The organism is Uliginosibacterium gangwonense DSM 18521 (genome assembly GCF_000373965.1).
GTDB lineage: Bacteria > Pseudomonadota > Gammaproteobacteria > Burkholderiales > Rhodocyclaceae > Uliginosibacterium > Uliginosibacterium gangwonense.
In genome coordinates this window covers 1-54,902 of sequence record NZ_KB892868.1, presented here as the reverse complement: position 1 = coordinate 54,902, position 54,902 = coordinate 1, and the positions used below count along the sequence as shown (strand labels likewise).

Here is a 54,902-nt window from a genome sequence, read left to right as displayed (position 1 = left end):
CGGCTTCCATGCCGATCACGAGCGCCAGCGCCCACAGCCGGAAAGAATCAGCCGGGGCAGGCCCCAGCCAGGCCATCCAGGCAAAGCCCAGGATGGCGATCCATTGCAGCACGCCAAATACCCACAATGCCCGGTTGATGCCGAGCCTGAGCATCCACAGCCCGCCGAGCAGGCCGCCGATCACGCTGGGCCACAGCCCCGCATTCTTGGCGATTAGCCCGATCTGGGTTTTGGTAAAGCCCATGTCGAGATAGAAAGGAGTCGCCAGCGCGGTGCACAGGGCATCCCCAAGCTTATAGAGGAAGATGAAGGCCAGCACCCATAGCGCGGCCTTGACACCGTGGCGGCTGAAGAATTCATGGAAGGGCTCAACCACCGCCTGACGCAGGGTGCGCGGTGGTGCTGCGATCATTTTGGGCTCGGCAACCAGCAGGCTCATGGCCACACCGGGGAGCATGAAGAGGGCGGTGATGAGAAAGACGCTCCCCCAGGGCATGCGGTCTGCCAGAATCAGTGAGATGGAGCCGGGCACCAATCCTGCGATCTTGTAGGCATTCACATGGATAGCGTTACCCAGGCCCAGTTCGATTTCGGGCAACAGTTCGCGGCGGAAGGCGTCCAGCACGATATCCTGCGTGGCAGACAGAAAGGCAATCAGCGCAGTCAGTACCAAGATAAGCCCCACCTGGGTGGAGGGCTTGAGTTGCCCCACTGCAGCAATGCCTACGATCAACAATACCTGGGTGAGTAGCATCCAGCCACGGCGGCGCCCAAGCAAGGGGAGTGCGTAGCGATCCAGAAAGGGCGACCAGAGGAATTTCCAGGTGTAAGGGAACTGGATCAGCGCGAATGCCCCTATAACTTTGAGGCTCAAGCCCTCGGTCTTGAGCCATGCAGGCAGCAGGTTGAGCAACAGGTAGAGTGGCAGACCGGAGGAAAAGCCGGTGACGATGCAGATCAGCATGCGTCGGTTCAGCAAGACTTCAAGCCAGAGAGGGCGTTTGGTTTCAGGCACGGCAGCGACTGACGGCAACAAAGTAGGGATTATGCCGCAAGACCTTGCTGATCCGTTGTGACTTCGCCAAGTGGAGTCAGGATGCACCGGGAGCCAGCGCGCAGATTTCACCACGTACTTCGAAATCGGCAAACAGCGCAGCCATGTGCTCGATCAGGCGCGTGGGCGGCTCGGAAGATTCAGCCAAAGGCGAGGCCCCCACGCCCTCGCTGCGATAGCGTTGCAACACGAAACGCTTCACACCAAGATGCTGCGCAAAGCTGGCCGCAAGCTGGGCCGATTCCTCTGTGATCACTTCATGGTGCCAGGTCAGGCGGAATTCATGATCAATGCCGCTGGCCAACAGCAACTTGGCACTGGCCGTAACACGGGCGGCGCTCCCCGGTGCGCCGCTCAGGGCATCGTAATGGTCGTAGTCGGTCTTCAGGTCAAAGCCCACCCAGTCTAGCAAGGGCAGAAGGGTTTGCAGGCGGTCCGGGTAGGCGCCGTTGGTGTGGAGCCCCACACCCAAGCCCAAGGTGCGGATGGCCGCGATCGCTTCTGGCAGGCAACGCTCTGCGGTAGCTTCTCCGCCGGAAAACACGACGCCATCCAGTTCGTTTCTCCCCGCCTCAAGATGGGCTGCGATGTGATCCCACTGTATGCCCGTGTCAAGTGTACGTTTTTGCAGTTGTGGATTATGACAATACGCACAGCGCCAAGGGCAGCCACGCAGAAAAATGGTAGCAGCCCGCCTGCCGGGCCAATCGATTCGGGAGAAGGATTCAAATCCGCCCAGCCGAATGCGGGTTTGCCAGGGGGCTCGGTCAGCGGGGTGTTCCATATTCGGTATTCAATCAGTTGTACTGTATGCCAAGGCGTCGGATCTGTGTGATGGTATTTCTTTGGCATATTGACGCAGGCGTGTTCAGCCATCACGTCAGTATTTGCCACCCATAAATGAAAAGGGGCATTGAAATACGTTACGCCATGATAGCGCAATGACAGGAAATGTCCCGCTTCGCCTATAATCCCCACCTATTCGGGTTCTTGCGCCAATCTCAATGAAAATCCTGATCATCAAGCGAGACAAACTGGGCGATATGTTGCTGACAACACCCATGCTGTCGCTGCTGCGCCAATCTTTGCCACAGGCCCGTATCGAAGTGCTGGCCAATACCTACAACGCCTGGATTCTGGATGGTAACCCGGACGTGGACCGGGTCTGGCGCTACCAGCGCGTCAAGGAAGCAGGGCGTATCCATTGGCGCGCGGCGTTTGCGCAGATCGGGCAGACGCTGGCCTTGCGGCGTGAGCGGTATGATTGGGTGATCATCGCCAATGGGGACGCCTCGCACCGGGCGATCAAGCGCGGTGCCTTGATAGGTGGGCAGCATCTGGTCTCCTACGTGGATGACAAGAACACGCACCGGGCGGTGACGGACCCGCTGAACATTCCCAAAAGCATCCATGAGGCACGGCGGATGGCCAATCTGCTGACGCCTCTGGGGATCACGCTGCCGGACGAGTTGGCGCCGATGCGTTTCCAGCTCCCTGCCGAAGCAGAAACCTTTGCCCAACAGTGGCTTGCGGAGCAAGGGCTGGTCGCAGGTAGCTACATCACCCTGGGCCTTGGTGCGCGCCGGGCCAAGAAGCAGCCCACTACCGAACAGATCATTCGCTGGACGCGCCACTTCTATGAGCAGTGGGGGCTGAAGACGGTATTTATGTGGACGCCAGGTAAGAGCGACAACCCGCTCTATCCCGGTGACGACGATGTGGCCCAGCCCGTGTTGGATGCTCATCTGCCCTGGTTGGTGCCATTTCGTGGCGCACTCAAGCCCGCACTGGGCCTGATCTGGCATGGCCGCACCAGCCTCTTCCCGGATAGCGGCCTGATGCACTTTGCCGCTGCCAGCCCAGGTGGCGTGCTGGGCTTTTTTGCCGAATCCAATGTGTCGCCGTCCCCGCAGCAGTGGGGGCCGATCGGCCCGCGCACCCGGTGGTTGGATGCGCCCAAGGCCGTGGCCGAACTGGCAGATGCGGATGTGCTGCTGAAAGTGGCAGAGCTGCTGGCCTGATCAGGCCTTTTTGGCGCCGTACAGGTAGGGGTTCAGCGTGGGGTCGTTGTACATCTTGAACTGGCGATAGACCTTGTAGTAGGCCTTACCTGTGGCGAAATCGGCCAGTAGGCGTTCCAGACAGGATGCCAGATCGGCGCGCTGCTCGCGCAGACGCGCAAGCTTGGCGGTGCAGGTGGCGACGTGTTCTGCGGAGGCGTCGCTACGTTGGGTCTGGATGCCCATGTGGAAGATCTTCAGCGCCAGGATCGACATGCGGTCGACCATGCTGCCTGCCGTTTCCGAATTCAGGCGGCAATCCGGTTGCGCCACGGCGCTGCTGAGTGCGGAGAGAATGACTTCGTCCATCTTCTCGATGGCGTCATTGCGTTTCTGGTTATAGCCGTCAATGGCCCGTTTGTTGGCAGCAATCTCACCGTCGGCTACATCCTTGCGGCGGGCGAGGTCTTCCTCATCCCATAGCAGGTTGTTGAAACGGTGGTTCAGTTCCAGGAACTGCCACAAGCCTTCGGCAAAGCGTGCGGAGGCTGTTTTGGCCCAACTACGGTTGGCAACGCATTCGTCGTGAAAGGCAATGATATCTGCAGCGGCAATCAGCATGGTCATGGTGATAGAGCGGTTGGTCAAAAAACGATGGGACATTCTACGTGGAAAATGCCCCTTTCGTTGTTAAGCGGAAGCCCGCCCCAGTCGGTATAAGGCCACGCTGGCGTAATTGTTCGGGTCGACATCAATGAGACGGTCTTCATCAAAAGCCGCGCGCTCCAGCACGGCGATGCCACGGTTGCCGCAGAGTTGCTCAAAGTCAGCCATGGTGAAGAAACGCACATTGGGCGTGTTATACCACTGGTGCGGCAGGATGTCTGAGACTGGCATGTGCCCTTCATTGAGCGACACACGGTGGCGCCAATAGCCGAAGTTGGGGAAGCTAACCACCGCTTCATGGCCCACGCGCAACATCTCGGCCAATACACCTTCCGTGTTGTGGATCGCCTGGAGCGACAGGCTCATCACCACATAGTCGAACTGCTGATCCTCAAACCCTGCCAAACCTTGCTCCAGGTCGATCTGCAAGACATTGACGCGATTTTGCAGGCAGGCAACCACCCGTTCGGGGTCGCGCTCAATGCCATAGCCGCGCACATTGCGGGTGTTGGCCAAGTGCTGCAACAGGCTGCCATCGCCGCAGCCCAGGTCCAGCACGCGTGCATCCGGCTGTACCCAACGGGCGATCACATCGTAGTCGTAACGTTCCTGATTTCCTGTTTTGACCATGTCACACCTCGATATTCTGGAAGTACGCACGCATGGCGGCGTGGTAGGTGGGGTTGTCGAGCAGGAAGGAGTCGTGCCCGGCGCTGCTGTCGATTTCGACATAGCTGACAGTGCGCTGGTTGTGGAGTAGGGCGTAGACGATCTCGCGTGAGCGGGTGGGCGAGAAGCGCCAGTCGGTACTGAACGAGGCGAGGAAGAAATTCGCCTTGGCACGTGCCAGCGCCGCCTGCAGGTTGCCATCGTACTCAAAGGCCGGGTCGAAGTAATCCAGCGCCTTGGTGGTCAACAGGTAGGTGTTGGCATCGAAGAAGCCCGCGAACTTGTCGCCCTGATAACGCAGATAGGATTCGATCTCGTATTCCACTTCGAAGTGGTACTTGTGCTTGCCGTGGCGCAGTTTGCGGCCAAATTTCTCGGCCATTGCGTCATCCGACAGATAGGTGATGTGCCCCAGCATGCGCGCCAGCCGCAGGCCGCGAACGGGCACCACCCCGTGCTCGTAATAATCGCCACCGTGGAAGTCCGGGTCGGTCAGGATCGCCTGCCGGGCCACTTCGTTGAACGCGATGTTTTCGGTTGAGAGCGTGGGGGCGGCGGCGATCACCATGCCGTTACGCACGCGATCCGGGTAGCGCAGCGTCCAGGCCAGAGCCTGCATGCCCCCCAGGCTGCCGCCCAGTACGGCGGCCCAGGTATCGATGCCCAGGCGGTCTGCCAGCCGGGCATGCGAGTCGACCCAGTCTTCCACCGTCACAAAGGGAAAGTCCGACCCCCAGCGTTTGCCGGTGGCCGGGTTGATGCAGTTCGGGCCCGTGGTCCCAAAACAGCCGCCCAGGTTGTTGATGCCGACGACAAAGAATTTGTTGGTATCCAGCGGCTTGCCCGGCCCAACGAGGTTATCCCACCAGCCGCTGCTCTTGGGTTGGTCTGCATACGTACCGGCTACGTGATGCGAGCCGGACAGGGCGTGGCAGACCAGCACTGCATTGCTGCCGCTGGCGTTGAGGGTGCCGTAGGTTTCATAGACCAGTTCGTAGGCGGGAAGAACGCCGCCACTGCGAAGCTGGAGCGCTTCGCCAAACTGGGCACGCTGGGGTGTGACGTTTCCGACACTTCCTGAAGCTGTCATGATCTTTCCACAAACAAAAAACCCGGTCGGCAAAAGCGCGACCGGGTTTGATGTGCCCGCCCGCTTTAGCCGTATTTGTATCGCGCCCGCAAGCTGAGTCAAATTGGCGCGTAAGAGCAAAGGTACTCCCGCGATTTCCGATTGTCAAACCCCGCGAACCGCTTCCTTCGCAGGCAAATAGCCACGTTTGGGTCTGGGGCAGGCACTCGGGATGCGACGCCATATGCGAAGGTTTGAGCCTGGAAATCTCAACAAGATGCAGCATGAAAGCTGAAACACATGCCAATAGAATTGATGGTTAGACGGTGTTTTGTCAGTCAATGAATACATGTGTATGGCATTTATTGTGGTTCGGGCGTATTGAGGCATGTTTTGTAGTGTGCGTCTGAATGTAAAATTTATGCCGAGGTAATATTTTATCGTGAGGCAGAAATGCTTTTGGTTCAGATAGGTTTAAAGGTTGGCGTTGAACTTGCTTAATAGATAGGGTGTCGGTGTATTTGGAGAAGCCAGTGGAACAAGAAATACAGAAAAGAGAGACTGACTTTGCGCAGGAATTCGCTGTGCGCCGCGTCAATCTGCGCACGCCTGCCCACGTGGAGGCCTTCATTGGCCTGTTGCAACACTATGCAAGCGGTCCCAGCGGTGGGGGGGAGCCATTAAGTGACGAAATTTGTCGCTCGCTTCCAGAACAATTGATGAATTGGCCGGGTTTTGTCAGTTTTATCGTTTGGGATGAGGGGCGCCCGGCAGGACTCATCAACTGCTTTACCGGCTTTTCCACCTTTCGCGCCAAGCCCTTACTGAATGTGCACGATGTGGTTGTGCATGCCGACTACCGTCGCCGTGGGGTGGCGCGCACGCTTTTTGCTGCAGTAGAAACCGAAGCGCTTGCGCGTGGCTGTTGCAAGATCACCCTGGAGGTGCTGGCAGGCAATGCAGGCGCAAGGGCGGCATATGAGCAGTTCGGGTTTCAGCCCTATGAGTTGGACCCGGCGATGGGGTGTGCGATCTTCATGGAAAAGAAGCTCTAGCCCCGCACTGTTGTATGCCTGAGCGGTATCAGGCTGGGCGACCGTCTGTCCAATTCGTTCCATTTTGCCCAAACAGGCAATGTGAAGGGATACGGACGGTTCGCTAGCATGGAATCTGGTTACATTGTTTTTTTGAGGACGCCATGTTCAATGTTGAGATTTTCAGCAAGACATTGAAGGGACGCATCGAGATTGCGGAGCGCCGCTATCGCTTGTCGCCGAAGTTGCGGCAAGCCTTGATTCTGGTTGATGGGCGCACACAGTATGGTGTCTTGCAGGCATCCCTTCAGCACCTGGGGGAGCCTGAAGCGCTGCTGCGCGAACTCTCCAGCCTGGGGATGGTGGCTTCCGATTATGATCTGCCGGAGATGCCGGAATTCCCCCAACTGCACATCGAAGATCACCCTTCAGTGTTGGAGCACCAACCCACAATATGATGTTGGCGTGGGGTGATCGACCACATGCCATAGGCACATTGGGCATCTGCCAGATCAAGGCAGCCGTGGTCATAGACGGCGATCTCTCGCCCATCCCAGAAGTGGGGCAGAATATCCTCCAGCCTTGAGCATGCCGGGAGTGTGACCACCTGCCTGCGCGCGGGCAGGATGTGGCATGAGGCAATGTCATGATAACTTGCCCAACAGCGCCCGCGCATGGCCATTTGCAGCGCGGCACGCCAAATCGGGGTAGGGCCGCCTTCAAATATCTGGCCAATGACATTGGAAAACAGGATTGCGCTATGCGGGTAGGCGTGTGCCAATTGCATGGGGCCTTCATCCAAGGCAAAGCAATCTAGATCCCCGGCATGAAAAACACAGTCTGGAAAGCGCTGCTCCAATAGCCAACGGGCCAGCGGATCGGGTTCCAGAATATCGATCCGCGCAAAACGGGATAGCCATTGTGCAGGCAGGGTATAGCCTGCACTGGGCCCCACGATCAGCAGTTGCTTGGGGCGCGGTGCCCAGGCTTCAAGCCACGATTCCACCTGTTGTAGGAAAGGCGCCCACAGTGTGTTGCGGTAGCGCCATGCCCGCCCGTGATAGACCAGCCCCCCGCTGGCATGCCAGAGCTGGCCGCGCAGGTGGCTTTCCATGCAATGCCTAGACGATCAATTGGCGCAACTCGGCCACTTCCGCCCGCAGGGCCGCCACTTCGGCACGCAGGCTGGCGACTTCTTCGGCCAAAGGCGTGCTGGCTACACCGCTGCCTGTGGTTGTGGCGGGGATGTCCGGTTCGCCGCACAGCAGATGCACCCAGCGATTTTCACGTGTGCCTGGCATGCGTGGCAGCATGCGGGTGATGGGGCCTTCACCACGGTCGGCGAGTTCTTCCAGGAAAGCCTCCACCGAAGAAACATCGGCGAAGCGATACAGCCGTTCGCAATGGCTGCGCAATTCGGCGGCTGTCTGGGCGCCGCGCAGCATCAGCATGGCAATCAGCGCCACCGCCGGGGTTGGCAATTGCAGCACGCGCCCCAGATTATGTGAGTAGCGGGCGACCCGGCTGCCAGAGGATTCGATCACCAGATCGTGGCCGCGTAGTGCGTCCAGCGAGGCCAGTACGGCGCCCTCGCTCAGATCCATGATCGGGTCGCGGCCGGTTTTCTGGTTGCAACCTGCTGTCAGTGCATTCAGTGACAACGGATAGGTATCCGGCACCGTGGCTTGTTTCTCGATGAGAACCCCCAGGATACGGGCTTCTTCACGGGTCAATTGCAGGGGATTGGGCATGCTTATGTCTTCCATCAAGTGACTCGGATGAACATGATACCGATCAGGAGAGGCTTTGCGGCGGATTCAGCTTGCTTTTGTCTCCTGCGCAGGTTCGGCGGCCGGCCTCTGCGGCGCTTGCCACTCCGGCCAGCGCAGGCTCCAGGGTTCGGCCAGCGAAGCAATCAGCTCGCGCATCGCCGGGGCCAGGAACTCTTCCCCTTGTTCCGGGATGCTGATAAAGCAGTGTGGCCCATCGCTCCAATTGAAGCGTAGCGCGTAGGCATGCAGATAGCCCCGGTCGGCGAGCGTGTCGCCATAGCGGTCATCCCCAAGGATGGGCGCGCCCAGGCTCTTGAGGGCCACGCGGATCTGGTGTGTGCGCCCGGTGCGCGGGCGGACCACGAACAGGCGCTTGCCCGTACCGGTGCCAAAGCTGAAGAACTGGGTTACGGCAAAAGGCCCTTCGCTGGTGTGTGTCAGGCGCCAGCTGCCACCACGGGCCTTGTGCATCACGCCCTTGACCCAGCCTTGCTTCTTGCTGGGCGGGCGCGATGAGATGGCCAGATAGTATTTTTCGATCTCGCCACGGGCGAACATCTCGGCAATGCGTTGTGCCGCTTCGGCGCTACGGGCCAGCATGATGATGCCAGAGGTGATCCGGTCCAAGCGGTGAACGGGAAACAGGCTGGTGTCGCCACTCAGGCGTTTGATCTGGGAGACGAAACCGGGGCCTGCCGCTTCATCGTGAAAACTGACGCCCGGAGGCTTGAGCACAACCCAGAAGTCAGGATGGCGGGCGAGGATAAACTTGGCGAGCGCAGACTCCGTGTCGCCAGGAAGTGGGTCAATCATTGCTTGTTTTCATCGGGGAGAAATCTGGCGCCAATCTTACTGTGTAGGCGCACGATTCGCTGCACTCTGGCAGAAATTTATGTCGTTCAGCCCTGCGCCGCCCGCGCATCAGGGCAAACCCCATGTGAGCGATGAGGGTTTGCCTGTTTCTCGACGTTCTGCCTGGGAAATGCCTGTGCCCACCTCAGTTGTCGCCTTCAAAGAAGCGGGCCTCCTGTGACGCAGACGAAAAGTCTTCCGCATCGTCGTCATGTCTGCTGCCACAAAGTTTGCTGGCCAAGGTGGCAAACCATTCCGTCATCATGCTGCTGATGTTGACCATGTTCGCGCTCCTGTGTGGGAAAAAAGACTTCTCCTGATTCTTTATTGCCCACGGGTGCGCGCATGTAAATATCCAATACGCAAATACTTGTGTAGAAAACGTTGCCAAAAAAACCTGTTTATGCAGCCTGTGTGGCGCTGTCTTCCTGTAGCTGCAGGCGCCACATTTGCGTGTATAGGCCATCTTTTTCAAGGAGTTCCTGATGGGTGCCGCGTTCAATAATGCTGCCTGCATCCATGACAATGATTTCATCCGCACTCATCACGGTCGATAGACGGTGGGCGATGATCAGCACGGTGCGCCCCAGTGCGGCGTATTCCAACTGGGCCTGAATGGCTTTTTCGGTCTTGGAGTCCAGCGCGGAAGTGGCCTCGTCAAAGATCAGGATAGAAGGATTCTTGAGCAGGGTGCGGGCAATGGCAACGCGCTGCTTCTCGCCCCCGGAGAGCTTCAGCCCGCGCTCGCCCACCTTGGTGCTGTAGCCATCAGGCAGTTGCAGGATGAAGTCGTGCAACTGGGCCGCGCGGGCCGCTTCGAAGACTTCGTCGTCGCTGGCTTCCGGCCTGCCATAGCGGATGTTGTAGAGGATACTGTCATTGAACAGCACGGTGTCTTGCGGCACGATCCCGATGGCGCGGCGCAGACTATGTTGGCGGATCTGGCGTAGATCCAGTCCGTTGATCTGGATGAGGCCTGCCGTGCTGTCATAAAAACGGAACAGCAGGCGGGCCAGCGTAGATTTGCCCGCGCCGGAATGCCCCACCACGGCCAGCGTCTTGCCGGGCTGGATGGTGAAGTCCACCCCATCAAGGATCGGGCGGCGCGGGTCGTAGGCAAAAGCCACCTGCCTGAAGCTCACGCTGCTGGGGCCGGGGGGCAGGTCTTGTGCATCCGGGGCATCCAGAATTTCCCGCTCGGTTCCGATGAGTTTGAACATGCGCTCGATGTCGGTGAGCCCCTGGCGGATTTCCCGGTATACCACGCCGAGGAAATTCAGCGGCACATAGAGCTGGATCAGGAAGGCGTTGACCAGCACGATGTCGCCGATGCTCATCTCCTTGGTGGCAACGCCTTGCGCCGCACGCCACATCATCAAGCTGATGCCGATGGCAATGATGATGGCCTGCCCGACGTTGAGGATGGAGAGCGAGTACTGGTTCTTGATCTGGGCGACACCCCAGGCCTTGAGTTGCTCGTCATAGCGACGGGTTTCCCAGGCTTCGTTGTTGAAATACTTGACGGTCTCGTAGTTGAGCAGGCTGTCGATGGCCCGCGCATTGGCAGCTGAATCCAGTTCATTGACGCGGCGGCGCAGGGCGGAACGCCAATTGGTAATGACAACGGTATAGGCAATATAGGCTGCCAGCGTAACAGCTGTGATCAGTGAAAATACAAAGGCATAGCGTGCAAACAGGATTGCCATCACCAGGGTGATTTCCACCAGGGTCGGGATGATGTTGTAGATTGCAAAGCCGATCAGGGTGGTGATCGAGCGGGTGCCACGTTCAATATCCCGCGTTAGCCCACCCGTCTGGCGTTCCAGATGGAAGCGCAGGGAGAGCGCATGCAGATGCTCGAAGACCTGCAGGGAGATGCGGCGCACCGCTTCCTGGGTGGCACGCACGAACAGGACTTCGCGCAGCTCGGTAAACAGTGAGCTGGACATGCGCAAGGCACCATACGCCAGCAGTAACGCAGCGGGTACGACAAGCAGGGCCGTCTGCGGGCTTGGCGTGAGTGCGTCCACCAGATTCTTGAAAACCATGGGGACGCCGACATTGGCAAGTTTGCCCAACACCAAGCAGACTAGACCAATCGTGATCCGCCCCGGCCACGCCAGCATGTAGGGCAGCAGCATGCGCAGGGTGCGTATCAGGGATTGGTCGGGGCTTGGGTCGGCGGGCGGTTGCAGCGATGCGTGGTGTCTCATTAGGGAGGCGACAGGATGGTTTTTATCCGGCAATCTTAAGCCGATTGCAGCCCCCTATGTGCATAAATTTGCTACATCTGCTTGAACAGATGGCTGAAGCTGCGGCTGACTTCGAGTTGCTCCGGGTGCCCCTTGATCTGTACGTAGAGCCTGCTGCGCTCGTCACGTCGCACGCTTTCGATGGCGTCCACGCGCACAAGGGTGGCACGGTGGATCTGCCAGAACAGGTCGGGGTCGAGTTCATTGACGAGTTCCCGGATTGGTTTGCGGATCAGGGCTTCATGCTCAGGGGTTTGCACACGGGTGTATTTCTCATCCGAGGTGAAGAACAGAATATCGCGCACCGCTATCATATGGATGGCGCCGCCAATCCCGGCTTGGATGCATTGCAAATAGTTGGGGCGCTGACCACTGATTTGTGCGCCCAGACGCATGAGCATCTGGTTGAGGTCTGGCGGGGTAGAGGCGGCCAAGCGTTGCTGCAGGCGGCTCACGCAGCGCCCGAGGCGTTCAGGGTCAGTCGGTTTGAGCAGGTAGTCGACCGCACCCTGTTCAAAGGCATCGACAGCATGCTGATCATAGGCCGTGACGAAGACCAGATGCGCCTGATCGCCGATCTCCCGCGCAGCTTCCAGACCGCTACGGCCGGGCATGCGGATATCCAGAAAAGCGATGTTCGGCTTGTGGGCGGCGCACAGGCTGACCGCTTCATCGCCGTTCTTGGCTTCCGCCACGATCTCCAGTTCCGGCCAAGCCTTGGCCAGCGCCTGGCGGAGTTGTTCGCGCATCAGGCGCTCATCGTCGGCGATCAATGCTGTAGTCATTGTCTGGTTTCCTGTGACGTTGCAGGCTTGTCGCCTTCATCACGATAGGGGATGGCAATCTCTGCAATGGCGCCACCACCTTCGCGGGCCTTCAGGTTCAAGGATGCGGCTTGCGGGCCATACATCAGCTTCAGGCGTTCGCGGATATTGGCCAGCCCAAGCCCTTGGGCTGCCTTCTCTTCGTCGTAGCCCATGCCGGTGTCTTCCACCTGTACAACGAGGCGCCCGCGTGCCACTTCGGCACGGATGGTGAGCACACCGCCCTCCGGCTTGGGTTCCAGACCATGCTTGATCGCATTTTCAATCAAGGTCTGCAGCATCATGGATGGAAATTCTGCACTGCGCAGCCCTTCGCTGATCTCGAAGTCATACTGCAGGCGCTCTTCCATGCGAACCTGCATGATCTCCAGATAGGCGTTCGACATATCCATCTGCCGCCCCAGCGTGCTGCGTTGCGCGTCATCACGGATCTGTGGAATCGCGCCACGCAGGTATTGGATGAGGCTCTTCTGCACCTTGGAGGCGCGTGCCGGATCAGTCTGGATCAGTTGCTCGACCGACGCCAGCGTGTTGAAGAGAAAGTGCGGTTCAATCTGCGCCTGCATGGCACTGAGCTTGGCGTCGGAGGCTTCGCGGGCGAGCCGCGCCATGGCTTCTGCCGTGCGGGCCGTGTCGGCATCCTGCTCGGCGCGATGCTTGCCACCTGCCAGCACCTTGACGGCAATCATGCTCAGGATGGCAATCATGGCGAGCGACGCGAAGCTGAAGCCCTTGATCCGGCTGTCATCATCCGCGTCCACCTCGTCAGGCTTGTCGGCTTCATCGTCTGCCGTAGCGCTTTGTGTTGCGGCAGATTGCTCCGCAACTTCTGTCTTGATGCCATCGCCGCTGATGGTCACGAGGTTCTCCACCCCTTGTGGGGTGTGCTTATCGATAGAGATGCCTTGGTCGTTGATCTTGACCGAGACATTGTTTTTGCCAGGTGTTTTGATTTGCAATGTGTCTCGCGGTTCCGATTGCCCGGTGGCGGTACTGTCCTTGGACTTAGTGGTCGTGATGGTTGTCGACAAGCGGTGCGATGGTGAGGTGAATGCCGAATCGGTAATCGCCGCCATGAGCAGGAGCAGCAAACCGAGCAGGCCGAGCTTGCCCCAACTGAGCATGGCAATGCGCCTGGGAACGGATGTCCGGGGGGCTGCGGGCGTGTCGGTTCGTGCCTCTGCCGCGTCGGGGCTGATGCAAACGGCAATCTGGCATACAGGGCGGGTCGTGTCGGCTTGTGCCTCTGCAGCGTCTGGGTGGGGGGCTTCGGGTTTGATTCCCAAGGCGATCTTGGCGGCGATTAGGGCGAAGATCAGCCCGAATACCGTGTCTTCGTGGGCATAACTGCCGAAAATGGATTCTGCCAGCAGGCTTGTCGCCGCCAAGGCGAACACACTGAATGCCAGCATCCGCCCCCAGCCTGCCAATGCCAGCCACCGGGAAAAGCGCTCCCAGCTCTGGCCGAGTTCTGCCCGCGCAGTGGGGATGCCATCAGGGTGGCCCAGCCGCAGCCAGAGCAGGCCTGCTGCCAGAATGCCCAGCAGGATGTAGCTGAGCCAGTCCGCCGCGCCCAAGGTGGCACCTACGGCCCGGATGATCAGCGCGCTAAACAGGAGCAACCATGCCAGTTCCGACAGGCGACGCCGGGCGATGAATTGCATGAGTGCGGATTGTTGGATGAAAGATAGGAGGGATTTCATGATGGCCTGATATTCCACGCCCCATGTCAGACATCGCAGGGGGCGATTGGGGTAAGCATGATCCGCACCATCACCGTTATCTGGCGAGGCAATGACGCTGGAGTGTAAATCCTTTCCACCAGGCTGTGGCAGGTCAGTTCAAGCTGTGTTTGCTGGCAGGCTGAGGGTGTGCCAGCGTCGGTGTGCTTTGCGCCATACTGAAGACTGGCGTGCCCTGTGTTTGTGCATAGGCATCGGGAACTTCTGCCAGATGCATCAGGTAGAGCGTGCCGCCAATGCTCACCAGCATGCCCAGCATGGAGAGGGTAATGGCCAGGGTTTGTGTGCGAAGAGAGGAGGTGTTCATGACGGCTTCCTTTGCTGTGTGCTGAATCGATGGGCACAGGATGCCGTGGGTGCCAGAGCGCTACGAGCTGTGTGCGACAGTCTGCAAAACGGTGGGATCAGAATGCAGGCATTACGGATAGTCCGTGATCAGATCTTCTTTGAAATCAGCGCCTGCATAATGTCATCTGGATAGCACAAAACAGATATAATCCGCGAATGGATAGCGGCATTGCACGTTTCTGGACTTGGTTTGGGACCATTGCTATGGCAGTGGTGTTCTGGCTGGCTGTGGACTATCTGGCTGAACCATCGGCAGCCAGTTTGCCGCCTGCTCCTCCTGCCGTAGCGCCGGTGAGCGTCCCGGAATCTATTGTGCAGCGGGCTCTGCAGGCTCCGGTGGAGCCTCGCGCGCTATCTCCCCAAGTGCAGCAAGCTGACCCGAAGGTTCTGTACAAATGCCAGGATGGGCCCAAGGTAGCGTACTCTGATCAGCCTTGTGCCAAGGGGCAGGCAGCCCGTGTCCTGCAAACGCAGTCAGCGCTGGAAGGCGTAGTGCCATTTCGCGCACCACCGCCCGCTGCTGCAGTGCTAGATACGCGGAAAGGCCCGGCGGTTGCGTCCATCGGTTCCAGTGATTCGGCCAAGCCCCTTGAATGCAAGAGGCTGGAAGATGAAATCAAGGGCATCGACGCCCGTATGCGCCAACGGCATACCTCAGAGGAAGCCGATTACTATAACGATCAACGCCATCGCGCCAGCAACCGCCGTTTTGATTTGCACTGCTAAAACGGCATCGCAATCGGGTTTCCGCTCAGACCGGACATAAAAAAACAAGGCCCCGGAGTTCCGGGGCCTTGATGGTTCAATGCTGATGGGTTCTGAGGAGCGGAATGCCCGTCAGAGCCCGCGCTGCATCAGGCAAAATTTGCTGCGGCGAAGTCCCAGTTGGCCAGATGGGCCAGGAAGGTTTCGACGAACTTCGGGCGGGCGTTGCGGTAGTCGATGTAGTAGGCGTGCTCCCACAGGTCGATGGTCAGCAGCGCTTTGTCACCACTGGTCAGCGGGTTGCCTGCTGCGCCGGTGTTGAGGATGTCGACCGAGCCATCAGCCTTTTTCACCAGCCAGGTCCAGCTCGAACCGAAGTTGCCCACCGCGCTCTTGGTGAAGGCTTCCTTGAACGCGTCAAAGCTGCCCCACTTGGCGACGATTGCTTCCAGCAGCTTGCCGGTGGGGGCGCCGCCGCCGTTAGGCTTCAGGCTGCTCCAGAAGAAGGTGTGGTTCCAGATCTGGGCGGCGTTGTTGTAGATGCCGCCACTGCTCTTCTTGATGATGTCTTCGAGGCTGGAGTTTTCGAATTCGGTGCCGGGGATCAGGTTGTTCAGGTTGGTGACATAGGCCTGATGGTGCTTGCCATAGTGATATTCGAAGGTTTCTTCGGAAATGTGCGGTGCCAGGGCGTTCTTGGCAAAGGGCAGTGCGGGCAGTGTATGGGCCATGTTTCTCTCCTGATTTATGTGTTGGGAAAATTGCTTGGGGTTGGAGGTGCGGCTAATCTTGACTAGATTACTCGGGAAATGAGCGGTCTGACCAATTATTGTTTCCAATCGTCTCGATAGTCAGTCCTTTTTGCTCTTCTCCACGCGGGCCTGCAGGCTGGAGTCTGCAAGCTGAATCTCGATCCGGGCCTGGTGGGGCAGGCTGGCAGCCTGCCTGACGATCCGCCCCGCCTCGTCTCGCACGATGGCATAGCCACGTTGCAAAATGGCGTGCGGGTTGAGTAGTTCCAGGCTATTACCCGCCAGATGGGTGCGGCCCTGTAGCTTTTCAAGTCTGCGCCGCATCGTTTGTGTGAGGGCACGTTCAAGCCCTTTCAGGCAGGCCTGCCGTTGCGCCAGATCGGGTTGGCTCTTGTCCAGGCGGTGGCGCAGGTTTTGCAGGCGAGTTTGCTGGCGCTGCAGGCGCATGCGCTGGCTGTTTTCCAGTCTCAGGCTCAGTAGCTTGAGGCGTTCCGCACTGCGCGCCAAGCGGGTACGGGGGTGGATGAGCCTTTGCTGGAGGTGCAGCAGGCGTTGGTCTGCATTGCCCAGGCGATGCTGGAGCGCGCGTTGCAGGCGCTCTAGCAGGCGGGGCAGGCGGCTGCGCTGCTCGAACCAGCCCGCGCTGAGGATTTCGGCCGCCGCCGTGGGGGTGGGAGCGCGCAGATCTGCTGCAAAATCGGCTAGCGTCGTATCCGTCTCATGCCCTACGCCGCTGATGATGGGCAGGGCGCTGGCGGCAACGGCGCGCACCAGCACTTCCTCGTTGAATGCCCATAGGTCTTCCATGCTCCCGCCGCCTCGGCAGAGCAGTAGGACTTGCACGCCATCTTGTGTGGCGCGGGCATTGGCAGTGGCAATCGCGCTGGCAAGCTGCGCGGCAGCGCCTTCGCCCTGTACCGGGCTGGGGTAGAGCACCACCGGCAAAGCCGGGGCACGGCGTGCCAGGGTACTCAGAACGTCCTGCAGGGCTGCGGCGGCAGGGGAGGTAATGATGCCGATGCCAGCAGGTAGCGCCGGGAGGGGGCGCTTGCGGGCGGAGGCAAACAGTCCCTCAGTCTCCAATTGCGCTTTCAGGCGCAAAAAGATTTCGTACAGATTCCCCATGCCGGCGCGGCGTATGCTGTCCACGGCCAGTTGCAGGTCGCCGCGTGCTTCATAGATGCTGATGTTGGCGCGGACCTCCACCTGCATGCCTTCGCGCAGCTGGAAGGGGAGCAACTGGACGCGGTTGCGCCACATGGTGCAGCGGATCTGGGCCCTGGCGTCTTTCAGGGTGAAGTACAGGTGGCCGGAAGCGGCGCGGGTCAGGTTGGAGATTTCTCCGCCCACCCAACAAAGGGGGATATTCGCCTCTAAGGCGCGGCGGATCTGTAGGACAAAATCCGATACGCTGGCAACCGGCGTAAGCATTGGGTTTGGGGTGTGAGGGGTCTCGTGCATGGCTTGAATTCTAGCGCAATCCACACCGTCCGCTGCCAAGAGGCTTGTGGCCTCACGCTTGCGGAAGAATCACATCTTGACAAGCAAAAAATGTTTTAAGTGATTGATTTGTAATGATTTAGTAACCATGGTGTAATTATTGCGCGAGATGGAGAAAACCCTTGTGGGAAGCCCACTTAGCGAAACTGCCCCGGCGTTGTGCACAAAGTTATCCACAGAATCTGTGGATTGTCTTAACACTTGCTGACGATTCAGGTTGTCAGCACTTTCCGCCGGGCGGTGTGTCCGCCCGGGTTGATTTCCTTGCCCAGATGGCCGTGGAAAGGCTAAAGTTCGCAGCTTATAAAGATCCGTAAATTCAGGAGTAGAGCCCGTGCTGGAGATTATCCGTGCTGCCGGTTGGCCGATCATTCCCTTGCTGTTTGCGTCCGTCATCGCGCTGGCGCTAATTATCGAACGCAGCATTTCCCTGCGCCGTAGCGCAATTGTGCCCTCCGGCCTGCTGGACAAGGTGCTGGGCGAGCTGCGCCAAGGCAACCCGAGTGACGAGCTGATCAGCCGCGTCAATGCCCATTCGCCCTTGGGTGTGGTGCTTGCCGCTGGCTTGCGCAACGTGCGCTCTTCGCGTGACGTGATGAAAGAGGCCATCGAAGAAGCCGGGCGTGGCGTGGCCCATGAGCTGGAACGCTTCCTGACCACCCTGGGGACGATTGCAACCGTCAGCCCGCTGATGGGCCTGTTCGGCACCGTGGTGGGGATGATCGAATTGTTCGGCTCACAAGGCCCGTCGGGCGTGGGCGCTGATCCGCAGCAACTGGCACACGGTATTTCGGTGGCCCTGTACAACACCGGTTTCGGTCTGATCATCGCAATCCCCTCCCTGATCGCTCACCGCCACTTCCGCGCTACGGTTGAAAGTCTGGTGATCGACATGGAGCAGGCAGCGGTCAAGATGGTTGAAGTGCTCCACGGCGAGCGCCGTACCACCAAGTAAGGCGGGCCGATATGGACTTCCGGCGTGGTCGTGGCAAGGAAGAGCTGGAGATCAACCTGATCCCGCTTATTGACGTGTTGCTGGTGATCATCATCTTTTTGATGCTGACCACCACCTATTCCAAGTTCTCTGGCCTGGAGATCAATCTGCCGACCTCGGACGCGCCGCCCGCCAAGGAGCAGCCGAACGAGATTGATGTCACCATCACTGCCCAGGGCGATGTGCTGGTCAATCGCACGCCGCTCGGTGGGCATGACCAGGATGCCCTGGTGGCTGCCCTGCGCCGCCTCGCTCCCGAAGGGGAGAAGGCGCCCATGGTGGTGATCAACGGGGATGCCAAGGCCAATTTTCAAAGCGTGTTTGACGTGATGCAGGCTGCCCAGAAGGCGGGCTTGCCCAACGTTTCCTTCGCCGCACAAACGCAGAAATAAGCCGGGGGCGTCTCGCATGGCCCTCACCCGCCCGTCTTGGTGGCGTACCCGCAGCCCTGCCGCAGCCCTCTGGTGGCCTCTGGCAGGGCTTTTCCATTTGCTCGCGGGCATGCGCCGTCTGGCCTACCGCCTGGGTGTTTTACGGCAGGAAAGATTGCCGGTTCCCGTCATCGTGGTGGGGAACATCGCCGTGGGGGGCAGCGGTAAAACCCCTGTCGTGATCTGGTTGGCGGCGGCACTGCGCGCGCGGGGCTGGCATCCCGGCATCTTGTCTCGCGGCTATGGCGGCTCTGCCGAAGTTCCGACCTCTGTTGACGCCCAGAGTGACTGCGCACTGGTGGGCGATGAGCCTGTGTTGCTGGCCCGGCGTAGCGGCTGCCCGCTGTGGGTGGGGCGGGATCGTGTCGCGGCCGGGCGGGCTTTACTCGTCACCCATCCCGAGGTGAATGTGCTGATTACCGACGACGGCCTGCAACATTATCGTCTGGGGCGCAACGCTGAAATCTGTGTGATTGACGAGGCTATCCTGGGCAATACTTGGCCTCTGCCTGCTGGCCCCCTGCGCGAGCCGATGACTCGCCTGGCGCAGATGAGCCTGCTGATCTGCAACGGGGAGACCAGCCCCCGGTTTGCGACGCGTTTGCCCGAAGTGCCACGCGCGGCCATGCGGCTCGCGCCGGGCAGTTTCTACCGCCTGCACAATCCGGCTGAAACCTGTTCTGCCCAATCGCTGATGGGCCAGAAACTGTGTGCCGCAGCGGGTATCGCCCATCCTGAGCGTTTCTTTGCCACGCTGCGTGCAATGGGCTTGAGTCTGGCTCGCACAAGGGCTTTTCCTGATCACCACGTCTTCTCCGCGCAGGATTTGGTTATTGATGCGGGTGAAGTTCTGCTCTTGACCGAGAAGGATGCAGTAAAATGCGCTTCTTTCGCGCATGCCGATGTCTGGGTGCTTCCGGTGGAAGCACAGATCGATGAGGCCGCGCTGGAACCTTTGCTGGAGCGCCTGCATGGACCCCAAACTGCTTGAAATCCTTGTCTGCCCCGTCTGCAAGGGCCCGTTGGAACACCGGCGCGCCGAGCAGGAACTGGTGTGCAGGCCCTGCCGACTGGCTTATTCGATCAAGGACGACATTCCCGTGATGCTGGCTGACGAAGCCCGCACACTCTCCGCAGATGAGGCAGGTGCGCCATGATCCGCTTCAAGGCGATTGTACCGGCCCGCTTTGCTTCCTCCCGTCTGCCTGCCAAACCATTGGCCAATATTGCGGGCAAGCCCATGGTGGTGCGTACCATGGAGCGCGCCATGGCCTCGGGGGCTGAGGAAGTCTGGGTCGCTACCGACCACGAAGGGGTGCGTGATGCGGTGCTGGCCGCAGGGGGTAAGGTACTGCTCACCCGTCCGGATCACTCCACTGGTACGGATCGCCTGGGCGAAGTGGTCACCACGCTCGGTTGGGGCGATGATGAAATCGTCGTCAATGTGCAGGGTGATGAGCCTTTGATTGACCCGCTTCTGGTTCAGCGCGCTGCGGCAGCCTTGGCGAATGACCCCACGGCTTCGATTGCTACGGCCGCACACCCCATTCATAGCGTGATCGAGTTTCTCAGCCCGGCTGCCGTCAAGGTAGTGTGTGATGCATCCGGTCTGGCGCATTACTTCTCACGTGCGCCCATCCCGTTTCCGCGCGATGCGGCGGCAGCCGGGAAACTTCAGGCGGGCATGCCGCTGCCCCAAGGGCTGGCACCGCTGCGCCATGTGGGCCTGTATGCTTACCGCGTTGGATTCCTGCGCGCCTTCTCCGGGCTTGAACCTGCGCCCCTTGAAAAGATCGAGATGCTCGAACAGCTTCGCGCACTCTGGCATGGCTACAAGATTCGCGTCGAAATACTCGCCGAGGCACCGCCTGCCGGGGTGGATACCCCCGAGGATCTCGCCCGCGTGCGAGCCCTGTTTGCTGCGGCGTAAGCCTCGGTTCAGTTTTCTTCGGCAGCCTGTGCTGCCGTATCACCTACATTGGGAGGACAAAACATGCGTTTGATTCTGTTGGGACCGCCAGGAGCAGGCAAGGGCACACAAGCCAAATTCATCGCCGAGCGCTATGGCATTCCCCAGATCTCCACGGGCGACATGCTCCGTGCCGCCGTCAAGGCAGGCACCCCGCTGGGGCTGGCCGCCAAGGCCGTGATGGATGCCGGGCAACTGGTGTCAGATGACATCATCATTGGGCTTGTCAAGGAGCGCCTCACCCAGCCCGACTGTGCCAAGGGCTACATGTTCGATGGTTTCCCACGCACGATTCCGCAAGCCGACGCTCTCAAGGTCTCCGGCGTAGCGCTGGATGTGGTGCTGGAAATCGATGTACCCGATGCTGCCATCATTGAGCGTATGAGCGGGCGCCGTGCTCACCTGCCATCTGGCCGTACCTACCACGTCAAATACAATCCGCCCAAGGTGGAAGGCAAGGATGACGTGACTGGCGAACCGCTGGTGCAGCGCGATGACGACAAGGAGGAAGTCGTCAAGAAGCGTCTGGACGTCTACCACGCCCAAACCAAGCCGCTGGTGAAATACTACGGCGACTGGGCCGCCACGGGTGATAAAGCCGCACCGCGTTACGCCAAGATTGCCGGCACAGGCCCGGTGGAAGAAATCACCGCCAAGGCATTTGCTGCGTTGGAAGGCTGATAGAAATTATGCCAAATAGAAAACGGGGCTGCGGCCCCGTTTTCTATTTGCGATGATGGTGTTCAGCAAAGGTGCAGCTCACCCATTCAGAATCTTCAGTGCCTGCTCGTGAATGCGTGCGCACCCTGCTGCCAAGATCTGGCCGCCCGCCTCGGGGCGTTCGCCTTTCAGGGTTGTCACAACCCCGCCTGCCTGCTCGATGATGGGGATGAAGGCGGCGATGTCGTAAGGCTTGAGTGCGTATTCCACGCAGATATCAATGTGCCCTGCGGCCAGCATGGCCATGGCATAGCATTCACCGCCATAGCGGGTCATCAGCGAGAGTTTCGAGAGTTCCTTGAAGCGCAGATAGGCGTCGTGGTCAATCAGCTCAGGCGAGTTGGTATGCAGAATCGCCTGGTTGAGCGGAATGTTCTTGCGGGTCATGAGCATGCCGTTGCTGTTGAGCCCCCGGCGCCAAGCCATCTTACCGTCCGCCCAGAAGCGCTCGCGGGTAAATGGCTGCGTCATCATGCCCATTTTGGCGCGGCCATTGTGGAGCAGGCCGATCAAGGTGCCCCATACCGGCAGCCCACAGAGAAATGCGCGTGTGCCATTGATGGGGTCCAGTTGCCACTGGATGGGGCCCCCGCCAGTCAGCCCCAATTCCTCGCCACTGATGGCGTGGTAGGGGTAGCGGCTGAGAATGTGCTCACGCATCACCCGTTCTGTTTCCTGGTCGGCTTCCGTGACCGGATCAAACGGCATGCCCCGCTTGGATTTGGAACTGACCTCCAGTGCCTGATTCGAGCGAAACCGGCGAAGCGCTTCCTTGCCCGCAATATCGGCAAGGGTGTGGAAAAAGGTGATCGTGGGAAGCTCTTGAATCATGGGTGCAAGTCTAGGATGAAAAGCGCTGTGCCAATGTATTGACAAAACCCTGGCAAAACGATTTACTCCGCCTGTGTTGCTCGATGTTGATATATTTAAGGATTGATTATGCTCGATTATGCAGCCTTTCCTGAGCAGCGACAAGCCCTGATTCGGGACTTGCTCCTCAAGGAAGGTCGTGTGGTGTGTGTGAAGCTCTCGCAGGAGCTGCAGGTGTCGGAGCACACGATACGGCGGGATTTGCAGGAACTGGCGCAGGAAGGCATCTGCAAACGGGTCTATGGCGGCGCGGTCAGCATCTCGCATGCTTCGCCCAGTTTTGCCACGCGTGTCGAAGAAAACAACGCCAGCAAGGAATGCCTTGCCAAGGCCAGCGCACAGCTCATCCGCGATGGGGGCTGCGTGTTCATTGACGCAGGTACTACAAACCTGGCGATAGCCAAGGCGATTCCCGTGAACCTGTCGCTAACGGTTGTGACCAATTCGCCCGCCATTGCGCTGGAACTGATGAAAACAGCGAAGCATGAAGTGGTGATATTGGGCGGGCGTGTGCAAATTCAGGTGGGCGGCGCGCTGGGGATTACCCCGCTCCAGCAGATCGAGAACATGTACTTTGACCAATGCTTCCTGGGCGCCTGCGCGCTGGATGCCGTCGAAGGCTTGACCATCTTTGACCACGAAGATAGCGAATTCAAGCGTGCCGTGGCCGGGCGGAGCAATGAGATCATTGTGGCGATGACCTCAGACAAGGTGCCGAGTATTGCAAGATACCGTGTCGCCTCATGTGAGGACATCACCACGCTGGTGGTGGAACATGACATCCCCCAGGAGAAGACCGCGCCGTTTTTGGAACGGGGTATGGATCTTCGCTTTGCCGAGCAGGGCTGAGCGCCAGACCGCTTTCAGACAAGTGGGCTTGCACCACGCGAAGAGGCTTATGACACTTGTGCCTGTTGTACTGCCCCTGTCTTGCAGCCCCATTCATTCTGGAATCTGAGGCCCATGAGCACATCCCCTATTTATTCTTTTGATCACGGCGAAGCCGCCATGCAACGGGCAGTGTCCCATGCCCGCAACACCTTCAAGTTTTTCTGGCGCGAATTGTCCTGGGAATACCGCAGGATTGTTCCTGGCTTGGGTTTTGCCGCCGTCAAGATCGCATTCGAAACAGATAGCAGGCAAAAAGATGCCCCGCCCGTGGAACACATGTGGATCAGCGACATCCAGTTTGACGGCATCACCGTCAGCGGTATCCTGGTCAATTCGCCCGAATGGGTCAGCACGGTGCAGGAAGGGGATGCCGTTTCCGCGCCGCTCCAAGAAATTCAGGACTGGATGTACAGCCTCGGCGATCAGGCCTATGGCGGATTCACCGTTGACGTGATCCGTGCGGGCATGACCGAGGCCGAACGTGCCGACCACGACGCCGCCTGGGGGCTGGAGTTCGGCGCACCTGGCAGCGTGCTCATCGCCCAATATGGCAATGGCAATCCACCCGCCCGGCTTGAACAAAACGCGCAGGATGCCAACCCTGATCTGCCCGAACATCCCATGAGCGAAAACATGAAAGAGAAGATCGAAGAAGCCTTGCAGGCCGATTCATCCCATGTCCGCTTTGTGGATGCCGAAGGCTGGTCGATGCTGCACCGCGAGGCACTCGCCGGTAATCATGCCCCGGTCATGCTGCTGCTCAAGCATGGAGCTGACCCCTTGCTGAAAACCCCGGACGGGCGCACCGCGCTTGATCTCGCCAAAGCCATGGGCTGGCCCCGCATCATTGCTGCTTTGGCAGGCTGACTCCTGGCGCCCACGTACTTGTATCGCATCCTCATCCACAGGCCTTTGTTTTTCCTGTGTTGTTGAAACGCAGGCTCCGACAGGTGCTTTGTGTAGGAAAAAACCATGCACAGCTTCCTCCGATACATAGCTTACGGCCTATATGCAATAGGGGGCGCCATCCTGCTTGCCGCCCTGTTTTGGTGGAAATTCCTTGCCATGACACTTGAGCAGTATGCGTGGGTTGTGTACGGCCTGATCATCGCCGCCATTCTTTTTGCGCTTGGCGCAGAAATTGATGCGAGAGTGAAAAGAAAAGAGGCCAAACGTGGGCAAGCCGATTTGTAGTGGCCGCAGCCCTGTGTACCCATGCCAAAAGGCCTTTCGTCATATCACTAAGCTACACGGCCAAATTCAGGTAGGCCGTTCGAGCGACATCCTTTTGGCGCATGATTTTGTCAAACGCCATTGAGCCAGATCGGTGGAGAAAACAGAGGGGACGGAAGAAGTAGGCGAGGTGGGCGCATCTGCGCAGATTGGTGTAGTCGATGGAGGGGCGACTTGTTCGAGAACGCCCCACGCTACACGTCCATTGAAGGTGTTGCATGCTATGGACGTAAAGTTATAAGTTACGGTGGCATATCCTCCGTGATTGCCCTGAGGTCAATCCTGTTTTACTGCTGTTTCAGCGATGACGGGGTGCACGAGGAGCCGTAGGTTTGTGCCAAGTCCTTTGTTGTAAAACAAATTTATCGATTACCGTGCAGCACGCCATCAAAAAGTGGCAAGACAATACGGCCCTCAAAAATGAAGATAACCCTGCTGCAAAAGCATGGCTACGTTGTATGGAGTGGGATGAACTGAGAGTCTGCAACCACCCCTATGATTATCTTAACGTCATTAAGAAATGACAATACCCTCTTTGTTTTTGTTATTCTTCTTTGCATTAATGAAATTGCTTCTTCTGAGAAATTGTCGCTAGGCTTTAGGATAAAAATAAGGCAAAACTGTTCGTATTGGAATGATTTCTTGAGAAGGCGTGGGTCTGTGTGTATTTCTTCAATAATCTGCTCAAAGCTATATGCTGCAGATATTTTGTATATATGCAATTCATCACCAACCACCGATAGGTATAGAGATGGATCTTCCAGTTCTGCAGGTGAGATAACAATTCCTCTGGATTTTAGCCATTTTTCTACGCTGGAAATAGCGCGGGTCTCAAATGAATCTAATTTTAAGGCATTGGATTTTTCTAGTATTATTTCAGCTATGGTGTTTGAGTTGAGGAATCTGGACTGAGTATTGCTTGATCGTTCACTGACCGCTCGTATATAGTCCTGAACGAGGGCGAGGCTGGTTTCTCTAATGTCGTTGACAGAGTTTTTATCTATGTTCGCAGATGCATAATGGGTGGCTTGGTCTAGAAATTGATCAGACGAGTACATCCAAAAAAGTTCAACTCCTCCTTCCCTCGCAATTTCTCGACTAAGTTCTGGATGCGGCCCTATGGTTTTGCCTTGCTCTCTCCACCACCAGTCAGCCTTGTTGTCAGCCGTGACAAATAATACTTCTTTCTTACTGTTTTTTCTTGTGTGTTGTATGAGTTGTCTCCAAAGAATAAGGTCGCCAAATTTTTTTTGGTATTTGATGTGGTCGAACACAAAACCTGCATCGTTTGGATTGTTTCCTTTCTTACTATCTTCAAATCCAGGGGGGATTTTGTTCGCAAACCGATCTTCTCCCTCTTGTGTTAGTTTATCTAGTTCATCCTGATTTCGTGGGCCACTACCAACTCGGCCAGAAAGAATCGTGTCTATCTTCTCCCTGATAGGGTCATTAGCTGAAATGTCTATAAGGGAGTCGTGTGCTTTTTGAATGGCTGTTACAAGTTGGTTGTTGGCTTTTTCTAGCTCATCTAGTAATGGTATTGGTTCAATTGAAAGGTTTCGTTTATCAAGCTCTAAGGCATTGACTTTATTTTTGGCGCACGCTACAAGCCCTTGCAATTCCTTAAGAACGTCCTCGGTTGTCTTGCGTTCACTCGCAATAACTGTTAATCGATTTCTTTGGAATTCCATCGCTACTTGATGAGGAATCCACAGTCGTTCTTTCAACGACTCTAGAACTTTTAATAGATCCTCTCTTGCCGTAGTGGGGAGTCGGTATAGGCTAAGTAAGACGTTAGCATCTAAGACGATCAGTCCCGTATTCCATAGTTTTTTATACTGTTCTTGAGTCGGTGGGTAGTAGCCTAAAAAATTCTTTTTCATGAAGTGCTTTCTAAAACTCTTTGAAATGTGAAGAAGATGGCTCGGAGACCCAACGGATTTCACTAATTTGCGTAGACCTCGACAGGAATTTACGCCTCTCTTTCTTTGGCGGTCAACGCACTACCCCACACTTTGCATAGCGTTCCGCCATAAAAAACGCCCCACAAAGGGCGTGTAAAGGCCAGAGTGCACTTTCAGGTATGCTCGCCTGAATGCATTTATGCCCTTTCGGGCGTCTCTGGTTACAGGAGTCTTTACAGGCTTGGCTGAGATCGCCAATGCCAGCACAATCTCAGGCCGGGCGTCTGGCCTTCGGGTGACGTCCTGCCCTTGGGCTTCCTGTTCGCAGATCAGGGCTTTCTCTTCCTGCTTGGCCTTGTCCAGTTCCATCTGAATCTGTTTGATCCGCTGGCTGCGGGTCTTTTCGTCCAGCCCCTCGGGAATTGTTTCGCATAGGCTATGCAGGAGCGGTTTGAGCTTGTCAGCCCCAAGAAGAGGCACTCGCACGTCAGACTGGCCCAGCGCAAAGGGAGGGTGATGCTTCGGCTACGGCGGTGCTGGCTTTGGGCGGGAAGGGCGGGAGGGCTTGGCCGAGGGGGCTCACTCAAGGGCTGTGGCAAGGTTTGGGCGCCTGTGGGCTTCGGCGGTACTTGAGTTTCTGTTGGATGATCTGGTGGTTGTGGCGCTGGTCTGCTGCTTGGGGATGGTCGCGCAGGGCAGGGGGACTCGCTCTTGTTGCGGGTGAAGGCCGGGGATTTGATTAAGGGGGATCGCCGGGGTGCTTGCGCAGCGGTGATCTGTCTGGCGGCGGCTTGATTGCGGTTGGATACAAAAAAGCCCGCTGGGAGCGGGCTTTGAGGCAATGTCTTGCTGTATTCGGGTTCCTGTTGGATATGCCGGGAGAGGGACTCGAACCCTCACACCTTTCGGCGGCGGATTTTGAATCCGCTGCGTCTACCGATTCCGCCATCCCGGCACAGGAAGGAGGTGTATTATTGCCGAAGAATACACCTTTATCAAGTTGTTTGAATGCTGACCCTTGAAGATTTTGATTATTTGTTGCCGCCGGAGCTGATTGCGCAGGCGGCTTTGCCGGATCGTGGCGCTTCCCGCCTGCTGCATGTGCAGGGCGGGGGCTTGGTCGACCGGGTGTTCCGGGATTTGCCCACCCTGCTGCGTGAGCATGATCTGCTGGTGTTTAACGATAGCCGGGTGCTGCACGCCCGCCTGTTCGGCCAGAAGGAGACGGGCGGGCAGGTGGAGGTGATGGTGGAGCGCCCGTTGGGCGACCATGAGGTGCTGGCGATGATCCGAGCCAGCAAGTCACCCAAGCCGGGTTCGCGCCTGCGGCTGGCCGATGCCTTTGAGGCGGAGGTGTTGGGGCGGGTGGGGGAGTTTTTCCATCTGCGTTTCCCGGCGGACGATACGGCGGTCAACTATATCGAGCGCTTCGGCAAGTTGCCGCTGCCGCCTTATATTGAGCGCAGCGCGGCAGAGTCGGACGAGGCGCGTTACCAGACGGTGTATGCGCGGGAGCTGGGCAGCGTGGCCGCCCCCACGGCTGGGCTGCATTTTGATGAGGCGCTGTTCGCGGCGCTGGATGCACGCAGGGTGCAGCGGGCGTTTGTGACCTTGCACGTTGGGGCAGGAACCTTCCAGCCGGTGCGGGAGAATGATCTGTCTCGCCACCAGATGCATCGGGAGTGGTATTGTGTGCCGCCCGAGGCTGTAGAGGCGGTGGCGCAGGCTCGCGCACGCGGTGGGCGGGTGATCAGCGTGGGGACGACGGCGCTGCGGGCCCTGGAGTCTGCTGCGCACAGTGGGGAACTGCGGGCTGGGTGCGAGGAGACGGGGATCTTCATCACGCCGGGTTATCGTTTCCGGGTGATTGATGCCTTGATCACGAATTTCCATTTGCCGAAGTCGACCTTGCTGATGCTGGTGTCTGCGCTGGCGGGCATGGAGACGATCCGCGAGGCGTATGCCCATGCGGTGGCGCAGCAGTATCGCTTCTTCAGCTACGGCGATGCAATGTTTCTGGATATCCAAAAATAGATGAAATTTGAACTTTTGAAGACGTGCGGTGGCGCACGGCGAGGGCGCCTGCAGCTGGCGCATGGGGTGGTGGAAACACCGGTGTTCATGCCGGTGGGCACCTATGGCACCGTGAAGGCGATGAGCCCGCATGAGCTGGATGACATCGGCGCGCAGATCTGCCTGGGCAACACTTTCCACCTGTGGCTGCGCCCGGGGTTGGAGGTGATGCGCGCGTTTGGCGGGCTGCATGACTTCATGCAGTGGCAGAAGCCCATCCTCACCGATTCGGGCGGGTTCCAGGTGTTCTCACTGGGGGCGCTGCGCAAGATTACGGAAGAGGGGGTGAAATTCTCCTCCCCCATCAATGGTGAGAGGCTTTTCCTCACCCCGGAAGAATCGATGCGCATCCAGCACACGCTGAATTCCGACATCGTGATGATTTTCGACGAATGTACGCCTTACCCGGCAAGCGTGGATGAAGCGGCCAAGTCGATGCGCCTGTCACTGCGCTGGGCGCAGCGCTCGCGTGACGAGCATGACCGGCTGGAGAACCGCAATGCGCTGTTCGGCATTGTGCAGGGCGGCATGCACGAGACGCTGCGCGACGAATCGCTGGCGGGCTTGTCGAAGATCGATTTTGATGGTTTTGCCATCGGCGGCCTGTCGGTGGGCGAGCCCAAGGAAGAGTTCTACCGCACCCTGGCCTACACCGGCCCCCGCCTTCCCGCACATAAACCGCATTACCTGATGGGGGTGGGGACGCCGGAGGATCTGGTGTACGGCGTCTCGCAAGGCATCGACATGTTCGATTGCGTGATGCCTACCCGCAACGCCCGCAACGGCTGGTTGTTTACCCAGTGGGGCAACCTCAAGATCCGCAATGCTTGTCATAAGTCAGACACGCGGCCGCTTGACGAAGCCTGCGGCTGCTACACTTGTCGGCATTTTTCACGGGCCTACCTGCACCACCTGGACCGTGCCAATGAGATTTTGGGCGCACGCCTGATGACGATTCACAACCTGTATTACTACCAGCAGTTGATGCGGGAGATGCGCGCGGCCATCGATGCCGATGCTTTTGTGGAATTTCAGCAGCGTTTTGCTGCCCAACGCAGTCGCGGGGTTTGAGTTTGAACGAATGACCCCATATAGGGCCTGTTATACTCGCGCCCTTGGAGCTTGTTCAACTGTTTAGAATGTGAATGGGTTCTGATAACCCTTTTCCGGAGATAAAAGAGTGTTCCTGATTTCTGATGCTTACGCCCAAGCTGCGGGCGCCCCGTCTGCCGATCCTGGTATTTTTGGCAACCCGTTGTTCATGCTGGTCCTGATGGGTGTGGTGATGTATTTCATGGTGATCCGCCCGCAGTCCAAGCGCGCCAAGGAACACAAGTCACTGCTCGAAGCACTGGCCAAGGGCGATGAAGTCATCACCCAGAGCGGTATCGCAGGCACCATCGCCCACGTGGGGGATAATTTCGTCAAGGTCGAAGTGGCCAATGGCGTTGAACTCTCCATCCAGAAATCTGCCATCAGCACGGTTCTGCCCAAGGGTTCGTTGAAGAACACCTGATGTGCGTTGCCGGGCGCCTGCGGGCACCGGCTTACCTAATCCTTCTCGCTTCCTGATCATGAATCGTTACCCGCTCTGGAAAAATCTGATGATCGGCCTGGTGCTGATCTTCGGGTTGCTCTATACCCTGCCGAACTTCTTCGGCGAGGTTCCCGCCGTGCAGGTGTCGTCTGCACGCTCTACTGTCAAAGTGGATGCAGACCTTGAAAAGCAGGTGCTGGACATCATCACGAACGCCAAGATCGCCAATGATGGCTATCTGCGCGATCAAACCAGCCTGCGCGTCCGCTTCAAGGACGTCGACACCCAGCAGAAGGCCAAGGATGCGCTCGAACACGCCTTGAACCCAGACCCCCAAAAACCAAGTTACGTGGTGGCGTTGAACCTGCTCTCGGCCAGCCCAAGTTGGCTGACCTCGATCCAGGCGCTACCGATGTATCTGGGCCTGGACTTGCGCGGTGGGGTGCACTTCCTGCTGCAGGTGGACATGAATGGTGCCATCACCAAGCAACTCGATTCCACGTCGGGCGACCTGCGCACCCTGCTGCGCGAAAAGAAAGTGGCCTACAGCGGTGTTTCGCGTGAGCGTGACAACCTGGTGGTCCGTCTGCGCAGCGATGCCGATCGCCAAAAGGCCAAGAACACGATCAGCGATTCGCGCACCGACCTGCTCTTCACCACCCGTGAGGAAGGCACCGACTTCCTGCTGGTGGGCAGCTTCTCGCCGCAGGCACGCAGAACGATTCAGGAAGACGCAATCAAGCAGAACATCGTCACCCTGCACAACCGCGTCAACGAACTCGGGGTGGCCGAGCCGATCATCCAGCAGCAGGGCGCAGACCGTATCGTGGTCGAACTGCCCGGTGTGCAGGACGTGGGCAAGGCCAAGGACCTGATCGGCCGTACCGCCACCCTGCAGGTGCGCATGGCGGCTGAAGGCACTGATCCGCTCAACCCGCCGCCCGGAACCGACGTGTACCCGGAAATGCGCAATGGCCAGCAAGTGCCGGTTGTCGTGAAGAAGATGGTGGTGCTCACGGGCGATCGCTTCGTCAAGGCTGCCTCCACCTTTGACAACAACCAGCGCCCGGCCGTGTCGGTGACACTGGATGCCGCTGGTGGGCACATCATGCGCGACATCACCCGCGAGAATATCCACAAGGGCATGGCCATCATCCTGTTTGAAAAGGGGCAGGGCGAGGCCATCTCGGTGGCGACTATCCAGGGTGAATTCTCCAGCCAGTTCCAGATCACCGGTAACTTCTCTGCCGAAGAAACCAACCGCTTGGCGATCCTGATCCGCTCGGGTGCGCTGGCCGCGCCGATGGATATCATCGAAGAGCGCGTGGTCGGCCCAAGCGCCGGGGCTGAGAACATCCAGAAGGGCAAAGATTCGACGCTTTGGGGCTTCGTGGCGATTGCCGCCTTCATGTGCATCTACTACATGTTCTTCGGCTTCGTCTCGGCCATGGCCCTGAGCGCCAACGTGCTGCTGCTGGTTGCGTTGCTCTCGCTCTTCCAGGCCACGCTCACCCTGCCAGGGATTGCGGCGATCGCGCTGGCACTGGGGATGGCAATTGACTCCAACGTGCTGATCAACGAACGTATCCGCGAGGAATTGCGCAACGGTGCCACGCCACAGGCCGCGATCCTGGCCGGTTACGAACGGGCGTTCAACACGATTCTGGACTCGAACGTCACCACCCTGATCGCCGGTATCGCCCTGCTGGCATTCGGCTCCGGCCCAATCAAGAGCTTTGCCGTGGTGCACTGCCTGGGGATTCTGACATCCATGTTCAGCGCCGTGCTCGTCTCGCGCATGATCATCAACTTTGCCTACGGCTACCGCCGCAAGCTCGACAAGCTGGCCATCGGCCAGGTGTGGAAACCGGGCGTTTAAGCTGTCGGAGAAAAGAAAATGGAATTATTCCGTATCAAAAGCGATTGGCCGTTCATGAAGCATGCGTTGATCTTCAACGCAATCTCGGCTATCACCTTCCTGCTGGCTGTCTTCTTCCTGGCCTACAATGGGCTGCACTTTTCGGTGGAATTCACCGGCGGCACCGTGATGCAACTGACCTACACGGAAGCCCCGCAGATCGACCCTCTGCGTGATGCCCTGGAAAAAGGCGGCTTCCCGGATATCCAGCTGCAAACCTTCGGCTCGTCCAAGGAAGTGATCATCCGCGTGCCCAACCGTGCCGGCACCGAGAAAGCCGCATCCCTGGCCAACACTGTGTATGATCAGGCGTGCAAGTTCTCCAGCGGCTCGGTGACCTCTTCCACCTCAGTCAATGACAAAGGTGTGCAAGCTGTCAAGCAGGCCTGCGTGAGCGCGGACAAGAAGGAAATCTCCTTCGTCAAGAGCGTGGAATTCGTTGGCCCGCAGGTCGGCAAGGAACTCGCCAGTGACGGCGGCATGGCGCTCCTTGTGGTGGTGATTGGGATCGTTCTTTATCTGGCAGTCCGCTTCGAATGGCGCTTTGCCTTATCGGCCATCATCGCCAACCTGCACGACGTTGTCATCATTCTGGGTTTCTTCGCCTTCTTCCAGTGGGAATTCTCCCTGCCGGTGCTGGCGGCGGTGCTCGCTGTGCTCGGTTACTCGGTGAACGAATCCGTTGTGGTCTTCGACCGTGTGCGTGAAACCTTCCGCAACAGTCGTAAGCGCGGTATGAGTGTGCCGGAAGTGCTCAACCACTCCATTACCAGCACCATCTCGCGGACCATCATCACCCACGGCTGCACGCAGATCATGGTGCTCTCCATGCTCTTCTTCGGCGGCACCACCCTGCATTACTTCGCCGTCGCGCTCACCATCGGCATCTGCTTCGGGATCTACTCCTCCGTGCTCGTGGCCTGCCCGCTAGTCATGTGGTTCGGCGTCTCCCGCGAGCAATTCATCAAGCCGCAAAAGGCCAAGGAAGAAGCTGTCGTCTGACACCCCCGCTTCTTTTCGATCCTCAAAAAAGCCTCCAGAAATGGAGGCTTTTTTATTGCGAACAACTGATCCGTCTTATGCGTTGGCGGCCAAGAATACGCAGGCCAACGCAGAAGGGCGGCATGTCAAACAATCGGCATTGCGCGATGAGCTGCTGAAACGTATGCGCAACAAGTAGCAAGCTCATCGGCTTGTTCGGGCTTTACTGTGAGCGTACACTGACTTGCCTTCATTTGTGGAAGACGTGCTATGCGCAAATGGTTCTACGCCATCATCCTGGGATGCACGATTCAACTGGCTGAGGCTGAACCAAGCCTATATCATGCGGGCGTTGCTCGCATTACTGCGACGAACGCCACTCAGGCCGATGTCATGGTCTTCTACCCGACTGAAGCCCCGGAAGTCGCTTGGCAGGCGGGGCCTTACACGGTCGAGGCCAGCTTGCAGGTGCCAGGCGTGGCAGGGCAAAAATTTCCGGTTCTGCTGCTATCCCACGGCCACCTGGGGTCTCCGCTCAGCCACCGCCAATTAGCAAGTATGTTGGCACGTAATGGCTTCATCGTGGTGGCGCCAACGCATTATGGTGACTCCGCCACGACCCCAGCAGCATACAGTCAAATCAAGGTCTTGAGGGAGCGCCCTCGCCAAGCACAGGCGGCGCTTGAGGCGTTTTTACAAGACGCACGATTTGCTGGACAGGCTGACACCACGCGTATCGGCATGATCGGCTATTCTGCAGGGGGCTACACTGCACTGATCCTGGTTGGCGCGCAACCTGATTTCAATGAGGCGGATCGCTATTGCCGTAACCAACCACAAGACTTTGCTAGCTGTGGTGATCAATACGTTGAGGGGCAAGTCGGGGAACTCTCTACTTGGAAGCCGCTCGTTGAGCCGCGTCTGAAGGCGCTCATACTGATCGACCCGCTTGCGGTAATGTTCAATGCCAAAGGACTGGCGCCTATCCACATTCCTACGCTGTTGATGCGCCCACAGGATGACTCTTATTTGAGCGCCCCACACAATTCAGAAGTCATTGCTAAAGGTATGAACCCGGCGCCGCAAACCCTTACTCTGCCGGGGAGGCACTTCGTTTTCGTCGATCTGTGTCCAGGCACACTCAGCGCAAGCTACCCGCTCATCTGCAAGGATGAAGCCGGTGTCGACCGTGCTGCAGTTCACCAAAAGATTGAGGCAGAAATACTACGCTTCTTGCGTGAGTACCTATAGAACGCTTGGTAGAGAGAGCACTTTGTGCGCCCCCGCCAGGCAGATGTATCCCGGGGGTAGCTGTAACCCGCGCATTTTCTCGTTAACGACTTGCCTGCGTGGGTCGAGAAGTCAATTCGCCTTACATGGTTGGCATACCCGGATTACGCCGCGATGCGGCTCATCCGGGCTACATATTGGTGCTTACGGTTTGCTTGCCAGTACGGTGGGGAAGAGGCTGGCGTGGTCGTCGATGAATTCAATTTTCACGAATCCGGCGGCTTCGAGTTGTTGCCGGGTTTGTGCGTGGGTGCGGAAGACGTTCCATTTGGCATCCAGAATGCGCGTGAACAATACCTGTTGTACGCCGAGCATCTTGGGCTCCAGCAGGTTCATTTTCCACGGTGAATCCGGGGAAAGCAGCGGGGGCGGGGTCATGAAGCTGGTGACGAGGGTGCCACCGGGTTTGAGCGCCTTGAAGAAAACCCGATATAGATCGATGACTTTTGCATCATCCGGTTCGTAGATGTTGAGCCCATTGCTGGCGAGCAGGTCGATTTCATTGTCCAGGTTCAAGGCCCAGGCGTCGGCATGCCTGAGGGATAGGTGGTCGGCCAGACCGCGCTCTTGCGCTAAAACTTGCGCGCCATCCAGTGCTTCTTCGTCAAGGTCTACGCCCAGCAGATTGATGTTCGAGTGCTGCGTGTAATCGAGCATCAGTTGATCGCCCATCAGGCCGCAGGGGATTGAAGCCAGGTGTTGCTTGGAGGTGAGCCGTGCCTGCAACTGCTGGCGGAAGATGCCGAAGCGTTCCCGTGTGGCAAGCACGGCGGGTAAGCTGTCATAGATCAGGCGATGCAGATCGTTGCTGAATTCCAAGGTTTTGGCATGCGCGGGGTAGGTGACCAGATGGTGAGTCCAATACGCATTGAGCCCCCGGTTTTGCAGCAGGAAACGCCCCAATTCAAACTCTGCCAGTTGTTCGAGCAATTCAAGTTGCTGGGCCACGGTGGCATTGGGCAGATCACCCAGGCCTTGGATGCGTGCGCGATGGGATTCGAGCAGGGCTTCAAAGGCATGGTCTGCTTCGGGGCCGTGGGAGATCAGGCGGGTATGCTTGCCAGATGGCGTGTCGTCTCTATGGGGTGTGTGGGTCATGTGCAATCCGTTTGCGGGTGTGGCATTAGCTATTTAGGTAAGTTTGTGTTTGGAAAATTGCACAATACTGTACAGAGCTTGCCGTTTGTTGACCATCTCCGTCAATCGTTTTTGCCGCAAGGGGGTACGGGCGTTGGCCGGAGTCAGGGCCGCTTCACCTTTTTGTCATGCTCTGTGCTGACACGTTCGAGCCACTCCTGGGTCAGTGTGCGGAACAGCCCGGATTGCTCGCTTTCAAGGGCATGCCCGGCTTTGTCAAGAATGACGAAGCTGGCGCGGGGGTAGGCTTCCAGCATGGCCCATTGATCCCGGTAGCCGACCATATGATCCTGTCTTCCCATTAGGATGAGCATTGGTTTGGCATATGGTGTGTTGATCTGGTCAATGGCGAAGCTGAATGGAACTTTTTGCCCCAGGCTCTTTTCCAGGAAGATCTGGTCAGCAAGTTGCAATCCTGGCAGCACGTTGTCCCGGAAGCGTTCCCAGTATTCGGAGGTCTGACGTACTGCTACGAAACCAAACGCATTGCGTTCGGCTTCTGTGAGATGGCTGAGCAATACTGGATCGCGTTCTAGAACCTGTGCTTGTGGAGCATTTGTCAAGCGGGTCTCGGGATTTGCCAGGGGGCAAATCAGGCATGCGCCGTCGATTTTGTCCCTGAGTTTGGCGATCAAACCTCGTGCAAGATAGCCGCCATAGGATTCCCCTACGACTACAAAATTCTGTTGGGGAAGAATTTTTTCGATGAACGCCATGAGTATGTCCAGCATGGCATCCGATCCGTTGATTGAGGGTTGCCCCGGTGTTTTCCCCATGCCGGGTAGGTCAAGGTAGATGCGTTGCCAGTGGCCTGTATCGTGTGTGAAGGCAGCTTCCAGGCATCCCTTCATGAGGCGGTGATCGACGCCCCAGCCGTGAATGGCCAACATGGGGTGGCCTACACCGTGAACTTCATAATAAACGGGAATATCCTTGATGACGCAGTTCGGCATGATGCCACCCCAGCTGTTGAATGGTGTATAAATTTACACTATTCTGAGCTTTTTATTATTTTCTCGGCAAGGGGCCATGCGGGAATTCTGCTGATCAAGATGATCCAAAGCAAAAAAGCCTCCGCAAGGGAGGCTTTTCATCATCTGGACGAGCGTGAATTTACTGCGGCAAATCTGCCAGATACAGTGCAGGCTTGCCGGTAACGTCGCTGGAGAACAGAACGCGCTTGTCGTCCGGGGTAAAGGAAGGATGTGGGTGGGTGGCCTGATGGTTGCCTTTGTAATCCTTCCAGGTGCTGTTGTGTTCGCACACCTTGTGGGCGGTACGGGTCTTCATGTCAAAGACATGGATGTAAGGGTCGGGTTCGAAGGCGTGGCCTTCCTTGTCGGCCACGTCGCCCAGTTGCCCGGCGCCGTCGCCCACCAGCAGGCTGCCATCCTCGTTGCTCATCAGGTGGGCGCAGGGAGGCATTTCCATGAGCATGCGGTTTTCCAGCGTGTCCGGGTCCGCACCCCAGATGTAGCGGGCCTGTTCGCCCTTGATGTAGCTCACGTAGATGAGTTGTGAGCCATCCGGCACCCAGAATTCGTGCATGCAGGCTTCACCGGGGGCGTGTTCTTTCACCTTGCGCAGGTTCTTGCCGTCTTCATCAATGAACCACATGCGTGCATCCACGAGATCGTGCGGGCCTTCGTGGCAGAAGCCCATGGTCTTGTCGTCATTGGGGCGGAACATCGGGTGGCCCAGGTAGCATTGCTGCTCGTGGATGACGGTAGCTTCCCCGGTGGCGATGTCGATGGAGAGCAGGCGTTGCAGGGGCTTGGCGTCGAACTGGCGGCGGAAGCGATCCCAGCCGGTGCCACCACTGACCAGATCGGAGGCGCGGATCAGCATGGCGGCAAGCTTGGTACAGGCGGAGTTCGGCACCCAGGTGCCCGCGCCCTTCCAGCCTTCGGGGACGCGATAGACGAGGGTTTCTTCCAGCGTGTCCAGATTCACACGGAAGAGGTTGTCGCGGTTCTTCACGTAGAAAACGTATTTGTCGTCTGGCGAGATGAAGGAGCCGTGGTAGTTGTCCCCCGCGCCTTCAGTCAGTTGGCGGGCGATCTGCGTTTGCAGATCCAGCAGCCAGAGGTTGTGGCCTTCTTCTACTTCACACCCGAACAGCAGATGACGGCCATCGTTGGTGAAGCACTTCTGGTAGAAGTAATTGCGTGGGCAGGACATATCCACCGGAGACAGGCGGGTGACACGCACACCTGTTGTCGGATCGGAATAGTCTTGAAACTGGAACTGAATGGTGCTGCCCTTGGCCATCGTGCAAATCCTGGTGAGTAGGTGAAAACCCTTATTTTAGACTGGGGGGCCCCAGTCCGCACAAGAGAAAACAAGAGAAATATAGTAGCGTGCTACCGCTCCCTTTTGTGAAATTGTCTTAATTGAAAGTGGATTGGATCAAAAACAGGGCCTTGTGGCGCCGCGCAGATTTGGCCAGATGGTTCTGATTACATGCTGATTAAGCTGGGTGGATGTACGACTGGGCCCATACCCTGCGATAATCTGCGCCTCGATTTACCCCCTTGTGCAGTGCAATGACCCGTCCTGTCGATCAAGAGCAAGACCTTTTTGCTGACGAGGCTTCGGCCCCTGTTCCCCCTGAGAAAGCTGTCGAGGCGGATGTGCCGCCCGCGCCACCTGAGCCGCCGAGTCTGACCGAGTTGCCCGACGACCATCTGCCGATTGCCGCCTTTGCCGAGCGTGCCTACCTCGCCTACGCCATGAGCGTGGTGCGTGGCCGCGCATTGCCGCAGGTGGAAGATGGCATGAAGCCGGTGCAGCGCCGCATCCTCTATACGATGCACCGTATGCGGCTTGCGCCGGGTTCCAAACCGGTGAAATCCGCGCGCGTGGTGGGTGACGTGATGGGTAAGTTGCATCCGCACGGTGATTCGTCGATCTACGACGCTTCGGTGCGCTTGGCGCAGGATTTCTCGCTGCGTTACCCCTTGATTGATGGGCAGGGGAACTTCGGCTCGCGTGATGGTGACGGCGCTGCCGCCATGCGTTACACCGAAATGCGCCTCACGCCGCTGGCGGAGTTGCTGCTCTCCGAAATCGACATGGGTACCGTGGATTTTGTGCCCAACTACGATGGTGGGGACGAAGAGCCCAAGTTGCTGCCCGCCCGTCTGCCGATGCTGCTGCTCAATGGTTCGTCGGGGATCGCGGTGGGGATGGCGACCGAATGCCCGCCGCACAACCTGCGCGAAGTAGCTGCCGCTGCGCAACTGCTGATCAAGAAGCCCGCCTCTTCGCTGGACGACATTCTGGAAGTGTTGCCCGCGCCGGATTTCCCCGGTGGCGGCCAGATCATCTCGCCTGCCAATGTGATCCGCGATGCCTATGAATCGGGCCGTGGCTCGATCCGCATGCGCGCACGCTGGCGTGTTGAGCACTTGGCGCGTGGGGCGTGGCGGGTGATTGTGGAGGAACTGCCGCATGGGGTGTCCTGTTCCAAGATCCTCTCCGAAATTGAATCGGTGACCAACCCGCAGCCCAAGACTGGCAAGAAGGAAATCACCCAGGACGAAAAGAACAACAAGGCGCTGGTGCTGGGCGTGCTGGATGCTGCCCGTGATGAGTCTTCCGACCGCGACCCCGTGCGTCTGGTGCTCGAACCCAAGACGCGCACCCAGGACCCTGAGGAGATGATGCGTGTGTTGTTGGCGCACACCAGTCTGGAAGCTTCGGTGCCGATGAACTTCACGGTGATCGGGCTGGATGGGCGCCCTGCACAGAAGGGCCTGAAAACGCTGTTGCAGGAGTGGATCGACTTCCGCTTCACCACGGTCGAGCGGCGTACCCAGTATCGCCTGGGACAGGTGGAGCGCCGCATCCATATTCTGGAAGGGCGGCAGATTGCATGGCTGCACATTGATGAAATCATCAAGGTGATCCGTGAGTCGGATGAGCCCAAGAGCGAGCTGATGGCGCGCTTCGAGCTGACCGAGATGCAGGCCGAGGATATTCTGGAAATCCGCCTGCGCCAATTGGCCAAGCTGGAATACATCGCCATCGAGAAGGAACTCTCCGGCTTGCGTGACGAGCGTGCGGGTTTGATCGAGCTGCTCGAAAACCGCAACGCGATGACCAAGCTGATCCTCAAGGAAATCAGCGAAGACACCAAGAAGCATGGCGATGACCGCCGCTCCTTGATCGAAGCCGCACTGCCTGTGGCGGCGACCGAGGCACCGGTGCTGGATGAGCCGGTTACCGTGATTCTGTCGAAAAACGGCTGGGTGCGTAGCCGCCAGGGCCACGGCATTGATCCGCAGACCCTGAGCTGGAAGGGCGGCGATACCGCCTTCCTGGTGGCTGAAGCGCGTACCACCTGGCACCTGATTCTGCTTGATACCATGGGCCGTGCCTACTCGGTGCGGATTGCCGATCTGCCTGGTGGGCGGGGCGACGGGGTGCCGATTACCACCCTCATCGAATTGCAGCCCGGTGCCCGGATCGCCCAGGCGCTGGCCGATGACCCCGCCAGCGACTACTTCTTTGCCAACTCGGGCAGCTATGGCTTCATCACCAAGCTGGAAGAACTGGCCAGCCGCCAGCGTGCAGGCAAGGCTTTCATGACCATGGAAGACAAGGAAACTGTGCTTGCCCCCGCCAAGGTGTATGGTGACTGGCTGGCTGCAGTATCTGCCAACGGGCGCCTGCTCTACTTCCCGCGTGCCGAAATGAAGGTGATGCCACGCGGGCGCGGCATGATCGTGATGGGCATGGACGAGAAGGAAGAACTGGTGGCTGTCTGCTGCCCGCCCACCGATGCAGTAGTCGTCAATGGCACGGGGCGCGGTGGCAAGGATGTCGAACTCACCGTCAAGGGCGTCGCACTGGATGCCTGCCGGGGCAAGCGTGCCCGTAAGGGTGACACGCTTACTCCGAAGGTGAAGCCAAGCGGCTTGCGTCCGGCAGAATAAGCGGCGAGTTGTGCACAGCGGGGCGGACAGGTGGGCAGACGATGCCGATCTCCCGCCCCGTGTCTTTTGTAATAGGGAGCGTCATGCGCTACAAGCGGCCTGACCGCTTGTGGCTCCGGCTTGTCCAAACGCAAAACTTGTGCGCCTGATCAATGGCGCTACAAAAGTTCCGTCAGTCTCAAAGCCTTATCGGATGCGCTTCTGCGGGCGGTTTCCGGCCAGCGCTGAATTTTTGCTTGCAAATATTGGTCAGGCCAATCTTGATACTTGTCCGACCTTCATCCACAATACGCGCCGTTACACGCTGCGCCGTGTTCGCGGCGAGCTTTACCGATGGGAGATTGAAATGGCTGCTAAAGATCGCATGGCCGTTCTGTCCGCAATGATGGAACAGGGCGTAATTCCGGTTTTCTACCACCCGGATGTGGAAGTTTGCGTCAACGTTATCCAGGCATGTGCCAATGGCGGTGCCAAATGCATTGAATTTACCAACCGTGGGGACTTCGCTTCGCACGTTTTCTTTGACGTGACCAAGCACTTCGTCAAGGCTGATCCGTCTGTGATCATGGGCGTGGGCTCCATTGTTGACGCCCCCACCGCTGGCATCTACATCGCCAACGGCGCCAAGTTCATCGTCGGCCCGCTGCTCAACGCAGAAGTGGGCAAGGTCTGTAACCGTCGCGGCGTGCCCTACAGCCCCGGCTGTGGTTCGGCTACCGAAATCGGCGACGCCCAAGAGCTGGGCTGTGAAATCGTCAAGGTCTTCCCAGGTTCTTCCGTGGGTGGCCCCGAATTCGTCAAGGCCGTGATGGGCCCGATGCCCTGGACGCGCATTATGCCCACCGGCGGCGTGGAACCGACCGAAGAATCCCTGCGCAAGTGGTTTGGCGCTGGCATCGTAGCTTGTGGCATCGGCTCGAACATGATCACCAAGAAGCTACTCGACGCCAAGGATTACAAGGGCATCGAAGAGAACGTGCGCAAGACCGTTCAATTGATCAAGACCATCCGCGCCGAGCTGGCCGCCAAGTAATTTGTAGAAGGGCGAATAAAACATGTCTGAATTGATCATCAAATCCGCTGCAGAGACCAAGTGGGACTGCGTGTCTTTTGGCGAAGTCATGCTGCGTTTCGACCCGGGCTTTGGCCGCGTGCGCAATGCCCGTTCCTTCCAGGTGTGGGAAGGCGGCGGCGAGTACAACGTTGCCCGCGCCATGCGCAAGTGCTGGGGCAGGCGTGCTGCTGTCGTCACCGCTCTGCCCAAGAACGATCTGGGCTGGCTGGTTGAAGACTTCATCATGCAAGGCGGCGTGGATATGTCCCACGTGATCTGGCGTGATTTCGACGGCCTGGGCCGTAACACCCGCGTTGGTCTGAACTTCACGGAAAAGGGCTTTGGCGTTCGTCCCGCCTTGGGCTGCTCTGACCGTGGCCACTCCGCCGCCTCGCAAATCCGCCCTGGTGAAGTGAACTGGGAAAAGCTCTTCGGCGAAGAAGGCGTGCGTTGGTTCCAGACCGGTGGCATCTTCGCCGCGCTGGCCTCCAACACCGCTGAAGCCGTGATCGAAGCGGTGGAAGTTGCCAAGAAGTACGGCACCGTTGTTGCCTATGACCTGAACTACCGCGCATCACTGTGGAAGAGCCAGGGTGGCAAGGAAGGCGCACAGAAGATCAACCGTGAAATCGCCAAGTACGTTGACGTGATGATCGGTAACGAAGAAGACTTCACCGCCTGCCTGGGCTTCGAAGTGGAAGGCGCCGATGAGCACTTGACCAAGATCGAAACCGACAGCTTCAAGAAGATGATTCAGGCTGCCGTGGCTGCCTTCCCCAACTTCAAGGTAGCTGCCACCACGCTGCGCAAGGCAACGACTGCCACGCTGAATGACTGGTCCGCTCTGCTGTACTACCAAGGCGAGCTGTACCAATCCATGAAGCGCGAAAACCTGGAAATCTACGACCGCGTCGGCGGTGGTGACGGTTTCGCCTCCGGTCTGGCCTATGGCTTCCTGGAAGGCAAGGGCCCGCAAGCGGCTGTCGAGTACGGCGCAGCCCACGGCGCACTGGCCATGACCACACCGGGTGACACCTCCATGGTGCGCGTTGAGGAAGTTGAAGCTGCAATGAAGGGCAAGGGCGCTCGCGTGATTCGCTGATCGCGTACCTGTACCTATCCACAAACCCGGAGGCGTCAGCCTTCGGGTTTTTTTATGGGCTAATTTCGTGACAGGCCATCACGAAGCGGTTTTCCCAGGCAAGAATACGGGAGGATCGGGAAGAGAACAGAATTGTTCAGCCAGGATGTATTGGTCACTGTGCCCGTTTTATGGGCGGTGCGCATTACAAATGCTTACAAAACAGTTGCAGGGCAAGTGTGCCAATGGCAGGGAAACGCCTCATTTTGAGGGTGTGTAAAGAAGTGTAAAGATTGGCGCAGCAGGCGGTGACAGGCAACAACAGGCAACAACAGGCAACAAAAAAGCCGACCCAGGGTCGGCTTTTTCGAAACCACCCAAATTACTTGGCAGCGGAAGCGTCAGCAGCCGGAGCGGAAGCATCAGCCGGAGCGGCGGAAGCATCAGCAGCGGGAGCGGAAGCATCAGCCGGGGCAGCAGGAGCGGAATCAGCCGGGGCGGTAACAGCCGGGGCGGAGTCAACAGCGGCAGGAGCCGGTTCTTCCTTCTTACAAGCAGACAGAGCCAGAGCGATCAGAGCAGCGACGAGGAGAGACTGTTTCATTGATATTTTCCCTTGCAAAAAATGAGCAACAGCGTTTGCAACAAGCCAAAAAATCGAGGATCGGCATTCACAACCGATTCGAAATTGTAGCATTTTTCGACTAAGTGTCGTAGTCGATGCGGTGCTTTTTGAGCTTGCGCAGATGCCGTTGCAGTATTCTACGTAAACCCCGATCAGATGGGGAGATTTGCGACACTACGAATTGATGACCGGTATTTTATTCTATAATGATCGGTTTTTTGGGAGAGTGGGAATGCCTGTTGCACTGATCGAATCGCTTGACCATGAGGGTCGGGGTGTTGCGCATTGCGACGGCAAAGCCATTTTCATTGAAGGGGCGCTTCCGCGTGAGCGTGTAGAGTACTCCAGCTATCGCAAGCGCCCGAGCTACGAGCAAGCCACCCTGTCAAAGGTGCTCAAGGCCAGCTCGCAGCGCACCACGCCCAAGTGCCAGTATTTTGGTGTCTGTGGCGGCTGTAGCATGCAGCATGTGGAGGCTACCGCCCAGGTGGCTGCCAAGCAGCGTGTGCTGGAAGATGCCCTGTGGCACCTGGCACGCCTGAAGCCTGAAGCACTCCTGCCCGCCATTCATGGCCCGGCGTGGGGCTACCGCGACCGCTCGCGGATCGGTGTGCGGCTGGTGCCCAAGAAGGGTGGGGTGCTGGTGGGCTTCCACGAAAAGCGCAGCAGCTTCATTGCCGACATGGGCTCTTGCGAGATTCTGCCTCCGCATATTTCTGCGCTGCTGTTGCCCTTGCGTCCCCTGGTTACCGGATTGTCTGCGCCAGACCGCATGCCGCAGGTTGAAATCGCCGTGGGCGAGGGCAAGACGGTGTTGGTATTCCGCAATCTGCTGCCCCTGACTGAGCAGGACGAAGCACGCATGCTGGCTTTTGGCGCCGAACACGCCGTCAGTATGTGGATTCAGCCGGGCGGGCCGGATACGGTGCGTCCTTTGGATCAGGGGGAAGAAGCTTGCCTGTATTACACCCTGCCGGAGTTTGATGTGCGGATGCGTTTCCGCCCCAACGATTTCACGCAGGTGAATGTGCATATCAACCGTTTGCTGATGCGCCGTGCCATGCAGTTGCTGGCACCTCAGCCCGACGAACGGATTGCCGACCTGTTCTGTGGTCTGGGGAATTTCAGCCTGCCAATCGCCCGCAGTGGCGCCCGGGTCGTCGGGGTTGAGGGGAGTGCGGCGCTGGTTGCGCGTGCGGCAGAGAATGCGCAACTGAATGGTTTGGGTGAACGTTGTGAATTCCAGGTGGCCAATCTCTTTGAGGCGACGCCGGAGAGCTTGGCGACCCTGGGGCATCTGGACAAGCTGCTGATCGACCCGCCACGCGAAGGTGCGATTGCTGTGGTCAAGGCGCTGGGCGAGGATTCCCCATCGCGCATTGTGTATGTCTCCTGCAATCCAGCCACCCTGGCCCGCGATGCTGCCGTGTTGGTGCATGAGAAAGGATATCGCCTGACGCGTGCCGGAATCGCCAACATGTTCCCGCAGACTTCGCATGTGGAATCCATTGCGTTGTTTGAGCGTGATGGATTCTAATATTTAGGCCGCCTGCCCTTGCATACAATGGCTGAAGGCCGTAAACTTGCGGCCTTCGTGGTTGTGTGTGTCTTGGTAGTGCGTCCCATCCACGGATAGGTGGCAGAGCGGTTGAATGCACCGGTCTTGAAAACCGGCGACGAGGAAACTCGTTCGTGAGTTCGAATCTCACCCTATCCGCCAGGAGTTCTCCAGGCAGTCTTCCTTCCGGTTGTTTCCGCCCTGCTGTCATGGGGCTGGTTCTATGCGTCCCGAATTATCCAGGTTGTCGATTATTGATGGCTTGAAGGTTTTGGCCTCTCAAATCATCGTATTGCATCACCTGTCGTCTTATGGCCCACTCGCTGATGCGTTGGGCCGCCTCGTGCCTGAATGCAGCCGCTGGCTCTTCGCCTATGGTCGAATGGCCGTGCAGGTGTTTCTTGTCACGGGCGGGTTTTTGGCGGCTCGCAGCCTTGCCCCCGGTGGTGTGCTCAATCAGGCGGCCCCGCTTGAATTGATCTGGCATCGTTATGCCCGCCTCGCTGTTCCTTTGATCGTGGCCGTTGCAGGTGGGGTGGTTTGTGCAGGGCTGGCGCGCTGCTTTTTGCAGGACGATTTCATTCCTGCAGCCCCGGGTGTTCTGCAGATACTGGCCCACGTTTTTTTGCTTCAGGACGTGCTGCATCTGCCTGCGCTGTCGGCCGGGGTGTGGTACGTGGCCATCGATTTCCAGCTGTATTCCCTTACCATATTCCTGTTCTGGGCTGCGCGTCGCCTGGGGAGAACCTCGCATTGGGTACGTTTCCTCGGGCTTGCCTCGGTGGCCATGCTGGCTGTGTTGTCCCTGTTCATATTCAATCGTGATGCCGACTGGGATATCGTGGCGCCCTATCACTTTGCAGCCTACTCGTTTGGGTTGATCTGCTACTGGCTGACACGGGAACAACGCCTGCCCTGCTTCTGGCTGGGGGTTGGCATGCTGGCGGTGGTGGGGGCGCTGTATATCGATTTTCGTGAACGCATCGCCCTGGCGCTGGTGTGTGCCGTATGCATGGGGGGGCATGTGCGAACTGGGATGTTTGCCACGATGCTGAAATGGGGGCGCCTCAAGCAATTGTCACGCGAGTCGTATTCTCTGTTCCTGGTGCATTTCCCAATCTGCATGTTGGCGAATGCGGTTTATGCCCAAGTCGCCCAAAGCCTGTCCGTGTCGTGGGCGTGGTTATTCATGGGCGCTGCCTGGTGGGCGAGCATGAGTGTTGCCAGATACTTCCATGTGCGGGTGGATCAGCGCGCGGAACTGATCCTGCAACGGGTGCTGGCTTCGCTCCGGTCAGCCAGCGCGATGCACTGGCGCTTTTGGGCGAATATCTGAGCAGAGTGGCAATCAATCCGACTGAGCGGCTGTGCGCTTCGTCGGATTGATGCTTGGGGTGTTTCAGTTTTTGCGCTTGGCATCCGCCCAGCAATTGGGCGTTTCATAGATGCGAACGTTCTCCAGCCGCAGGGATTTGTTGGCCAGTACGCCAACTGGAGTGTCCAGCAGGTCAAAGGCCTTCTGTGCCAGATTTTCGGCAGTGGGGACAACATCCAGCACCACGGTGCGATGATCGGGGAGTGTTTCCAGGAAGGCGATGATAGCCGCATCGCCCTGGTAGGCGAGAAAAGCATGGTCCCAGCGATCTACGATCAACTGCTTGATCAGCGTTTTGATCTCTGAAAAATCTACCACCATCCCGTTGCGTGGGTCGCCATCCATCCGTGTGATGTCGCCTGATACCGTTACCTCGATGGCATAACGGTGACCATGCAGATGGCGGCATAGGCTGCGATGGTCCGGGATGCGGTGCCCTGCATCAAATTCGAGTCTGCGTGTGATGATCACGGCCAAACCTGTTTGTTAAAGTGGGCTGAGTATACAGTGGCCCAAACAAATTCGCCCATGATCTGGACCATGGGCGAACGTGGGGAGGTGCGATTGTGACCCGCCAGCATTCCTGGCGGGCGGGACGCAACTCCACGGGTATGGGGTGCAGCGGCTTACTTGTCGCGCTTCTTGGTCTTGGCTTCTTTCTTCAGGGTCTTGAGCAGATCCGGCTTCTGGGTACGCAGGTATTCGATGACTTCGAGGTCTTCCTTGCGGATCTTGCTGATATCGACTTGTTCAATATGTACAAGGCGCAGCAGAGCCTGAACGGGGCGCGGGATGTTACGTCCGCTCTCATAGCGGGAACCCCCACTTTGCGTGACGCCAAGTTGAGACCAGAATTCCGACTGGTTCAGACCCAGCTTGGTGCGGATTTCGCGTACATCGATATTCTCAAGCATTTTCATGAGTCAATTTTCCTGTATATGGTGGTCGTATAAGCGGCGGCCAGCAAGGATGGCGGCCTGGGGGCTCAAATCAGAATCTCGTAACTACCTGCCGCCAAAGGTGTAATTTTGTAAAAACATACGCCTTTAGTACTATGCTAGAACCAGTATAGGTCAATATTCCGTGATCATTCAAGAAAAGTGACCTGTCGTATCGTTACAAAAGGTGTCTACGTCAAGCGGCTTGTACGAGTCTTTTGTGCGGTAGTGGTCGATATTGCGGTAAAATCTGAAGCTTTTCACCGGGTGTGATGGCATTGCGATGGCGCTAATTGTTCAGAAATACGGTGGTACCTCGGTCGGCAACCCCGAGCGGATCAAAAACGTAGCCAAGCGTGTGGCCAAATGGCACGCGCAGGGGCACAAACTGGTGGTGGTAGTTTCCGCGATGAGCGGCGAGACCAACCGCCTGATCACGCTGGCCAAAGAAGTGCAGGCCCAGCCAGATCCACGCGAGCTGGATGTGGTGATTTCGACTGGCGAGCAGGTCACCATAGGTCTTTTGAGCATGGCGCTCATGGATCTGGGGATCAAAGCCCGCAGCTATACGGGTGCCCAAGTGCGCATTCTGACTGACAGCGCCTTTACCAAGGCCCGCATCCAGCGCATTGATGAAGAAAGCATGCGCCGCGATCTGGACGAAGGCTGTGTCGTGGTCGTCGCAGGCTTCCAGGGGGTGGATGATGTTGGCAACATCACCACGCTGGGCCGTGGCGGGTCGGACACCACCGGGGTGGCGCTTGCTGCTGCGCTGAAGGCCGATGAATGCCAGATCTATACCGATGTGGACGGCGTTTATACCACCGACCCGCGCATCGTGCCCGAGGCCCGTAAGCTTGACACCATCACCTTTGAGGAGATGCTGGAGCTGGCCAGCCTGGGCTCCAAGGTGCTGCAGATCCGCTCAGTGGAATTCGCAGGCAAGTACAAGGTTCGACTGAGAGTGCTCTCCAGCTTCCAGGATGAAGGCGAGGGCACGCTGATTACTTTTGAGGATGACATCAAGATGGAACAACCGATCATCTCTGGTATTGCAGCCAGCCGCGATGAAGCAAAATTCACCGTCGTGGGTGTGCCGGATCGTCCTGGTATCGCCTACCAGATCCTGGGGCCGGTGGCCGAGGCCAACATTGATGTCGACATGATCATCCAGAACGTTGGTTCCGACGGCTTGACCGATTTCTCCTTTACCGCGCCGCGTGGCTCTTTCGACCGTACCAAGGAAATCCTGACCTCGGTGTGCAAGCACATCGGCGCCCGTGATATCCGTGCTGACCGTTCGATGGCCAAGGTTTCCGTGGTCGGCGTGGGCATGCGCTCGCACGTAGGTATCGCCAGCCGCATGTTCCGCACCCTGGCTGAAGAAGGGATCAACATCCAGATGATCTCTACCTCCGAGATCAAGATCTCGGTGGCGATTGAAGAGAAATACCTGGAATTGGCCGTGCGCGTGCTGCACAAAGCTTTTGATCTGGATGTTGTGCAAGGCTGAGATTGACGAAGTGCCGGGTGCATCATATAATGCGCCCTCTTCTGCGTTGGAGAGTTGGCCGAGTGGTCGAAGGCACTCCCCTGCTAAGGGAGCATACGGGCTAAAACCTGTATCGAGGGTTCGAATCCCTCACTCTCCGCCAACAGAAGAAACTGCGCCCGTAGCTCATCTGGATAGAGTACTTGGCTACGAACCAAGGGGTAGGAGGTTCGAATCCTTCCGGGCGCACCAGTTTTCGCAAAGGGCCTTGTTCCGACAAGGCCCTTCGTTTTGATATTCTGGCGATGTCAGGCTGCAAAAACAGTAGGCATCAAAAAAATGTCTTGCACAAAATCGAGAGTTTGTGCATAATCCCATCTCTCAATTGCGCCCGTAGCTCATCTGGATAGAGTACTTGGCTACGAACCAAGGGGTAGGAGGTTCGAATCCTTCCGGGCGCGCCAGTTTTGTCAAAAGGGCCTGTCGAAAGACAGGCCCTTTTGCTTTCTTGACCGTTCCATTTTCCTTTGTGTTGCTCGTGGATTGATCCCTGGCGTGATCAGTAAGCTTAAGTCTACAGCTGACTGGCATATGGCGCCGCACCAATTCCCGGTAAGATAGCGTACTTCAGAAGCGCTATTCGCGGAGAGAGGTGTGTATGGCAAAGGCAATGATTCTTGCCGCAGGGCAGGGGACGCGTGTTCGACCGCTGACCAAGGATATCCCCAAACCGATGATTCCCATCCTGGGTAAGCCGGTTCTGGAATACATCATTGAACACCTGGCCCGCCATGGCGTGCGCGAAATCATGATCAACGTCGCCTTCCTACATCGCAAGATTGAGGAATACTTTGGCGACGGCCATCGTTGGGGCGTCGAAATCGGCTACTCCTATGAAGGCGCCTATGAGAACGGTGACATCATTCCCGCCCCCATCGGCTCGGCAGGGGGGATGAAGCGCATTCAGGACAACAGTGGCTTTTTCGATGAAACCACGCTGGTACTCTGTGGTGACGCCATTATCGATCTGGATATCGGCGCTGCCGTGGCAGAACATCACGCCAAAAAGGCCATTGCCAGTGTTGTGACCCTGGATGTACCGCTGCCCGAGGTGAAAAACTACGGGATCGTGGTGGCGGATGAGGACGGCAAGGTGCTTTCCTTCCAGGAAAAGCCCAAGCCTGAAGAGGCCAAGAGCACTTTGGCCTCGACGGGGATCTACATTTTTGAACCCGAAGTCATTGATCTGGTCCCCTCGAATCAGGTGTATGACATCGGCAGCCAGCTTTTCCCTTCTCTGGTAGCAAAGGGCTTGCCCTTCTATGCCCAGCAGCGTTTTTTCAACTGGATCGACATTGGCCGGGTCACCGATTATTGGGCGGTATTGCAGCGCGTGCTTCGTGGCGAGATTGCCCAGATGGACATGCCCGGCAAAGAGATTCGCCCTGGTGTGTGGGTGGGCTTGAATACGCGTATCGACTGGGATCAGGTCAATATCGAGGGCCCGGTGTACATCGGCTCCAGCGTCAAGATCGAAGCAGGTACTACGATCATTGGCCCCACCTGGATCGGGCATGGCTGCCATATCCGCCAGGGTGCCACCCTGGTGCGTAGCGTCATCTTTGAATACACCCGCGTCGGGGCCGGGATGACCATGGCTGAAATGGTGGTCTCTTCCCGCTACTGCGTGGATCGCACCGGTTATACCATCTACGCGGGGGATGATCGGACGACTCTGCGCTGGGGCGACTCGCGCGCCTGATTACTTTAGGCGCCGTATGTTCGTGCAAAAAGCTGGCCGTGGGTAGGCCAGCTTTTGTTTTTTGGAAGAAAATCTATCTGGCAGTCAACTGCGCACGTAACGCCGCCGTGCTGTCGTGCTGCCGTGAAACGATTTTGGCAACATTGCCGCACACGATATCGCATAGATCAAACGTCGCCTGATCTGCGATCCGGTAATATGTAGCCGTCCCCTGCGTTTCTCGCAAGACCAAGCCTGCCTCATACAGCAGCGCCAGATGTTTGGAAATATTCGCCTGCCCACAGCCAGTGAGCTGGGTAATCTGGCTCACATTCTTCTCGCCGTTTCTCAGCGTATTCAAAATGCGCAGCCGGTTCGGTTCTGACAAAGCACGGAAATAGGCTGCCACGTGGTTCAGTGCGGATTCATCTAGGGCTTGCATGCAAAAATCGCTTTCAGAAGGAGACGAGTCACGATGTTTCATTATATCCCCGCCTGACATGCTGGAAACTCACATTGACATTATAACTATATAGCGATAATTTAAATAAAAACAAGTGCACATTCACCGAGATCGCGCTAGAGAAGCACACCCCGCAAATGGCGTCACAGTTTTCGGGCAGGCCAAACCACGGCGTGCCATCAGTCAGCTCAACAGGAGGAAGTGATGAAAACAAACGTAGGCGGTATTGATCGTGCATTGCGTATTCTGGCAGGCGTGCTGCTTGTCGCCCTGGCTGCATTCGGCGTCATTGGCCCCTGGGGGTGGATTGGCGTTGTATCCATTGCGACCGGACTTTTCCGCTTCTGCCCGCTGTACCCCCTGTTGGGCATCAATACCTGCCCAATGAGCAAAAAGAACTAAGGATTGAGGCGAGAGCAGGGGGCAACGTGCAGCAACCTATGTACGGGATATACCTGTGAAACGCATGAGCCTAAATGTTCTCATACCAAGGTTGCAGACAGGCTCTAAGGTTTTAGAGGGGGCACTGCATGCGCTGAAAACAGCTTGCATCAAGACTCGCCAAAGCTCTCAACCAAAAAATGCGGCCAAACATTTGACTTGGGCTGCATGGATCGTTTATGATTCTTCTCCCTCGGGGTGTAGCGCAGTCCGGTAGCGCGCTTGCTTTGGGAGCAAGATGTCGGAGGTTCGAATCCTCTCACCCCGACCAGTTGTGTTGCCGGACCGAGGGCTGCTTGAATGAGCAAGGAATCTGCCCGTAGCTCAACTGGATAGAGCAACGGCCTTCTAAGCCGTAGGTTAGGGGTTCGATTCCCTTCGGGCAGGCCAGGTAAAGGTTTTCGGGTTAGTGCAATCACATGCGCTGATCCACGGTGGCGGTAGTAGCTCAGTTGGTAGAGCACTGGATTGTGGCTCCAGGTGTCGTGGGTTCGATTCCCATCTATCGCCCCAGTAATTCAAAGAGTTAGCGGATTGTGGATAATCTACAAAATGCTAACTGTTCTACAAAAGCCCGCGCTATGCGGGCTTTTTCATATCCGTTTCATCTGCTTCCTGCCAAAGAAAAACCCGCTTTCGCGGGCCTTGTTGTAACGCGGCGCCAGTTTTGGCACCCATTTGCGTTAATTTTGGCACTTCACAGCTAGCAAGGAACGCATTCGATTTGCGCGTTAATTGTCATCACTCCCTGCAACCATGACCAGTTTGGCTCACTGGAATTTGGCAGCCCACTGTCCCCTATCTGGCTACTCAACGGATGATGCTGAGAGGCAACAATCGACCCATTACGGACGCTCAGGCTCGCGGAAAGCAGACGTTCAACGTGAAGTTGAGGGGCGCGCTGCCGATAGGCGAAGCGTCCCCTCGAACGCAGTGTTAGGGGAGCCGTTCATCGCGCAAGTTTCTTTCTCAGGGAATCAGCCTTGCGCTTGACGCCAATCTTCGGATTTATTAGCAATGCCGCATCAAACGCAGCAATAGCTGCCTCGTCGTTGCGCAGGCGCTCGTGAGCCAAGCCCTGAATCTTGAGAGCTATGGCTTTCCAGCCTTGATCCTTTTCTGCGCCGAGCGAAAGTGCCCTGGTGGCAGCTTCAAGTGCTTGGTTGGCAAGCTCGTCATTGAGGTTGGCAGACTTGAGAATATCTTCCGCAGTTAACAGAACGACGTCATACCTATCGCAGTGAAGCCGCGCTATCTCGAATTTCTCGGGGTCGATGAGATTGCCCTGTACATCGTAGTAGAACGTGCCGATCCGATTTATGGCGACGCCAAATTGTGGGACGTTTTCTACGAAGGTATACGTATCGGCCCATCCAGTGGGTGGGTATACGGAAAATAGCTCAGCGTTCCCTTCCACATCAAACGCTGTGAATCTGTTTCCATCCTCGCCTGTTGGAGCGTTAGCGGTTTGGCAGACGGCAAACCGCCCACTATCGGATATGGCGCTGTTGTATAGGTTGGCCTGAAACTTCTTCTTGATGAGGTTGCGCCCATCAGAAGAAAAGACGTGGAACGTTCCGGAGAGCTCGCTCCCGAAATGCCAGTCTTCGATGGAGAAATTGCCGTTGTCAGCGACACTGCCTGAATTCGGGCGTTCCACCCGGCCCTGCACTGCAACCGTATTCTTGTTGGCGTTGTATAAGACATAGCGGCCGTGACCACTGTCTCGATGACCACCTCTATGGTTTTGCTCGTCGCTATCGCTCCAGCATATGATCCACTCGCCAGAGCGTGACCTTCTAAATTGGCCAAAGAAACCCAATGACGGAATTTCAACGAAGTTGTCGAGGAAGGTCACGTCCTTTTTCGACGTGACCCGAGAACTCGGTTGGGTCGACTCCGTCGCCTTCTTGGCACCGAACAGGAAATCGAATAGTCCCATTGGCTCCCCTAACTATGAATTTGAACAGCAATATTGCGCCATAACTTGGCGGTCTGCTGCATAACCTGGCGGGCGTTAATGCATGGAGACCGGCTCAGACTCTGCGTCTCCGCGATACTGTTCCAGATCTATCAGCGTACTAAATTGCCAGAAAAAGCAGCAGTAACGAACGACGGCTTTTGAGGGTCAGACTCGACCGTCCGCTTCTGGCCGAACTCCGGCATTCAATGTTGTATCGATATTGGCCAATTCGTCAATGCTCACTTCCGACCGAGGCCGTGTAAAAACGCTGTGGAATTCCAGGGGACAAAAAACCGACCCTTTAAAACGGCCCATACGCAACAATCGTTCATGCGGGAGAGGTAAAGTAACTCCCGGAAAATTGCAAATCCGGCTCTTCATTACGTTTTTGCACAGTCTGGACCCAAAGGCGACGGTTGAAGTTATCGGAAGCAGACGTTTTAACGTCCCCTCGACCGAGGTGTTAGAAAGCATGGTTACTCGGACGCACATAGTAGTTGTCGAATTCGCTTTGCTCGACCAACTGGAAACCATGGCGCACATAAAACCGATTTGAGTCGCTTTCGCGCAGCGCGCCGACCCGAACTGGGAGAGCCATGACGTTGGCCTCTTGGATGATTTGAGCGAGGACTGTTGCGCCGATGCTTTGGCCTTGGCTGCTCGGGTGGACGTAGAGGTGATCAAGAAGCACAAAATCGGCCTGTGGTCGCGCCACAACGAAACCTACGCGCCTGCCCTGTACTTCGATGTGGCGCGCATGCTCGGGCGAGAAATTCGATAGGAAGCGCTCTCTCGCCCTCACTGGATCAAAGCGCCCAATGCGTTCCAAGCTGTCACGCATGGCCGCGATCCGAAGTGCAACGAGTGCTTCAGCATCGTTCGCAGCGACGGAAGTGAGTGTGATTGATACGTGAGGTGAAAAATTCGCGGGCATGGGTGTAGGCTCTCCAGCACGTAGATACCGTCTCGCTAGTCAAGCGGACGGGCACCGCGTACGGCGCACACTGGATCATCCGACACGACTTGTAGGGCGTCAATGAGCACAGCGAATTGCGCCGTATGAAGAAGCGTTCCGAGATCACCCCATCCGGCGCAATTCCGCTTCGCTTCATTGTTCCCTTCTTCGCCCTACGAATGCCCACTTTCGATATGTGGCGTGACCGTCCGTTCATGGCTGGTTGCTGCCGAACAATGTCCATCAAAGCGACATCATAGCAGCAGCACCGTACCCAGTTGAAGCAGCACTGAGGGGCAAAGGGATCAGAGCAGATCCCCAAACACCTGCGGTTCCCAATTGGCAATCACCAGCTCCCGGCTGGTTTTAGGGGCGCCATGTGCATTGGCTGTAGCATATTTGATGTCCAGTCCCTCCATCCAGAAACCGTCGAAAGCGGCCCGAATGTCGGGGTGGTCGTTGATGCTGACCATGACACGCCCTTTGCAGGTGCGCATCGCTTCTGCCAGTTGTGTGTACTGGTCGAAGTCAAAGGGCACCCCATAGCCTTCGGTTTGCCAGTAAGGCGGATCAGCGTAGAAGAACGTGTGCGCCCGATCATAACGCTTGAAGCATTCCTGCCAGGACAAATGTTCAACATACGTCCCTGCAAGGCGCAGATGGGCCGCACTCAGGTTTTCTTCTATGCGGCATAGGTTGATCGCTGGCCCGGTGGTGGCGGTGCCGAAGGATTGCCCCTGCACTTTGCCGCCGAAGGCATGCTGCTGCAAATAGTAAAAGCGGGCGGCCCGCTGGATGTCCGTCAAGGATTCGGTGGACTGATTTTGCATCCACTTAAATACTTGCCGACTGGTGATCGCCCACTTGAACTGGCGCACGAACTCTTCCATGTGATGCTGCACCACGCGGTACAGATTCACCAGTTCGCCATTCACATCATTGAGTACCTCGGTGCCTGCGGGCACCGGGCGCAGGAAGTACAGTGCAGCACCTCCACAGAACAATTCCACATAGCATTCATGCGGCGGGAATAGCGGCAACAATCTATCAGCCAAGCGTCGTTTGCCGCCTAGCCAGGGAATGATCGGA

The 54,902-nt window shown here is 57.5% G+C and carries 55 protein-coding genes, 8 tRNA genes, 1 pseudogene and 1 riboswitch (1 of these 65 running past the window's edge); of the genes and pseudogenes, 35 read left to right on the top strand and 29 right to left on the bottom strand.

All coding sequences use genetic code 11. The annotated features are described in order from the left end of the window. Positions 1-1,015 carry the 5' portion of an AmpG family muropeptide MFS transporter gene (locus B145_RS0122955; RefSeq protein ID WP_033407985.1) on the bottom strand. Its footprint begins 272 nt before the window's first position, so only the first 1,015 of its 1,287 coding nucleotides appear in the window; its start codon is at positions 1,013-1,015; the stop codon falls past the left edge of the window. A gap of 76 nt (positions 1,016-1,091) precedes the next feature. Further along, a complete protein-coding gene (locus tag B145_RS26775) occupies positions 1,092-1,838 on the bottom strand; it encodes an anaerobic ribonucleoside-triphosphate reductase activating protein (protein WP_018610533.1) in 747 nt (248 codons plus the stop codon). Between the two features lie 220 nt (positions 1,839-2,058). Between B145_RS26775 and B145_RS0122945 the strand changes: the two genes are divergently transcribed. Then, positions 2,059-3,075: a glycosyltransferase family 9 protein gene (locus B145_RS0122945; protein WP_018610532.1), complete on the top strand. Its 1,017-nt coding sequence runs from the start codon at positions 2,059-2,061 to the stop codon at positions 3,073-3,075. On the opposite strand, the gene B145_RS0122940 is transcribed toward B145_RS0122945, so the two are convergent. Genes B145_RS0122940 through metX form a run of 3 tightly spaced genes read right to left on the bottom strand, consistent with a single transcriptional unit; the run spans position 3,076 to position 5,479 of the window. Further along, positions 3,076-3,717 carry a DUF4254 domain-containing protein gene (locus B145_RS0122940; protein ID WP_018610531.1) on the bottom strand — a complete coding sequence of 214 codons (642 nt, stop codon included), beginning with the start codon at positions 3,715-3,717 and terminating at the stop codon, positions 3,076-3,078. Between the two features lie 27 nt (positions 3,718-3,744). Next, the gene (metW, locus tag B145_RS0122935; protein ID WP_018610530.1) at positions 3,745-4,350 is read right to left on the bottom strand and encodes a methionine biosynthesis protein MetW; all 606 of its coding nucleotides are present in this window, start codon (positions 4,348-4,350) and stop codon (positions 3,745-3,747) included. A 1-nt stretch (position 4,351) separates the two neighbouring features. Continuing rightward, complete coding sequence (gene metX / locus B145_RS0122930; RefSeq protein WP_018610529.1) at positions 4,352-5,479, bottom strand: homoserine O-succinyltransferase MetX; 1,128 nt, start codon at positions 5,477-5,479, stop codon at positions 4,352-4,354. 44 nt (positions 5,480-5,523) lie between these two features. Further along, positions 5,524-5,599: riboswitch (SAM riboswitch) on the bottom strand. Positions 5,600-5,991: 392 nt separating this feature from the next. Here metX and B145_RS29420 point away from each other — a divergent pair. Both B145_RS29420 and B145_RS0122920 read left to right on the top strand, forming a co-directional pair. Further along, positions 5,992-6,513 carry a GNAT family N-acetyltransferase gene (locus B145_RS29420; RefSeq protein WP_018610528.1) on the top strand — a complete coding sequence of 174 codons (522 nt, stop codon included), beginning with the start codon at positions 5,992-5,994 and terminating at the stop codon, positions 6,511-6,513. Between the two features lie 143 nt (positions 6,514-6,656). Further along, entirely contained in the window at positions 6,657-6,950 is a 294-nt protein-coding gene (locus tag B145_RS0122920) for a hypothetical protein (protein ID WP_018610527.1), read from the top strand. Here B145_RS0122920 and B145_RS0122915 read toward each other — a convergent pair. The 8 genes from B145_RS0122915 to B145_RS0122880 all read right to left on the bottom strand — a co-directional run bounded on the left by B145_RS0122915 (position 6,914) and on the right by B145_RS0122880 (position 14,241). Then, positions 6,914-7,606: a hypothetical protein gene (locus B145_RS0122915; protein WP_018610526.1), complete on the bottom strand. Its 693-nt coding sequence runs from the start codon at positions 7,604-7,606 to the stop codon at positions 6,914-6,916. The genes B145_RS0122920 and B145_RS0122915 overlap by 37 nt on opposite strands. 7 nt (positions 7,607-7,613) lie before the next feature. Next, on the bottom strand, positions 7,614-8,243 hold the full coding sequence (locus B145_RS0122910) for a YceH family protein (protein ID WP_018610525.1): 630 nt from the start codon (positions 8,241-8,243) through the stop codon (positions 7,614-7,616). 66 nt (positions 8,244-8,309) lie between these two features. Next, positions 8,310-9,077, bottom strand: a complete 768-nt coding sequence (locus B145_RS0122905; RefSeq protein WP_018610524.1) for a pseudouridine synthase — start codon at positions 9,075-9,077, stop codon at positions 8,310-8,312. 184 nt (positions 9,078-9,261) lie between these two features. After that, on the bottom strand, positions 9,262-9,399 hold the full coding sequence (locus tag B145_RS28910; protein WP_018610523.1) for a hypothetical protein: 138 nt from the start codon (positions 9,397-9,399) through the stop codon (positions 9,262-9,264). A 118-nt stretch (positions 9,400-9,517) separates the two neighbouring features. Continuing rightward, the gene (locus B145_RS0122895; protein ID WP_018610522.1) at positions 9,518-11,329 is read right to left on the bottom strand and encodes an ABCB family ABC transporter ATP-binding protein/permease; all 1,812 of its coding nucleotides are present in this window, start codon (positions 11,327-11,329) and stop codon (positions 9,518-9,520) included. 71 nt (positions 11,330-11,400) lie between these two features. After that, positions 11,401-12,153, bottom strand: a complete 753-nt coding sequence (locus tag B145_RS0122890; protein WP_018610521.1) for a LytR/AlgR family response regulator transcription factor — start codon at positions 12,151-12,153, stop codon at positions 11,401-11,403. Beyond that, entirely contained in the window at positions 12,150-13,895 is a 1,746-nt protein-coding gene (locus B145_RS27905) for a sensor histidine kinase (RefSeq protein ID WP_018610520.1), read from the bottom strand. Before B145_RS27905 ends, B145_RS0122890 begins: the two co-directional genes overlap by 4 nt. Positions 13,896-14,028: 133 nt before the next feature. Next, positions 14,029-14,241 carry a hypothetical protein gene (locus B145_RS0122880; RefSeq protein WP_018610519.1) on the bottom strand — a complete coding sequence of 71 codons (213 nt, stop codon included), beginning with the start codon at positions 14,239-14,241 and terminating at the stop codon, positions 14,029-14,031. 197 nt (positions 14,242-14,438) lie between these two features. Here B145_RS0122880 and B145_RS0122875 point away from each other — a divergent pair, with 197 nt between their 5' ends. Continuing rightward, on the top strand, positions 14,439-15,008 hold the full coding sequence (locus B145_RS0122875; protein ID WP_018610518.1) for a hypothetical protein: 570 nt from the start codon (positions 14,439-14,441) through the stop codon (positions 15,006-15,008). A 128-nt stretch (positions 15,009-15,136) separates the two neighbouring features. Here B145_RS0122875 and B145_RS0122870 read toward each other — a convergent pair whose 3' ends face one another. Then, positions 15,137-15,718, bottom strand: a complete 582-nt coding sequence (locus tag B145_RS0122870) for a superoxide dismutase (RefSeq protein ID WP_018610517.1) — start codon at positions 15,716-15,718, stop codon at positions 15,137-15,139. A 120-nt stretch (positions 15,719-15,838) separates the two neighbouring features. After that, the gene (xseA, locus tag B145_RS0122865) at positions 15,839-17,170 is read right to left on the bottom strand and encodes an exodeoxyribonuclease VII large subunit (protein ID WP_018610516.1); all 1,332 of its coding nucleotides are present in this window, start codon (positions 17,168-17,170) and stop codon (positions 15,839-15,841) included. 403 nt (positions 17,171-17,573) lie between these two features. Between xseA and B145_RS0122860 the strand changes: the two genes are divergently transcribed. The 6 genes from B145_RS0122860 to adk all read left to right on the top strand — a co-directional run bounded on the left by B145_RS0122860 (position 17,574) and on the right by adk (position 21,314). Further along, a complete protein-coding gene (locus B145_RS0122860; RefSeq protein WP_018610515.1) occupies positions 17,574-18,194 on the top strand; it encodes a MotA/TolQ/ExbB proton channel family protein in 621 nt (206 codons plus the stop codon). Positions 18,195-18,205: 11 nt separating this feature from the next. Then, positions 18,206-18,625 carry an ExbD/TolR family protein gene (locus B145_RS0122855; protein WP_018610514.1) on the top strand — a complete coding sequence of 140 codons (420 nt, stop codon included), beginning with the start codon at positions 18,206-18,208 and terminating at the stop codon, positions 18,623-18,625. Between the two features lie 16 nt (positions 18,626-18,641). Then, a complete protein-coding gene (gene lpxK, locus B145_RS0122850; protein WP_018610513.1) occupies positions 18,642-19,655 on the top strand; it encodes a tetraacyldisaccharide 4'-kinase in 1,014 nt (337 codons plus the stop codon). Beyond that, positions 19,636-19,821 carry a Trm112 family protein gene (locus B145_RS0122845; protein ID WP_018610512.1) on the top strand — a complete coding sequence of 62 codons (186 nt, stop codon included), beginning with the start codon at positions 19,636-19,638 and terminating at the stop codon, positions 19,819-19,821. Before lpxK ends, B145_RS0122845 begins: the two co-directional genes overlap by 20 nt. Next, positions 19,818-20,594 (top strand): 3-deoxy-manno-octulosonate cytidylyltransferase, encoded by a 777-nt coding sequence (gene kdsB, locus B145_RS0122840; RefSeq protein ID WP_018610511.1) that lies wholly within the window; start codon positions 19,818-19,820, stop codon positions 20,592-20,594. The genes B145_RS0122845 and kdsB overlap by 4 nt, the downstream gene beginning before the upstream one ends. A gap of 63 nt (positions 20,595-20,657) precedes the next feature. Then, complete coding sequence (gene adk, locus B145_RS0122835; protein WP_018610508.1) at positions 20,658-21,314, top strand: adenylate kinase; 657 nt, start codon at positions 20,658-20,660, stop codon at positions 21,312-21,314. Positions 21,315-21,392: 78 nt separating this feature from the next. On the opposite strand, the gene B145_RS0122830 is transcribed toward adk, so the two are convergent. Continuing rightward, complete coding sequence (locus tag B145_RS0122830; protein ID WP_018610506.1) at positions 21,393-22,184, bottom strand: inositol monophosphatase family protein; 792 nt, start codon at positions 22,182-22,184, stop codon at positions 21,393-21,395. Between the two features lie 108 nt (positions 22,185-22,292). Here B145_RS0122830 and B145_RS0122825 point away from each other — a divergent pair, with 108 nt between their 5' ends. The 3 genes from B145_RS0122825 (at position 22,293) to B145_RS29180 (ending at position 24,308) form a co-directional block, all read left to right on the top strand. After that, a complete protein-coding gene (locus B145_RS0122825) occupies positions 22,293-23,072 on the top strand; it encodes a DeoR/GlpR family DNA-binding transcription regulator (protein ID WP_018610505.1) in 780 nt (259 codons plus the stop codon). A 114-nt stretch (positions 23,073-23,186) separates the two neighbouring features. Further along, a complete protein-coding gene (locus tag B145_RS0122820; RefSeq protein ID WP_018610504.1) occupies positions 23,187-23,981 on the top strand; it encodes a DUF2314 domain-containing protein in 795 nt (264 codons plus the stop codon). Between the two features lie 105 nt (positions 23,982-24,086). After that, positions 24,087-24,308 (top strand): hypothetical protein, encoded by a 222-nt coding sequence (locus B145_RS29180; protein ID WP_018610502.1) that lies wholly within the window; start codon positions 24,087-24,089, stop codon positions 24,306-24,308. 488 nt (positions 24,309-24,796) lie between these two features. On the opposite strand, the gene B145_RS0122810 is transcribed toward B145_RS29180, so the two are convergent. From B145_RS0122810 to B145_RS0122800, 3 genes are all read right to left on the bottom strand, one after another. Then, complete coding sequence (locus B145_RS0122810; protein WP_018610500.1) at positions 24,797-26,230, bottom strand: PIN-like domain-containing protein; 1,434 nt, start codon at positions 26,228-26,230, stop codon at positions 24,797-24,799. A gap of 120 nt (positions 26,231-26,350) precedes the next feature. After that, a complete protein-coding gene (locus B145_RS0122805; protein WP_157288597.1) occupies positions 26,351-26,737 on the bottom strand; it encodes a hypothetical protein in 387 nt (128 codons plus the stop codon). A 387-nt stretch (positions 26,738-27,124) separates the two neighbouring features. Next, positions 27,125-27,206, bottom strand: a tRNA-Leu gene (locus B145_RS0122800). 53 nt (positions 27,207-27,259) lie between these two features. On the opposite strand from B145_RS0122800, the gene queA reads away from it, so the two are divergent. From queA to B145_RS0122765, 7 genes and pseudogenes are all read left to right on the top strand, one after another. Then, positions 27,260-28,285 carry a tRNA preQ1(34) S-adenosylmethionine ribosyltransferase-isomerase QueA gene (gene queA / locus B145_RS0122795; protein ID WP_018610496.1) on the top strand — a complete coding sequence of 342 codons (1,026 nt, stop codon included), beginning with the start codon at positions 27,260-27,262 and terminating at the stop codon, positions 28,283-28,285. Beyond that, positions 28,286-29,395, top strand: a complete 1,110-nt coding sequence (gene tgt / locus B145_RS0122790) for a tRNA guanosine(34) transglycosylase Tgt (protein ID WP_018610495.1) — start codon at positions 28,286-28,288, stop codon at positions 29,393-29,395. It begins immediately after the preceding gene. 109 nt (positions 29,396-29,504) lie between these two features. Continuing rightward, the gene (gene yajC, locus B145_RS0122785) at positions 29,505-29,840 is read left to right on the top strand and encodes a preprotein translocase subunit YajC (RefSeq protein WP_018610494.1); all 336 of its coding nucleotides are present in this window, start codon (positions 29,505-29,507) and stop codon (positions 29,838-29,840) included. A gap of 58 nt (positions 29,841-29,898) precedes the next feature. After that, positions 29,899-30,162, top strand: a pseudogene (locus tag B145_RS29720) (protein translocase subunit SecD); the annotation flags it as partial. Positions 30,163-30,291: 129 nt separating this feature from the next. Beyond that, positions 30,292-31,740: a protein translocase subunit SecD gene (gene secD, locus B145_RS0122780; protein WP_425425627.1), complete on the top strand. Its 1,449-nt coding sequence runs from the start codon at positions 30,292-30,294 to the stop codon at positions 31,738-31,740. Between the two features lie 18 nt (positions 31,741-31,758). Continuing rightward, entirely contained in the window at positions 31,759-32,781 is a 1,023-nt protein-coding gene (gene secF / locus B145_RS0122775) for a protein translocase subunit SecF (RefSeq protein WP_018610492.1), read from the top strand. 249 nt (positions 32,782-33,030) lie between these two features. Beyond that, on the top strand, positions 33,031-34,011 hold the full coding sequence (locus B145_RS0122765; protein ID WP_018610490.1) for an alpha/beta hydrolase family protein: 981 nt from the start codon (positions 33,031-33,033) through the stop codon (positions 34,009-34,011). 183 nt (positions 34,012-34,194) lie between these two features. Here the strand turns inward: B145_RS0122765 and B145_RS0122760 are convergent, their stop codons facing one another. The 3 genes from B145_RS0122760 to B145_RS0122750 all read right to left on the bottom strand — a co-directional run bounded on the left by B145_RS0122760 (position 34,195) and on the right by B145_RS0122750 (position 37,458). Further along, complete coding sequence (locus tag B145_RS0122760) at positions 34,195-35,148, bottom strand: SAM-dependent methyltransferase (protein ID WP_018610489.1); 954 nt, start codon at positions 35,146-35,148, stop codon at positions 34,195-34,197. A 143-nt stretch (positions 35,149-35,291) separates the two neighbouring features. Beyond that, on the bottom strand, positions 35,292-36,140 hold the full coding sequence (locus tag B145_RS0122755; protein ID WP_018610488.1) for an alpha/beta fold hydrolase: 849 nt from the start codon (positions 36,138-36,140) through the stop codon (positions 35,292-35,294). A 160-nt stretch (positions 36,141-36,300) separates the two neighbouring features. Further along, a complete protein-coding gene (locus B145_RS0122750) occupies positions 36,301-37,458 on the bottom strand; it encodes an oligogalacturonate lyase family protein (protein WP_018610487.1) in 1,158 nt (385 codons plus the stop codon). 275 nt (positions 37,459-37,733) lie between these two features. Here B145_RS0122750 and parC point away from each other — a divergent pair, with 275 nt between their 5' ends. The 3 genes from parC to B145_RS0122735 all read left to right on the top strand — a co-directional run bounded on the left by parC (position 37,734) and on the right by B145_RS0122735 (position 42,283). Next, positions 37,734-40,127, top strand: coding sequence for a DNA topoisomerase IV subunit A (gene parC, locus B145_RS0122745; RefSeq protein ID WP_018610486.1), 2,394 nt, complete (start codon positions 37,734-37,736; stop codon positions 40,125-40,127). Between the two features lie 346 nt (positions 40,128-40,473). Then, a complete protein-coding gene (locus B145_RS0122740; RefSeq protein ID WP_026259416.1) occupies positions 40,474-41,160 on the top strand; it encodes a bifunctional 4-hydroxy-2-oxoglutarate aldolase/2-dehydro-3-deoxy-phosphogluconate aldolase in 687 nt (228 codons plus the stop codon). A gap of 22 nt (positions 41,161-41,182) precedes the next feature. Further along, positions 41,183-42,283 carry a sugar kinase gene (locus B145_RS0122735; protein ID WP_018610484.1) on the top strand — a complete coding sequence of 367 codons (1,101 nt, stop codon included), beginning with the start codon at positions 41,183-41,185 and terminating at the stop codon, positions 42,281-42,283. A gap of 361 nt (positions 42,284-42,644) precedes the next feature. On the opposite strand, the gene B145_RS0122730 is transcribed toward B145_RS0122735, so the two are convergent. Beyond that, a complete protein-coding gene (locus B145_RS0122730; protein ID WP_018610483.1) occupies positions 42,645-42,866 on the bottom strand; it encodes a hypothetical protein in 222 nt (73 codons plus the stop codon). Between the two features lie 253 nt (positions 42,867-43,119). On the opposite strand from B145_RS0122730, the gene rlmD reads away from it, so the two are divergent. The 3 genes from rlmD to B145_RS0122715 all read left to right on the top strand — a co-directional run bounded on the left by rlmD (position 43,120) and on the right by B145_RS0122715 (position 45,781). After that, entirely contained in the window at positions 43,120-44,424 is a 1,305-nt protein-coding gene (gene rlmD / locus B145_RS0122725; protein WP_018610482.1) for a 23S rRNA (uracil(1939)-C(5))-methyltransferase RlmD, read from the top strand. Positions 44,425-44,517: 93 nt separating this feature from the next. Beyond that, positions 44,518-44,607: transfer RNA gene (locus B145_RS0122720), tRNA-Ser, on the top strand. Between the two features lie 61 nt (positions 44,608-44,668). After that, on the top strand, positions 44,669-45,781 hold the full coding sequence (locus B145_RS0122715; RefSeq protein WP_026259415.1) for an acyltransferase family protein: 1,113 nt from the start codon (positions 44,669-44,671) through the stop codon (positions 45,779-45,781). Positions 45,782-45,844: 63 nt separating this feature from the next. Here B145_RS0122715 and queD read toward each other — a convergent pair whose 3' ends face one another. Together queD and B145_RS0122700 are read right to left on the bottom strand one after the other, a co-directional pair. After that, positions 45,845-46,291 carry a 6-carboxytetrahydropterin synthase QueD gene (gene queD / locus B145_RS0122710; RefSeq protein ID WP_026259414.1) on the bottom strand — a complete coding sequence of 149 codons (447 nt, stop codon included), beginning with the start codon at positions 46,289-46,291 and terminating at the stop codon, positions 45,845-45,847. Positions 46,292-46,446: 155 nt separating this feature from the next. Next, positions 46,447-46,740 carry a helix-turn-helix domain-containing protein gene (locus B145_RS0122700; RefSeq protein WP_018610478.1) on the bottom strand — a complete coding sequence of 98 codons (294 nt, stop codon included), beginning with the start codon at positions 46,738-46,740 and terminating at the stop codon, positions 46,447-46,449. A gap of 301 nt (positions 46,741-47,041) precedes the next feature. Between B145_RS0122700 and B145_RS0122695 the strand changes: the two genes are divergently transcribed. The 5 genes from B145_RS0122695 (at position 47,042) to B145_RS0122675 (ending at position 50,012) form a co-directional block, all read left to right on the top strand. Next, entirely contained in the window at positions 47,042-48,271 is a 1,230-nt protein-coding gene (locus B145_RS0122695) for an aspartate kinase (RefSeq protein WP_018610477.1), read from the top strand. 48 nt (positions 48,272-48,319) lie between these two features. Further along, a tRNA-Ser gene (locus B145_RS0122690) sits at positions 48,320-48,413 on the top strand. A gap of 12 nt (positions 48,414-48,425) precedes the next feature. Then, positions 48,426-48,502 (top strand) — tRNA-Arg (locus B145_RS0122685). Between the two features lie 135 nt (positions 48,503-48,637). Next, a tRNA-Arg gene (locus B145_RS0122680) sits at positions 48,638-48,714 on the top strand. A gap of 194 nt (positions 48,715-48,908) precedes the next feature. Then, positions 48,909-50,012, top strand: a complete 1,104-nt coding sequence (locus tag B145_RS0122675; protein WP_018610476.1) for a nucleotidyltransferase family protein — start codon at positions 48,909-48,911, stop codon at positions 50,010-50,012. A 73-nt stretch (positions 50,013-50,085) separates the two neighbouring features. On the opposite strand, the gene B145_RS0122670 is transcribed toward B145_RS0122675, so the two are convergent. After that, on the bottom strand, positions 50,086-50,433 hold the full coding sequence (locus tag B145_RS0122670) for an ArsR/SmtB family transcription factor (RefSeq protein ID WP_026259413.1): 348 nt from the start codon (positions 50,431-50,433) through the stop codon (positions 50,086-50,088). A gap of 225 nt (positions 50,434-50,658) precedes the next feature. On the opposite strand from B145_RS0122670, the gene B145_RS0122665 reads away from it, so the two are divergent. The 4 genes from B145_RS0122665 to B145_RS0122650 all read left to right on the top strand — a co-directional run bounded on the left by B145_RS0122665 (position 50,659) and on the right by B145_RS0122650 (position 51,408). Then, positions 50,659-50,856: a YgaP family membrane protein gene (locus B145_RS0122665; RefSeq protein WP_018610472.1), complete on the top strand. Its 198-nt coding sequence runs from the start codon at positions 50,659-50,661 to the stop codon at positions 50,854-50,856. Between the two features lie 233 nt (positions 50,857-51,089). Beyond that, a tRNA-Pro gene (locus tag B145_RS0122660) sits at positions 51,090-51,166 on the top strand. Positions 51,167-51,208: 42 nt separating this feature from the next. Beyond that, positions 51,209-51,285: transfer RNA gene (locus B145_RS0122655), tRNA-Arg, on the top strand. A 47-nt stretch (positions 51,286-51,332) separates the two neighbouring features. Beyond that, positions 51,333-51,408, top strand: a tRNA-His gene (locus B145_RS0122650). Between the two features lie 436 nt (positions 51,409-51,844). On the opposite strand, the gene B145_RS27900 is transcribed toward B145_RS0122650, so the two are convergent. The 3 genes from B145_RS27900 to B145_RS0122630 form a co-directional block, all read right to left on the bottom strand. Continuing rightward, positions 51,845-52,837, bottom strand: a complete 993-nt coding sequence (locus B145_RS27900; protein WP_018610470.1) for a hypothetical protein — start codon at positions 52,835-52,837, stop codon at positions 51,845-51,847. Positions 52,838-53,321: 484 nt separating this feature from the next. Beyond that, positions 53,322-53,792 carry a GNAT family N-acetyltransferase gene (locus B145_RS0122635; RefSeq protein WP_018610468.1) on the bottom strand — a complete coding sequence of 157 codons (471 nt, stop codon included), beginning with the start codon at positions 53,790-53,792 and terminating at the stop codon, positions 53,322-53,324. Positions 53,793-54,118: 326 nt separating this feature from the next. Next, positions 54,119-54,902 (bottom strand): DNA adenine methylase (locus tag B145_RS0122630; RefSeq protein WP_018610466.1); only part of this gene is annotated, 784 nt, incomplete at its 5' end.

Excerpts from the sequence above, each read along its gene's own strand:
- B145_RS0122675 (WP_018610476.1), top strand. The coding sequence starts at position 48,909 with ATGGCAAAGGCAATGATTCTTGCCGCAGGGCAGGGGACGCGTGTTCGA.
- xseA (WP_018610516.1), bottom strand. The coding sequence starts at position 17,170 with ATGCTTACGCCGGTTGCCAGCGTATCGGATTTTGTCCTACAGATCCGC.
- B145_RS29180 (WP_018610502.1), top strand. The coding sequence starts at position 24,087 with ATGCACAGCTTCCTCCGATACATAGCTTACGGCCTATATGCAATAGGG.
- B145_RS0122940 (WP_018610531.1), bottom strand. The coding sequence starts at position 3,717 with ATGTCCCATCGTTTTTTGACCAACCGCTCTATCACCATGACCATGCTG.
- B145_RS27905 (WP_018610520.1), bottom strand. The coding sequence starts at position 13,895 with ATGAAATCCCTCCTATCTTTCATCCAACAATCCGCACTCATGCAATTC.
- metW (WP_018610530.1), bottom strand. The coding sequence starts at position 4,350 with ATGGTCAAAACAGGAAATCAGGAACGTTACGACTACGATGTGATCGCC.
- parC (WP_018610486.1), top strand. The coding sequence starts at position 37,734 with ATGACCCGTCCTGTCGATCAAGAGCAAGACCTTTTTGCTGACGAGGCT.
- B145_RS0122665 (WP_018610472.1), top strand. The coding sequence starts at position 50,659 with ATGAAAACAAACGTAGGCGGTATTGATCGTGCATTGCGTATTCTGGCA.
- B145_RS0122855 (WP_018610514.1), top strand. The coding sequence starts at position 18,206 with ATGGACTTCCGGCGTGGTCGTGGCAAGGAAGAGCTGGAGATCAACCTG.
- B145_RS0122820 (WP_018610504.1), top strand. The coding sequence starts at position 23,187 with ATGAGCACATCCCCTATTTATTCTTTTGATCACGGCGAAGCCGCCATG.
- B145_RS0122945 (WP_018610532.1), top strand. The coding sequence starts at position 2,059 with ATGAAAATCCTGATCATCAAGCGAGACAAACTGGGCGATATGTTGCTG.
- B145_RS0122845 (WP_018610512.1), top strand. The coding sequence starts at position 19,636 with ATGGACCCCAAACTGCTTGAAATCCTTGTCTGCCCCGTCTGCAAGGGC.
- B145_RS0122765 (WP_018610490.1), top strand. The coding sequence starts at position 33,031 with ATGCGCAAATGGTTCTACGCCATCATCCTGGGATGCACGATTCAACTG.
- queA (WP_018610496.1), top strand. The coding sequence starts at position 27,260 with ATGCTGACCCTTGAAGATTTTGATTATTTGTTGCCGCCGGAGCTGATT.
- B145_RS28910 (WP_018610523.1), bottom strand. The coding sequence starts at position 9,399 with ATGGTCAACATCAGCAGCATGATGACGGAATGGTTTGCCACCTTGGCC.
- B145_RS0122915 (WP_018610526.1), bottom strand. The coding sequence starts at position 7,606 with ATGGAAAGCCACCTGCGCGGCCAGCTCTGGCATGCCAGCGGGGGGCTG.
- B145_RS0122635 (WP_018610468.1), bottom strand. The coding sequence starts at position 53,792 with ATGCCCGCGAATTTTTCACCTCACGTATCAATCACACTCACTTCCGTC.
- kdsB (WP_018610511.1), top strand. The coding sequence starts at position 19,818 with ATGATCCGCTTCAAGGCGATTGTACCGGCCCGCTTTGCTTCCTCCCGT.
- metX (WP_018610529.1), bottom strand. The coding sequence starts at position 5,479 with ATGACAGCTTCAGGAAGTGTCGGAAACGTCACACCCCAGCGTGCCCAG.
- B145_RS0122750 (WP_018610487.1), bottom strand. The coding sequence starts at position 37,458 with ATGGCCAAGGGCAGCACCATTCAGTTCCAGTTTCAAGACTATTCCGAT.
- adk (WP_018610508.1), top strand. The coding sequence starts at position 20,658 with ATGCGTTTGATTCTGTTGGGACCGCCAGGAGCAGGCAAGGGCACACAA.
- B145_RS0122810 (WP_018610500.1), bottom strand. The coding sequence starts at position 26,230 with ATGAAAAAGAATTTTTTAGGCTACTACCCACCGACTCAAGAACAGTAT.
- B145_RS0122715 (WP_026259415.1), top strand. The coding sequence starts at position 44,669 with ATGCGTCCCGAATTATCCAGGTTGTCGATTATTGATGGCTTGAAGGTT.
- B145_RS0122875 (WP_018610518.1), top strand. The coding sequence starts at position 14,439 with ATGGATAGCGGCATTGCACGTTTCTGGACTTGGTTTGGGACCATTGCT.
- B145_RS0122760 (WP_018610489.1), bottom strand. The coding sequence starts at position 35,148 with ATGACCCACACACCCCATAGAGACGACACGCCATCTGGCAAGCATACC.
- B145_RS0122670 (WP_026259413.1), bottom strand. The coding sequence starts at position 50,433 with ATGCAAGCCCTAGATGAATCCGCACTGAACCACGTGGCAGCCTATTTC.
- B145_RS0122895 (WP_018610522.1), bottom strand. The coding sequence starts at position 11,329 with ATGAGACACCACGCATCGCTGCAACCGCCCGCCGACCCAAGCCCCGAC.
- B145_RS0122920 (WP_018610527.1), top strand. The coding sequence starts at position 6,657 with ATGTTCAATGTTGAGATTTTCAGCAAGACATTGAAGGGACGCATCGAG.
- B145_RS0122695 (WP_018610477.1), top strand. The coding sequence starts at position 47,042 with ATGGCGCTAATTGTTCAGAAATACGGTGGTACCTCGGTCGGCAACCCC.
- B145_RS0122880 (WP_018610519.1), bottom strand. The coding sequence starts at position 14,241 with ATGAACACCTCCTCTCTTCGCACACAAACCCTGGCCATTACCCTCTCC.
- B145_RS26775 (WP_018610533.1), bottom strand. The coding sequence starts at position 1,838 with ATGGAACACCCCGCTGACCGAGCCCCCTGGCAAACCCGCATTCGGCTG.
- B145_RS0122735 (WP_018610484.1), top strand. The coding sequence starts at position 41,183 with ATGTCTGAATTGATCATCAAATCCGCTGCAGAGACCAAGTGGGACTGC.
- rlmD (WP_018610482.1), top strand. The coding sequence starts at position 43,120 with ATGCCTGTTGCACTGATCGAATCGCTTGACCATGAGGGTCGGGGTGTT.
- B145_RS0122830 (WP_018610506.1), bottom strand. The coding sequence starts at position 22,184 with ATGATTCAAGAGCTTCCCACGATCACCTTTTTCCACACCCTTGCCGAT.
- B145_RS0122905 (WP_018610524.1), bottom strand. The coding sequence starts at position 9,077 with ATGATTGACCCACTTCCTGGCGACACGGAGTCTGCGCTCGCCAAGTTT.
- lpxK (WP_018610513.1), top strand. The coding sequence starts at position 18,642 with ATGGCCCTCACCCGCCCGTCTTGGTGGCGTACCCGCAGCCCTGCCGCA.
- secF (WP_018610492.1), top strand. The coding sequence starts at position 31,759 with ATGGAATTATTCCGTATCAAAAGCGATTGGCCGTTCATGAAGCATGCG.
- B145_RS0122730 (WP_018610483.1), bottom strand. The coding sequence starts at position 42,866 with ATGAAACAGTCTCTCCTCGTCGCTGCTCTGATCGCTCTGGCTCTGTCT.
- B145_RS0122870 (WP_018610517.1), bottom strand. The coding sequence starts at position 15,718 with ATGGCCCATACACTGCCCGCACTGCCCTTTGCCAAGAACGCCCTGGCA.
- B145_RS0122740 (WP_026259416.1), top strand. The coding sequence starts at position 40,474 with ATGGCTGCTAAAGATCGCATGGCCGTTCTGTCCGCAATGATGGAACAG.
- B145_RS0122700 (WP_018610478.1), bottom strand. The coding sequence starts at position 46,740 with ATGAAAATGCTTGAGAATATCGATGTACGCGAAATCCGCACCAAGCTG.
- tgt (WP_018610495.1), top strand. The coding sequence starts at position 28,286 with ATGAAATTTGAACTTTTGAAGACGTGCGGTGGCGCACGGCGAGGGCGC.
- B145_RS0122755 (WP_018610488.1), bottom strand. The coding sequence starts at position 36,140 with ATGCCGAACTGCGTCATCAAGGATATTCCCGTTTATTATGAAGTTCAC.
- B145_RS0122910 (WP_018610525.1), bottom strand. The coding sequence starts at position 8,243 with ATGCCCAATCCCCTGCAATTGACCCGTGAAGAAGCCCGTATCCTGGGG.
- B145_RS0122825 (WP_018610505.1), top strand. The coding sequence starts at position 22,293 with ATGCTCGATTATGCAGCCTTTCCTGAGCAGCGACAAGCCCTGATTCGG.
- B145_RS0122890 (WP_018610521.1), bottom strand. The coding sequence starts at position 12,153 with ATGACTACAGCATTGATCGCCGACGATGAGCGCCTGATGCGCGAACAA.
- B145_RS27900 (WP_018610470.1), bottom strand. The coding sequence starts at position 52,837 with ATGGGACTATTCGATTTCCTGTTCGGTGCCAAGAAGGCGACGGAGTCG.